Source organism: Streptomyces sp. NPDC058008 (assembly GCF_042886395.1).
In the GTDB taxonomy this organism is placed as follows: Bacteria; Actinomycetota; Actinomycetes; order Streptomycetales; family Streptomycetaceae; genus Streptomyces.
In genome coordinates this window covers 115,344-168,787 of sequence record NZ_JBHVQX010000016.1, presented here as the reverse complement: position 1 = coordinate 168,787, position 53,444 = coordinate 115,344, and the positions used below count along the sequence as shown (strand labels likewise).

Annotated in this window: 59 protein-coding genes (2 of these 59 cut by a window edge); 35 read left to right on the top strand and 24 right to left on the bottom strand. The window is 72.5% G+C overall.

Annotation, left to right across the window (positions count from 1 at the left end):
• On the top strand, window positions 1–149 hold the end of the coding sequence (locus ACFVS9_RS18385) for an AzlC family ABC transporter permease (protein ID WP_383117644.1). Its footprint begins 598 nt before the window's first position; 149 of the gene's 747 nt are visible here — the last part of the coding sequence; the start codon falls outside the window, past its left edge; it ends in the stop codon at window positions 147–149.
• Window positions 142–471 (top strand): branched-chain amino acid transporter permease, encoded by a 330-nt coding sequence (locus ACFVS9_RS18380; RefSeq protein ID WP_383117645.1) that lies wholly within the window; start codon window positions 142–144, stop codon window positions 469–471. Before ACFVS9_RS18385 ends, ACFVS9_RS18380 begins: the two co-directional genes overlap by 8 nt.
• 10 nt (window positions 472–481) lie before the next feature.
• On the opposite strand, the gene ACFVS9_RS18375 is transcribed toward ACFVS9_RS18380, so the two are convergent.
• The 3 genes from ACFVS9_RS18375 to ACFVS9_RS18365 all read right to left on the bottom strand — a co-directional run bounded on the left by ACFVS9_RS18375 (window position 482) and on the right by ACFVS9_RS18365 (window position 3,397).
• Window positions 482–1,738, bottom strand: coding sequence for an MFS transporter (locus ACFVS9_RS18375; protein WP_389933534.1), 1,257 nt, complete (start codon window positions 1,736–1,738; stop codon window positions 482–484).
• Between the two features lie 34 nt (window positions 1,739–1,772).
• Window positions 1,773–2,366, bottom strand: coding sequence for an ArsR/SmtB family transcription factor (locus ACFVS9_RS18370; protein ID WP_383117647.1), 594 nt, complete (start codon window positions 2,364–2,366; stop codon window positions 1,773–1,775).
• 125 nt (window positions 2,367–2,491) lie between these two features.
• The gene (locus ACFVS9_RS18365; RefSeq protein ID WP_389933531.1) at window positions 2,492–3,397 is read right to left on the bottom strand and encodes a helix-turn-helix transcriptional regulator; all 906 of its coding nucleotides are present in this window, start codon (window positions 3,395–3,397) and stop codon (window positions 2,492–2,494) included.
• 789 nt (window positions 3,398–4,186) lie between these two features.
• Between ACFVS9_RS18365 and ACFVS9_RS18360 the strand changes: the two genes are divergently transcribed.
• From ACFVS9_RS18360 to ACFVS9_RS18345, 4 genes are all read left to right on the top strand, one after another.
• On the top strand, window positions 4,187–5,035 hold the full coding sequence (locus tag ACFVS9_RS18360) for an aldo/keto reductase (protein WP_383117649.1): 849 nt from the start codon (window positions 4,187–4,189) through the stop codon (window positions 5,033–5,035).
• 91 nt (window positions 5,036–5,126) lie between these two features.
• Window positions 5,127–5,498, top strand: a complete 372-nt coding sequence (locus ACFVS9_RS18355) for a DUF2255 family protein (protein WP_389933528.1) — start codon at window positions 5,127–5,129, stop codon at window positions 5,496–5,498.
• 65 nt (window positions 5,499–5,563) lie between these two features.
• On the top strand, window positions 5,564–6,598 hold the full coding sequence (locus ACFVS9_RS18350; RefSeq protein ID WP_383117651.1) for a zinc-binding dehydrogenase: 1,035 nt from the start codon (window positions 5,564–5,566) through the stop codon (window positions 6,596–6,598).
• A 164-nt stretch (window positions 6,599–6,762) separates the two neighbouring features.
• Complete coding sequence (locus ACFVS9_RS18345; protein WP_389933525.1) at window positions 6,763–7,611, top strand: SDR family oxidoreductase; 849 nt, start codon at window positions 6,763–6,765, stop codon at window positions 7,609–7,611.
• Window positions 7,612–7,623: 12 nt separating this feature from the next.
• Here ACFVS9_RS18345 and ACFVS9_RS18340 read toward each other — a convergent pair whose 3' ends face one another.
• Entirely contained in the window at window positions 7,624–8,490 is an 867-nt protein-coding gene (locus ACFVS9_RS18340) for a helix-turn-helix domain-containing protein (protein WP_389933522.1), read from the bottom strand.
• A 240-nt stretch (window positions 8,491–8,730) separates the two neighbouring features.
• Here ACFVS9_RS18340 and ACFVS9_RS18335 point away from each other — a divergent pair, with 240 nt between their 5' ends.
• From ACFVS9_RS18335 to ACFVS9_RS18310, 6 genes are all read left to right on the top strand, one after another.
• Window positions 8,731–9,003, top strand: a complete 273-nt coding sequence (locus tag ACFVS9_RS18335; protein ID WP_383117658.1) for a carboxymuconolactone decarboxylase family protein — start codon at window positions 8,731–8,733, stop codon at window positions 9,001–9,003.
• 69 nt (window positions 9,004–9,072) lie between these two features.
• Window positions 9,073–9,492: a cupin domain-containing protein gene (locus ACFVS9_RS18330; protein ID WP_383117654.1), complete on the top strand. Its 420-nt coding sequence runs from the start codon at window positions 9,073–9,075 to the stop codon at window positions 9,490–9,492.
• 25 nt (window positions 9,493–9,517) lie between these two features.
• Entirely contained in the window at window positions 9,518–10,510 is a 993-nt protein-coding gene (locus ACFVS9_RS18325; protein WP_389933519.1) for a zinc-binding alcohol dehydrogenase family protein, read from the top strand.
• A 215-nt stretch (window positions 10,511–10,725) separates the two neighbouring features.
• The gene (locus tag ACFVS9_RS18320) at window positions 10,726–11,760 is read left to right on the top strand and encodes an alcohol dehydrogenase catalytic domain-containing protein (RefSeq protein ID WP_383117656.1); all 1,035 of its coding nucleotides are present in this window, start codon (window positions 10,726–10,728) and stop codon (window positions 11,758–11,760) included.
• Window positions 11,761–12,126: 366 nt separating this feature from the next.
• Window positions 12,127–13,494, top strand: a complete 1,368-nt coding sequence (locus ACFVS9_RS18315; RefSeq protein ID WP_383117848.1) for a cation:dicarboxylate symporter family transporter — start codon at window positions 12,127–12,129, stop codon at window positions 13,492–13,494.
• A gap of 228 nt (window positions 13,495–13,722) precedes the next feature.
• Window positions 13,723–14,595, top strand: a complete 873-nt coding sequence (locus tag ACFVS9_RS18310; protein WP_389933516.1) for a PaaX family transcriptional regulator C-terminal domain-containing protein — start codon at window positions 13,723–13,725, stop codon at window positions 14,593–14,595.
• Window positions 14,596–14,620: 25 nt separating this feature from the next.
• On the opposite strand, the gene ACFVS9_RS18305 is transcribed toward ACFVS9_RS18310, so the two are convergent.
• On the bottom strand, window positions 14,621–15,013 hold the full coding sequence (locus tag ACFVS9_RS18305) for a VOC family protein (RefSeq protein ID WP_383117846.1): 393 nt from the start codon (window positions 15,011–15,013) through the stop codon (window positions 14,621–14,623).
• Complete coding sequence (locus ACFVS9_RS18300; RefSeq protein WP_383117845.1) at window positions 15,010–15,312, bottom strand: ArsR/SmtB family transcription factor; 303 nt, start codon at window positions 15,310–15,312, stop codon at window positions 15,010–15,012. The genes ACFVS9_RS18305 and ACFVS9_RS18300 overlap by 4 nt, the downstream gene beginning before the upstream one ends.
• Before the next feature lie 245 nt (window positions 15,313–15,557).
• On the opposite strand from ACFVS9_RS18300, the gene ACFVS9_RS18295 reads away from it, so the two are divergent.
• A complete protein-coding gene (locus ACFVS9_RS18295; protein WP_383117844.1) occupies window positions 15,558–15,917 on the top strand; it encodes a DUF6204 family protein in 360 nt (119 codons plus the stop codon).
• Window positions 15,918–16,038: 121 nt separating this feature from the next.
• Here ACFVS9_RS18295 and ACFVS9_RS18290 read toward each other — a convergent pair whose 3' ends face one another.
• On the bottom strand, window positions 16,039–16,368 hold the full coding sequence (locus ACFVS9_RS18290) for a DUF6233 domain-containing protein (protein WP_389933511.1): 330 nt from the start codon (window positions 16,366–16,368) through the stop codon (window positions 16,039–16,041).
• A 2-nt stretch (window positions 16,369–16,370) separates the two neighbouring features.
• A complete protein-coding gene (locus ACFVS9_RS18285) occupies window positions 16,371–16,724 on the bottom strand; it encodes a hypothetical protein (RefSeq protein WP_383117842.1) in 354 nt (117 codons plus the stop codon).
• Between the two features lie 361 nt (window positions 16,725–17,085).
• Here ACFVS9_RS18285 and ACFVS9_RS18280 point away from each other — a divergent pair, with 361 nt between their 5' ends.
• A complete protein-coding gene (locus ACFVS9_RS18280; protein WP_389933509.1) occupies window positions 17,086–17,283 on the top strand; it encodes a hypothetical protein in 198 nt (65 codons plus the stop codon).
• 205 nt (window positions 17,284–17,488) lie between these two features.
• On the opposite strand, the gene ACFVS9_RS18275 is transcribed toward ACFVS9_RS18280, so the two are convergent.
• Together ACFVS9_RS18275 and ACFVS9_RS18270 are read right to left on the bottom strand one after the other, a co-directional pair.
• Window positions 17,489–18,046: a pyridoxamine 5'-phosphate oxidase family protein gene (locus ACFVS9_RS18275; protein WP_389933507.1), complete on the bottom strand. Its 558-nt coding sequence runs from the start codon at window positions 18,044–18,046 to the stop codon at window positions 17,489–17,491.
• Window positions 18,047–18,121: 75 nt separating this feature from the next.
• A complete protein-coding gene (locus ACFVS9_RS18270) occupies window positions 18,122–19,219 on the bottom strand; it encodes a cation diffusion facilitator family transporter (RefSeq protein WP_389933504.1) in 1,098 nt (365 codons plus the stop codon).
• A 741-nt stretch (window positions 19,220–19,960) separates the two neighbouring features.
• On the opposite strand from ACFVS9_RS18270, the gene ACFVS9_RS18265 reads away from it, so the two are divergent.
• Complete coding sequence (locus tag ACFVS9_RS18265; protein WP_389933502.1) at window positions 19,961–20,758, top strand: SDR family NAD(P)-dependent oxidoreductase; 798 nt, start codon at window positions 19,961–19,963, stop codon at window positions 20,756–20,758.
• 62 nt (window positions 20,759–20,820) lie between these two features.
• Here ACFVS9_RS18265 and ACFVS9_RS18260 read toward each other — a convergent pair whose 3' ends face one another.
• Window positions 20,821–21,300 carry a diadenosine tetraphosphate hydrolase gene (locus ACFVS9_RS18260; protein WP_389933500.1) on the bottom strand — a complete coding sequence of 160 codons (480 nt, stop codon included), beginning with the start codon at window positions 21,298–21,300 and terminating at the stop codon, window positions 20,821–20,823.
• A gap of 151 nt (window positions 21,301–21,451) precedes the next feature.
• Between ACFVS9_RS18260 and ACFVS9_RS18255 the strand changes: the two genes are divergently transcribed.
• A complete protein-coding gene (locus ACFVS9_RS18255) occupies window positions 21,452–22,588 on the top strand; it encodes a winged helix DNA-binding domain-containing protein (RefSeq protein WP_389933497.1) in 1,137 nt (378 codons plus the stop codon).
• Window positions 22,589–23,036: 448 nt separating this feature from the next.
• Here ACFVS9_RS18255 and ACFVS9_RS18250 read toward each other — a convergent pair whose 3' ends face one another.
• Window positions 23,037–23,411 carry a DoxX family protein gene (locus ACFVS9_RS18250; RefSeq protein WP_389933495.1) on the bottom strand — a complete coding sequence of 125 codons (375 nt, stop codon included), beginning with the start codon at window positions 23,409–23,411 and terminating at the stop codon, window positions 23,037–23,039.
• Between the two features lie 174 nt (window positions 23,412–23,585).
• Here ACFVS9_RS18250 and ACFVS9_RS18245 point away from each other — a divergent pair, with 174 nt between their 5' ends.
• Window positions 23,586–24,131 (top strand): DoxX family protein, encoded by a 546-nt coding sequence (locus tag ACFVS9_RS18245; RefSeq protein WP_383117834.1) that lies wholly within the window; start codon window positions 23,586–23,588, stop codon window positions 24,129–24,131.
• A gap of 127 nt (window positions 24,132–24,258) precedes the next feature.
• On the top strand, window positions 24,259–24,918 hold the full coding sequence (locus tag ACFVS9_RS18240; RefSeq protein ID WP_389933491.1) for an alpha/beta hydrolase: 660 nt from the start codon (window positions 24,259–24,261) through the stop codon (window positions 24,916–24,918).
• 361 nt (window positions 24,919–25,279) lie between these two features.
• Here the strand turns inward: ACFVS9_RS18240 and ACFVS9_RS18235 are convergent, their stop codons facing one another.
• On the bottom strand, window positions 25,280–26,083 hold the full coding sequence (locus tag ACFVS9_RS18235) for a class I SAM-dependent methyltransferase (protein WP_389933488.1): 804 nt from the start codon (window positions 26,081–26,083) through the stop codon (window positions 25,280–25,282).
• A gap of 244 nt (window positions 26,084–26,327) precedes the next feature.
• On the opposite strand from ACFVS9_RS18235, the gene ACFVS9_RS18230 reads away from it, so the two are divergent.
• Window positions 26,328–26,954, top strand: a complete 627-nt coding sequence (locus ACFVS9_RS18230; RefSeq protein WP_383117831.1) for a hypothetical protein — start codon at window positions 26,328–26,330, stop codon at window positions 26,952–26,954.
• Between the two features lie 103 nt (window positions 26,955–27,057).
• Here the strand turns inward: ACFVS9_RS18230 and fabV are convergent, their stop codons facing one another.
• From fabV to ACFVS9_RS18215, 3 genes are all read right to left on the bottom strand, one after another.
• Window positions 27,058–28,272: an enoyl-[acyl-carrier-protein] reductase FabV gene (gene fabV, locus ACFVS9_RS18225; protein ID WP_389933485.1), complete on the bottom strand. Its 1,215-nt coding sequence runs from the start codon at window positions 28,270–28,272 to the stop codon at window positions 27,058–27,060.
• 239 nt (window positions 28,273–28,511) lie between these two features.
• Window positions 28,512–29,330 carry an SGNH/GDSL hydrolase family protein gene (locus ACFVS9_RS18220; RefSeq protein WP_389933483.1) on the bottom strand — a complete coding sequence of 273 codons (819 nt, stop codon included), beginning with the start codon at window positions 29,328–29,330 and terminating at the stop codon, window positions 28,512–28,514.
• Complete coding sequence (locus tag ACFVS9_RS18215; protein WP_389933481.1) at window positions 29,317–29,886, bottom strand: PadR family transcriptional regulator; 570 nt, start codon at window positions 29,884–29,886, stop codon at window positions 29,317–29,319. The genes ACFVS9_RS18220 and ACFVS9_RS18215 overlap by 14 nt, the downstream gene beginning before the upstream one ends.
• A gap of 86 nt (window positions 29,887–29,972) precedes the next feature.
• Between ACFVS9_RS18215 and ACFVS9_RS18210 the strand changes: the two genes are divergently transcribed.
• Window positions 29,973–30,401 carry a nuclear transport factor 2 family protein gene (locus ACFVS9_RS18210; RefSeq protein WP_389933477.1) on the top strand — a complete coding sequence of 143 codons (429 nt, stop codon included), beginning with the start codon at window positions 29,973–29,975 and terminating at the stop codon, window positions 30,399–30,401.
• Window positions 30,402–30,532: 131 nt separating this feature from the next.
• Here the strand turns inward: ACFVS9_RS18210 and ACFVS9_RS18205 are convergent, their stop codons facing one another.
• Window positions 30,533–31,993, bottom strand: a complete 1,461-nt coding sequence (locus tag ACFVS9_RS18205; RefSeq protein ID WP_383117826.1) for an amino acid permease — start codon at window positions 31,991–31,993, stop codon at window positions 30,533–30,535.
• 593 nt (window positions 31,994–32,586) lie between these two features.
• Here ACFVS9_RS18205 and ACFVS9_RS18200 point away from each other — a divergent pair.
• Window positions 32,587–32,826, top strand: a complete 240-nt coding sequence (locus ACFVS9_RS18200) for a hypothetical protein (RefSeq protein ID WP_389933474.1) — start codon at window positions 32,587–32,589, stop codon at window positions 32,824–32,826.
• A gap of 258 nt (window positions 32,827–33,084) precedes the next feature.
• Here the strand turns inward: ACFVS9_RS18200 and ACFVS9_RS18195 are convergent, their stop codons facing one another.
• From ACFVS9_RS18195 to ACFVS9_RS18185, 3 genes are all read right to left on the bottom strand, one after another.
• Entirely contained in the window at window positions 33,085–33,990 is a 906-nt protein-coding gene (locus tag ACFVS9_RS18195) for an NAD-dependent protein deacetylase (RefSeq protein ID WP_383117824.1), read from the bottom strand.
• Between the two features lie 346 nt (window positions 33,991–34,336).
• Window positions 34,337–35,035 carry a GntR family transcriptional regulator gene (locus ACFVS9_RS18190; RefSeq protein ID WP_383117823.1) on the bottom strand — a complete coding sequence of 233 codons (699 nt, stop codon included), beginning with the start codon at window positions 35,033–35,035 and terminating at the stop codon, window positions 34,337–34,339.
• A 73-nt stretch (window positions 35,036–35,108) separates the two neighbouring features.
• Window positions 35,109–35,996, bottom strand: a complete 888-nt coding sequence (locus ACFVS9_RS18185; RefSeq protein WP_383117822.1) for a dihydrodipicolinate synthase family protein — start codon at window positions 35,994–35,996, stop codon at window positions 35,109–35,111.
• Between the two features lie 175 nt (window positions 35,997–36,171).
• Here ACFVS9_RS18185 and ACFVS9_RS18180 point away from each other — a divergent pair, with 175 nt between their 5' ends.
• The 6 genes from ACFVS9_RS18180 (at window position 36,172) to ACFVS9_RS18155 (ending at window position 43,134) form a co-directional block, all read left to right on the top strand.
• Entirely contained in the window at window positions 36,172–37,536 is a 1,365-nt protein-coding gene (locus ACFVS9_RS18180) for an MFS transporter (protein ID WP_389933470.1), read from the top strand.
• Window positions 37,533–38,540 (top strand): dihydroxyacetone kinase subunit DhaK, encoded by a 1,008-nt coding sequence (locus tag ACFVS9_RS18175; protein WP_383117820.1) that lies wholly within the window; start codon window positions 37,533–37,535, stop codon window positions 38,538–38,540. Before ACFVS9_RS18180 ends, ACFVS9_RS18175 begins: the two co-directional genes overlap by 4 nt.
• Window positions 38,537–39,175: a DAK2 domain-containing protein gene (locus tag ACFVS9_RS18170; RefSeq protein ID WP_383117819.1), complete on the top strand. Its 639-nt coding sequence runs from the start codon at window positions 38,537–38,539 to the stop codon at window positions 39,173–39,175. Before ACFVS9_RS18175 ends, ACFVS9_RS18170 begins: the two co-directional genes overlap by 4 nt.
• A 295-nt stretch (window positions 39,176–39,470) precedes the next feature.
• Window positions 39,471–40,958 carry a glycoside hydrolase family 43 protein gene (locus ACFVS9_RS18165; protein ID WP_389933466.1) on the top strand — a complete coding sequence of 496 codons (1,488 nt, stop codon included), beginning with the start codon at window positions 39,471–39,473 and terminating at the stop codon, window positions 40,956–40,958.
• A 342-nt stretch (window positions 40,959–41,300) separates the two neighbouring features.
• The gene (locus ACFVS9_RS18160; RefSeq protein ID WP_389933463.1) at window positions 41,301–42,101 is read left to right on the top strand and encodes a GNAT family N-acetyltransferase; all 801 of its coding nucleotides are present in this window, start codon (window positions 41,301–41,303) and stop codon (window positions 42,099–42,101) included.
• Window positions 42,102–42,486: 385 nt separating this feature from the next.
• The gene (locus ACFVS9_RS18155; RefSeq protein ID WP_389933460.1) at window positions 42,487–43,134 is read left to right on the top strand and encodes a CatB-related O-acetyltransferase; all 648 of its coding nucleotides are present in this window, start codon (window positions 42,487–42,489) and stop codon (window positions 43,132–43,134) included.
• Between the two features lie 45 nt (window positions 43,135–43,179).
• Here ACFVS9_RS18155 and ACFVS9_RS18150 read toward each other — a convergent pair whose 3' ends face one another.
• A complete protein-coding gene (locus ACFVS9_RS18150; protein ID WP_389933457.1) occupies window positions 43,180–44,052 on the bottom strand; it encodes an oxygenase MpaB family protein in 873 nt (290 codons plus the stop codon).
• Window positions 44,053–44,282: 230 nt separating this feature from the next.
• Between ACFVS9_RS18150 and ACFVS9_RS18145 the strand changes: the two genes are divergently transcribed.
• Window positions 44,283–45,020 carry an esterase/lipase family protein gene (locus ACFVS9_RS18145; RefSeq protein ID WP_383112863.1) on the top strand — a complete coding sequence of 246 codons (738 nt, stop codon included), beginning with the start codon at window positions 44,283–44,285 and terminating at the stop codon, window positions 45,018–45,020.
• A 130-nt stretch (window positions 45,021–45,150) separates the two neighbouring features.
• On the opposite strand, the gene ACFVS9_RS18140 is transcribed toward ACFVS9_RS18145, so the two are convergent.
• Entirely contained in the window at window positions 45,151–46,026 is an 876-nt protein-coding gene (locus ACFVS9_RS18140) for a class I SAM-dependent methyltransferase (RefSeq protein WP_389933454.1), read from the bottom strand.
• Window positions 46,027–46,134: 108 nt separating this feature from the next.
• Window positions 46,135–46,746, bottom strand: coding sequence for a helix-turn-helix domain-containing protein (locus tag ACFVS9_RS18135; protein WP_383112865.1), 612 nt, complete (start codon window positions 46,744–46,746; stop codon window positions 46,135–46,137).
• 115 nt (window positions 46,747–46,861) lie between these two features.
• Here ACFVS9_RS18135 and ACFVS9_RS18130 point away from each other — a divergent pair, with 115 nt between their 5' ends.
• Complete coding sequence (locus ACFVS9_RS18130; protein ID WP_383112866.1) at window positions 46,862–47,401, top strand: GNAT family N-acetyltransferase; 540 nt, start codon at window positions 46,862–46,864, stop codon at window positions 47,399–47,401.
• 148 nt (window positions 47,402–47,549) lie between these two features.
• The gene (locus ACFVS9_RS18125; protein ID WP_389933451.1) at window positions 47,550–48,224 is read left to right on the top strand and encodes a hypothetical protein; all 675 of its coding nucleotides are present in this window, start codon (window positions 47,550–47,552) and stop codon (window positions 48,222–48,224) included.
• Here the strand turns inward: ACFVS9_RS18125 and ACFVS9_RS18120 are convergent.
• Window positions 48,199–48,657: a MarR family winged helix-turn-helix transcriptional regulator gene (locus ACFVS9_RS18120; protein ID WP_383112868.1), complete on the bottom strand. Its 459-nt coding sequence runs from the start codon at window positions 48,655–48,657 to the stop codon at window positions 48,199–48,201. The genes ACFVS9_RS18125 and ACFVS9_RS18120 overlap by 26 nt on opposite strands.
• 124 nt (window positions 48,658–48,781) lie before the next feature.
• On the opposite strand from ACFVS9_RS18120, the gene ACFVS9_RS18115 reads away from it, so the two are divergent.
• From ACFVS9_RS18115 to ACFVS9_RS18095, 5 genes are all read left to right on the top strand, one after another.
• On the top strand, window positions 48,782–50,296 hold the full coding sequence (locus ACFVS9_RS18115; protein WP_389933448.1) for an MFS transporter: 1,515 nt from the start codon (window positions 48,782–48,784) through the stop codon (window positions 50,294–50,296).
• Window positions 50,297–50,606: 310 nt separating this feature from the next.
• Window positions 50,607–51,824, top strand: a complete 1,218-nt coding sequence (locus tag ACFVS9_RS18110) for a cytochrome P450 (protein WP_383112870.1) — start codon at window positions 50,607–50,609, stop codon at window positions 51,822–51,824.
• 82 nt (window positions 51,825–51,906) lie between these two features.
• On the top strand, window positions 51,907–52,107 hold the full coding sequence (locus ACFVS9_RS18105; protein WP_389933444.1) for a ferredoxin: 201 nt from the start codon (window positions 51,907–51,909) through the stop codon (window positions 52,105–52,107).
• Between the two features lie 201 nt (window positions 52,108–52,308).
• The gene (locus ACFVS9_RS18100; protein ID WP_389933441.1) at window positions 52,309–52,944 is read left to right on the top strand and encodes a TetR/AcrR family transcriptional regulator C-terminal domain-containing protein; all 636 of its coding nucleotides are present in this window, start codon (window positions 52,309–52,311) and stop codon (window positions 52,942–52,944) included.
• Window positions 52,945–53,387: 443 nt separating this feature from the next.
• Window positions 53,388–53,444, top strand: the start of a protein-coding gene (locus tag ACFVS9_RS18095) for an NlpC/P60 family protein (RefSeq protein ID WP_389933438.1). Its footprint extends 969 nt past the window's final position; only the first 57 of its 1,026 coding nucleotides appear in the window; the start codon lies at window positions 53,388–53,390; its stop codon lies beyond the right edge, outside the window.

Genomic DNA, 53,444 nt, shown 5'->3' with positions numbered 1-53,444 from the left:
ACCTGCCCACCCCCGTGCTCGCCCTCCTCGGAGCCGTGGCCGCCCTGCTCCTCTTCCCCGGGCAGATGCTCCTCGCGGCCTTCGTCCTGTTCACCGCCGGCCTCCTGGTCCGGCACCTCGTCACCCGCAGGAAGGCCACCCGTGTCTGACACCGGCTACGCCGTCGCCGCGATTCTGGTCGCGGCCGCCGTCACCTGGGCCCTGCGCGCCCTGCCCTTCGCCGCCCTCGCCCCGCTCAGGGCCAGCACCACCGTCCACTACCTCAGCACCCGCATGCCCGCCGGTGTCATGGTGATCCTGGTCGTCTACTGCCTGCACGGCACGCCCCTCACCCCGGCACACGTCCTCGCCCCGGCGGCGGCCCTCGCCGTCACCGTCGGCCTGCACCTGTGGCGTCGCAGCGCCCTGCTGAGCATCCTCGGCGGCACCGCGGTCCATGTGGCGCTCGCCAGTACCGTCCTCGCCCGCTGAGGCCCTGCCGTCAGCGCGGCCGGGGGAGTTCCGCGCCCCGCACCTCACGCGAGGCGAGGGCGATGGCCACGCCCAGGCCGCCGAAGGCACCGCAGCCCACGAAGACCGCGGCGCTGCCCCAGGCGCCGACGGCCGCGCCGACCAGCGGGTAGCTGAGCGGGGCGAGACCGACCATGGCCAGCATCATGACGGAGGTGACCCTGCCGAGGTAGGCCGGATCCGTCGCGGTCTGTACCAGAGCGCTGTTCAGGCTTCCGAAGACACCCGCGCACAAACCGGTGACCGCCGCGGTGACCACGGCCGCCCAGAGGGCCGGCACCACCCCGATCACCCCCACCCCCGCGCAGCCCACCAGGAGAGTGCCGACCAGCACCAGGCCGGCCCGGGGGAGCCGGCCGACGACGGTGAGCAGCGCGGCGCTCGCCGCAGCCCCCGCACCGAAGCCGCCGACCACCCAGCCGTATCCGGAAGGCCCCCAGCCGCGCTCCGCGTTGAGGAGCACCATGCCGACGTTGAGGGTGCCGACGAGGCCGAGCTCGTAGACGGCACCCGCCGCGAGCAGTGGGCCGACCAGGCGGTGGCGGCGGATGTAGCGCAGCCCGTCGAGCAGGTCCTGGCGGGCTGTGCCCGCCTCCGGCCGCTCCTCCTCGCCCACCCCGGGAGGACGTATCCGCAGGGTCAGCAGGAACGGCACGGACAGTGCGAAAAGGAGCCCGGCCACGGCGAACGTGCCCGCCGTGCCGCCCAGCCCCATGGCCAGTCCGCCGATCGGCGGGCCCGCGACCTGGCTGAGCCGCATGGACAGGGAGCGCATGCCCGTGACGCGGGCCAGCTGGCCCGGACCGGTGATCCGCGGCGGAAGGGCCCCGATGGCGGGTACGAACATCGCGTCCACGGCGCCGAAGACGAGGGCCACCACGACCAGGATCCACAGGGCCGGCGTGCTCAGCGCGATGCCCGCGGCCACCGCGAGGATGAGGAGACAGCGCAGCGCGTCGCCGGCGAGGATGACCCGGCGGGGGTCGAACCGGTCGGCGACCACGCCCCCGACGAGCATCAGCAGGGCCCGGGGCACCGCCCCCGCGGCCATCACGAGGCCGACCTCGGCCGGTCCGCCCGACTTCTGGGCCGACCAGCCGAGGGCGACGAAGTACACGCTGTCACCGACGAGCGAGGCGGTGTACGCGGTGAGCCACCGCAGCACGTTTCCGTCGCGGTAGGCCGGTGTGTCGCCGTGTTCGGACAGGGCTGTGTCCGTGGTCGTCATGAGGGGCTCCTGCGAGGTCGGGGGAGTCGGCCGGTCAGGCGCGGAACGGGAAGCTGTACAGGTGCAGGGACACGTGCTCCCGGTTCTCCGTGGCGCCGCTCTCCGCGGCGGCCCTGCCGCGCTCCCGCCAGCGCCGGCCCACCGCCTGGAGTTCCTCGCTCATCTCGGCGAGCTCGGCGGGGGTGAGGTCGAGCAGCCACTCGGCGCTGTGCGCGGCGTCGGTCCACTCCTTGCCCCACGCGCTCCGCTGGTCCAGGTAGGCGCGGTACTGGGACACACGGGTGTCGAAGATGCCGCGGGTCACCGCGCCGACGACCGCGGCTCCTTCCGGTGTCTCCGCGAAGTCCGAGTCGCGGAACCCCCAGCCCTCCTCGGACGCCACCTGCCACCACCGCTCGCGGCCGTCGGTGCTCCGCCCGCTCGCCTCGGTCACGAAGCCGTGCTCGGCCAGCTTGCGCAGGTGGTAGCTGACCAGTGACGGGGCCTGGTCGACCTGCTCGGCGAGCTGGGACGCGGTCGCGCTCCGAGCGGCGTACAGCAGGCGGTACAGCTGCATCCGCAGCGGGTTGGTGAACGCCTTCAGCCGGGACAGGTCGGTGATCTGATCGGTTTCGCGCTGGGGTCGCATGCGCTCACCCTAGATGTGAAGGATTATTTGCGCAACGAATCTTTCACAGTTGCCCCGGGGGAGGCCCGCGCCGGTGCCCGGCTTGTGCGGTGCTCAGCTCCGGTGCGCCGCCGCGCTCCGCGGGATCACGTCCGGTGGCCGGAGGTCCGCGGCCCCGTGTGCGAGGCGGTCATGTCGAGCAGCAGCATGGCGTCGTGGTCGGGCGTCCCCGGTTCGGCCGTGTAGACGCCCATGCGCTGGCCGGGTGTGCCTTCGAGCCGCATCCCCTGGAAGCCGAGAGTGATCTTCCCGACCTGGGGGTGCTGGAAGCTCTTCGTGGCGTAGGTGCGCCCGGTGACCTCGTACCGCTCCCACAGCCCCGCGAAGTCGGGGCTCTTGAGGAGCAGCTCACCGACGAGCCGGGTGAGATCGGGGGCATCGGGGTCGGTACCGGCCAGCGCGCGGAGCCGGGCGACACAGCCGCGGATCTGGTTGTCCCAGTCGGTGAAGACCTCCCGGGCGGCGGGGTGGAGGAAGAGGTAGCGGGCGAGGTTGCGCTGCCGGGCCGGCCATTCGTCGATCCCGGCGTAGAGCGCGAGGCCGCCCGGGTTGTGGGCCAGGACGTCCATGCTGCGGCTGACGACGTAGGCGGGGCTGGGCCGTACCGCCTCCAGGATCAGCGCCAGCTGAGGGCGCAGCGTACGGCTCGGAGCGAGCGCGGCCTCTCCGGCCGGGCGAAGCCCGGAACGCGTCAGGGCGGCCCGGGCGGCGAGGTCGCGCAGGTGCTGGTGCTCCGCGTCGTCGAGCCGGAGGGCACGGGCGAGCGCGTCGACCACCGCGGGGCTGGGACGGGTCTCCTTGCCGCGTTCCATCCGGGTGTAGTAGTCGATGCTGACCCCGGCGAGGGTGGCCAGCTCCTCGCGGCGCAGGCCGGGGGTGCGGCGCACGCCGGGCCCGGGGGTCAGGCCGACGCTCCGGGGGCTCGTCCCGGTGCGGCGGGCGCGCAGGAACCGCCCCAGCTCTTCGCCGCTGCTGTGCTGCTCAGGTGCCATGCCACCAGTGTCTCCCCGCCCCCGCCGTGACACGCCCGGCCAGGGGGGCCCTGTCACACCCCCGCCGGCCGGTCCCCCGCACGTCCCGGCCTGGCTGTCCTCGGCATACGGCCGCAGGCTGGAAGGGCGCGGGCCGAAGGACACCGGTGCGCGCGGCCCGGCAGGGGCCGAGGAGGAGAGGTGACGAGCGATGCGGTACATCGAGCCGGGCGGCCCGGACGTCTCGTGGGTCCGCCCGGGGGCGACGGGGATGCCGCACGGCCGCACCGACTCCGGGACCGGCCAGGCGGAGTCCGTCCGGACCCCGCACCGCGCCGTGGAGCCGGACGTCACCCTGATCGACACGGCGGAGGCCCACGGCCCCCGCACCGACGACGAACTCGACGGCGGGGCCCCGAAGGGACGCCGCGACCAGGCGGAGCCGGCGACGGCCTCGCCGAGGGCGCTTCCGGCATGGCGCTCCGCGCTTCACCGGCGAACACCTCCGTCGCCCCCCGCGCGTCGCCGGCCGCGGTCCAGGCCCTTGCGGAGGAAGCCGGCGCGACCGCGGCGCGGGCCGCCCCGGCGTGGCCGCTCGCCCGGGGTGACCACATCGGCCCCGTCCCGGGCGCCGAGCGGGTCGGCCGGGTCGGAGGGAACACCGCGGCCGACCGGATCAGGCCGACCGCCGAGCAGATCGAGCCCCTGGACAGGCTGCCCGGCGCGGCCGGCGAGACCCGTCCGGAGTCACGCGGCAGACGCCCGAACGCTGACACCCGCCCCACGGACACCGAACGTAAGGAAGCCCCCATGCGGACCGTCACCCTCAACAACGGCGTAGCGATGCCGATCCTCGGCTTCGGCGTCTACCAGATCCCGCCCGAGCAGACCGAACAGGCCGTCGGCGACGCCCTCGCCACCGGCTACCGCTCCCTCGACACAGCGGCCGCCTACGGGAACGAGGAGGCCGTGGGCCGCGCCATCAGGAACAGCGGCGTCCCGCGCCAGGACCTCTTCGTCACCACCAAGCTCTGGGTCTCCGACGCCGGTGAGGACAAGGCCAGGCGCGCCTTCGACACCTCGCTGCGCAAACTCGGCCTGGACTCGCTCGACCTGTACCTGATCCACCAGCCCTACGGCGACGTGTACGGCTCCTGGCGTGCCATGGAGAGGCTGCACGGGGAAGGCCTCGTGCGGGCCATCGGGGTCTCGAACTTCCACGCCGACCGGCTCGTGGACCTCATCGACCACAACGAGGTCACGCCCGCGGTCAACCAGATCGAGACCCACCCCTTCCACCAGCGCACGGCCGACCAGGACGTGATGCGCGAGCGAGGCGTCCAGATCGAGTCGTGGGGCCCGTTCGCCGAGGGCCGCAACAACCTCTTCACCCACCCGGTACTCACCCGGATCGCCGCCGCGCACGGCAGGTCCGTGGCGCAGGTCGTCCTGCGCTGGCTCATCCAGCGCGATGTCGTCGTCATCCCCAAGTCGGTGCGTGTCGAGCGCATGGCGGAGAACATCCAGGTCTTCGACTTCGCGCTCACCGACGGTCAGATGGCGGACATCGCCGCCCTGGACACCGGGTCGTCGCAGTTCTTCGACCACCGCGACCCGGCCATCGTGGGCCGGCTCGGCAAAGCCCCTCTGAACGCCTGAACGCCTCAACGCCTGAGCGCCCGGCGCCCGGGTGCCGTCGTCGGCCCGGTGGCGGCCCTCCGCCCCCGCCCGCTGTCCGGAAGGAAAGACCATGAAGACCTGGAACGGCTCCGACCTGGAGCAGATCGGCGGCGCCGAGGAACTGGCCCTGCGGTCCGAACGCGGCGACGGCAGCCTCCGCGACCCGGTGACCATGTGGGTGGTGCGCGCCGGCGACCAGCTCTACGTCCGCTCGGTCAAAGGCACCGACGGTCCCTGGTACCGCGGGACGCGATCCCGTCACCAGGGCCGCGTCGAAGCCGGCGGCGTACGGCAGGAGGTGGCCTTCCGTGAGGCGGACCCCGGTGTGTACACGCGGGTGGACGCCGCCTACCGCGACAAGTACGGGCGCTACCCCGACATCGTCCAGCACGTCCTGACCGACCGGGCCCGCGCATCGACCCTCCGGCTGGAACCGCGCTGACGCGCGGGTCCGCACACCGCTGACGACACCACCGCCACCCCTTCACCGACCGAGGAGTTCCACCCGTGCGAGCCACCCTGCTGTACGCCGCCGACGACGTGCGCGTCGAGAACGTCGCCGACCCCAGGATCCAGAACCCCACCGACGCGATCGTACGGATCGTGCTGTCCTGCGTCTGCGGCAGCGACCTGTGGCCCTACAAGTCGCTGCCGCCCACCGACCGGCCCCGCCACATGGGACACGAGTTCCTCGGAGTCGTGGAGGAGACGGGCTCCGACGTACGGGGGTTCGAGCGCGGCGACGTCGTCGTGGCGCCGTTCGTCTACTCCGACAACACCTGCGTGTACTGCCGGGAGGGACTCCAGACCTCCTGCGTGCACGGCGGACCGTGGGGCGTGGACGGGGTCGACGGCGGCCAGGGGGAGGCGGCCAGGATCCCGTACGCCGACGGCACCCTGGTCCGACTGCCGGTGGGGGAGGACTCCGCACTGCTGCCGGACCTGCTCACCCTCTCCGACGTCCTGTGCACCGGCTACCACGCGGCCCGCACCGCCGGCGTCCGACGCGGCGACAGCGTCACCGTCGTCGGCGACGGCGCCGTGGGCCTGGCAGCCGTGATCTCGGCCCGGCTCCGGGGCGCCGACCGGATCATCCTGATGGGCCGGCACACCCGGCGCACCGACCTGGGGCGCGAATTCGGCGCCACCGACGTGGTGGCCGAGCGCGGGGAGGAGGGCGTCGCCCGGGTCCACGACCTGACCGGCGGCGAGGGCACCCACAAGGTCCTCGAATGCGTGGGCCTCCAGGACGCGCTGGTCCAGAGTTTCGGTGTGGTCCGTGCCGGCGGCACCATCAGCCGCGTCGGCGCGCCCCAGTTCACCGACGTGCCCTTCGGCTTCGGCGACTTCCTGCGCAACATCACCCTCACCGGCGGGGTCGCCCCCGCGCGCGCCTACATCGAGGAGCTGATGCCCCACATCCTCGACGGCTCGATCACGCCCGGCCGCGTCTTCGACCGCACGCTCGGCCTGGAGGACATCGCCGAGGGCTACCGGGCGATGAACGACCGCGAGGCGCTGAAGGTCCTGATCACCCCGTGACGACGGGATCGCACGCCCGGCCGGGGCGGATCGCCCCGTGACGCCGGGACCGCACGCCCGGCCGGGGCGGATCACCCCGTGACGACGGGACCGCACGCCCGGCCGGGGGCGGATCACTGCCGCGCACCCGGTCCGGGACACACGGACACCAGGAGGATCCCGACATGAACGACGCAGTGGAACGGCCCAGGGACGTGGCGGTCGTCATCGGCTCCGGAAGCATCGGCCTGGCCATCGCACGCCGCGTCGGGGCGGGCCGCACCGTGCTGCTCGCCGACCACAGCGACGAGGCGGCCACGGCCGCCGCCGAACGCCTGCGGGGCGAGGGCCACGAGGTCATCACCCGTGTCACGGACGTCTCCGACCACGCGGCCGTCGAGGCGCTGGCCGACGCAGCCGCCGCCCTGGGCCCCGTCGCACAGGTGGTGCACACCGCGGGCGTCTCACCCACCCAGGCACCGGTCGAGCGCATCCTGCACGTCGACCTCCTCGGCACCGCGATGGTCCTCGACGCCTTCGCCCGTGTCGTCGCCCCCGGAGGGGCCGGTCTGGTCGTCGCCAGCATGGCCGGGCACCGGGAGAGCCCGTACGCCCCGGAGACCGAGCGGGCCCTCGCCACGGTCCGCACCGACGAGCTGCTGGCCCTGCCGTTTCTCCAGCCCGGCCGGATCGGTTCCACGGTCCACGCCTACGCACTGTCCAAGCGGGCCAACTCGCTGCGGGTGCAGACCGCCGCCGCCGCGTGGGGCAAGCGCGGCGCCCGCCTCAACGCGGTCAGTCCCGGCGTCATCATCACACCGCTGGCCCGGGACGAACTGTCCGGGCCCCGCAGCGACTGGTTCGACCACGTGCGCGAGGTGTCGGCGGCCGGCCGCTTCGGCACGCCCGACGAGGTGGCGGAAGCGGCCGCCTTCCCCCTGGGCCGGCAGGCCGACTTCATCACGGGCGCCGACCTGCTCATGGACGGTGGGGTCACCTCCGCCCTGCGCACGGGTGAACTGACCACCCCCTGAACCGCTGCGCCCTCACTCGGACGGAGTATCCGCGAGGTGCCGGCCGGCTGCCCAGGACGCCAGGACGCGCAGTCCGTCGTGGGTGGGGGAGCCGGCCTCGGCGGTCCAGACGACCAGTTGCTGGTCCGGATCGGTGCTGGCGGTCAGGGTGTCCCAGTCCAGGGAGAGCTCGCCGGCGACCGGGTGGTGGAGGACCTTCGTGCCGACGCTCAGCGTCGCCACGTGGTGCGCGGCCCACCACTGGCGGAAGTCCGCGTCCTGGACCGAGAGCTCACCGACCAGGGCGGTCAGCCGGGGGTCGTCCGGATACTTGGCCGCCTCCATGCGCAATTGCGCGACACTGGTGCGGGCGACGCCTTTCCAGTCGGCGTACAGCGTGCGCATCGCGGGGTCGGTGAACAGGATGCGCACGTAATTGCGGTGCTTTTCCGGAACGGCTGAGAAATCGGTGACCAATGCCGACGCGAGCGGATTCCAGGCGATGACGTCCATTCTGCGGCCCATCACGACGGCGGGCGTCGCCGTGAGATCGTCCAGAACCCTGCGCAATTGCGGCTGAACCCTCTGCCGGGTGCGGCGACGGGGCCTGGAGGTCTCCTTCCCCGCGAGACCGAAGAGATAGCGCCGCTGGTCGCCGTCGAGGAGCAGTGCCTGGGCGACCGCCTCCAGCACGGGTGCCGACGCGGGCATGCGGCCCTGCTCCAGCCTGGTGTAGTAGTCCGTGGAGATCGCCGCGAGCCGGGCCACCTCCTCCCTGCGCAGGCCGGAGACCCGGCGGTGGCCGGAGCTGTCGGGAAGGCCCGCGGCCCGGGGGCTGAGCTCGGCCCTGCGTGCTTTGAGGAACTCGCCCAGCTCGTTGAGATGCGGTGTCGGACTCATGCCCCCAGTGTGACAGCGGGCGCGCTTCCTGTGAGGGGGAGGAATCCCTCCCAGGATGTTCTCCTCCCAGGACGAAAATCTCCTCTGCACAGTGCTCCGCAAGGGTGCGACGCTGGGCAGCAGACAGGAAGAAGAGATCCAGGAATTCGGTCGACCGGCCGAAGCGCGGAACCGGAGGAATTCATCGTGACGGAAAAGGAATCGCCCGCGCAGAAGGCGCTGGGAGACGTGGCGCCGAAGATGGCGGAGCTCACCGACGAGGTCCTCTTCGGCGACGTGTGGAAGCGCCCGGGGCTCTCCCCGCGGGACCGCAGCCTGGTCACGGTGGCGGCGCTGGCCGCCCTGTACCGGGGTGAGCAGCTCACCTTCCACCTGGGGCTGGCCCTGGACAACGGGCTGAGCCGCGACGAGCTGGCCGAGGCGCTGACCCACCTCGCCTTCTACGCGGGCTGGCCCAACGCCATGGACGCGCTGGGCCGCCTCAAGCAGACCGCCACCCCGCCGGGGCACTGAGGCCGGGACCCGGACGACCGTGCGCCGCGCACGGCGCACCCCTGGCCGAGACGAGAGGAACAGCGAGAGATGAAGTTCGTGACACAGCAGGCCACGGCGAAGGGGCCGGAGGACTGGTTCAGCGGAGACGTGTGGTTCGACGCCCTGTACGCCGGCACCGAACCCTCCCGGATGCGGGCCAACATGGTCCGCTTCTCCCCGGGAGCGCACACCGCCTGGCACCACCACGCGGTGGGCCAGACCCTGCACGTGGTGGCCGGTACCGCCCTGATCGGCACCCGTGACGGCACCGTGCTGGAAGCCCTCCCCGGTGAGACGGTCACCTGCCCGCCCGGCGAGGAGCACTGGCACGGCGCCACGGGGGACCGCTTCATGGAGCACCTGGCGCTGTGGGAGGCCCCCGCTCCCGGCGACGACCGCCCCGAGACCACGTGGCTGGAGAAGGTCACCGAGGAGCAGTACGCCGCCGCGCGCACCCGCAGCCGCTGAACCCGCACACGAAGGGAGACCCCTCATGCCCGCCACGATGACCGCCCTGTCCGGCGGCAGCGGCCCTGACTGGACACCGCGTCAGGTCCCCGTACCGGAACCACGCCCCGGACAGGTGGTGGTGCGTGCCCGCGCGGTGGCGCTCAACCACGCGGACGCCGTGATGCTGGCCGCGGCCGATCCCACGGCCTGCGGCACGGGTGAGGAGTACCGGGCCGGCTTCGAGTTCGCCGGTGAGGTCACGGCCGTCGGTGAAGGGGCCGGCGCGCCCGCTGTCGGCAGTCGCGTGATGGGCACCGCACCGGGCAGCTTCGCCCAGTACGTGGCGGCCGATCACCGGCACGTCGTACGCGTCCCCGACGTGCTGGGCGACGAGGAGGCGTGTGCCCTGCCGACCGGGCTGCTCACCGAGTACGGGGCCCTCGCCGTGGCCGGTTTCCGGGCGGGACAGTCGGTGCTGATCACCGGCGCCACCTCGGGCATCGGGCTGATCGGTGTGCGGATCGCCCGTGCCCTGGGTGCCGCGTCCGTCATCGCCACCACCCGTGACCAGGCCAGGGCGGGCCTCCTCCAGGACGCGGGAGCCCACACCGTCGTCGTCACGGGCGACGGCGGGCAGGACATGACCCGGACGGTGCTCGCCGCCACCGGCGGTCAGGGTGTCCACGTCGCCCTCGACCACGTCGGCGGCCGGACCTTCGCGGGCTGTCTGCCCGCCACCCGCACCGACGGCGCCGTCGTCAGCGTCGGCCGCCTCGACCGGGCCGCCTCCACCGTCGACCTGGACGCACTGGCCCACCGTCATCTGCGCCTGTACGGCGTGTCCTTCGGCTTCACGCGGGCCGCGGAGCTCGGCGGCGTCCTCGCGGCGGCCGCCGAGCAACTGCTGCCCGCGGTCGCCGAGGGGCGTGTGCGGCCCCTGATCGACGCCGCGTTCTCCTTCGACACCGCGGCCGAGGCCGCGGCCCGGCTCCGTGGCCACCAGGGGCGCGGAAAGATCATCCTCAGGGTGCCCTGACCCCCGTGCGCCTCTCCGGTACCGGACGGCGGAGCGCTCGCCGGTCCCGGAAGCCGGGGTCCGCCCGGGAGCGACCGGCGGCCACGCGCTCCCACGCGTCCCGCACCGAGACGCCCTCCGGCACCCGGCACCGAGCGGTTCCCGTACCCGCCGTCCGTGCGCGCCACAGCGGACGGGCACCAGCATCCAACCCGACAAGAAAGCGAGTTGTCCCCATGCGGGCCACCTTCATGTACGAAGCGGGCGACGTCCGCGTCCAGGACGCCCCCGACCCGGTCATCGAGCGGCCGACCGACGCCGTCGTGCGCGTCGTCCGCTCCTGCGTCTGCGGCAGCGACCTGCACCCGTTCCACACGATGGACGCCGCCGACGGACCCGTGCCCATGGGCCACGAGTTCCTCGGCACCGTCGAGGAGCTCGGCTCCGAGGTCTCCGGTCTGAAGCGGGGTGACCTGGTGGTCGCACCGTTCGCCTTCGCCGACAACACCTGTGAGTTCTGCCGCGAGGGCCTGCACACGTCCTGCCCCAACGGCGGCTTCTTCGCCGCAGGGGTCGGCGGTGCCCAGGCCGAAGCCGTCCGCGTCCCCCAGGCGCAGGGCACCCTGGTCAAGCTCCCCAAGGACGCCGGTACCGCGCTGCTGCCGTCCCTGCTCACCCTGGCGGACGTCTACGGCACCGGCTATCACGCCGCCCACCAGGCACGCGTGCGTCCCGGTGACTCCGTCACCGTCATCGGCGACGGTGCCGTCGGACTGCTCGCCGTCCTCTCGGCCAGGCAGCTCGGCGCGGAACGCGTCATCCTCATGGGCCGGCACAGGGCCCGCACCGACCTGGGCCGTTTCTTCGGCGCCACCGACGTGATCGCCGAACGCGGCGAGGAGGGCATCGCGAAGGTCCGCGACCTGACCGGCGGACACGGTACCCGCGCGGTGCTGGAAGCCGTCGGGCACATGCCCGCCTACGAGATGGCCCTCGGTGCCGTACGGCCCGGCGGAGTGATCAGCCGCGTCGGAGTCCCCCAGTACGAGGACGCCCCCGTCGGCTTCGGCAGCCTCTTCGGCCCCAACGTCACCCTCACCGGTGGCCCCGCGCCGGTTCGCGCGTACATCGAGGAACTGCTCCCCGCCGTCCTGGACGGCACCGTCGAACCGGGCCGGGTCTTCGACCGCACCGTGCCCCTGGAGCAGACGCCCGAGGGATACCGGGCCATGGACCGGCGCGAGGCGCTCAAGGTCCTCGTCACCCCCTGACCGGAAGCGGCGGGCCCGGCGGACCACGCCGCCCGGAACCCGCGGGCGGCACCGCGTCATCCAGCGGCGCCGCCCGCGGGTTCCTCGTGTCCCGGCCCGTGTGCCGAGAGGGCCACGGGGCCGCCGGCGGAACGCGGCGGGACCCCGCCCCGAGGGCCGGGGCGGGACCCGGCCAGGCGGGCACCACCCGGTCACCGGGCCTGCGGCGGCAGCCGAATGACCACCCGCGGCGGCTTGTTGTAGATACCGCCAAAGTAGATCTCCGCCTTCGCAGGCATCTTCCACTGAACAGAACGAGCGGTCATAGTGGCGGGCAGCCGACGGAAGAATGTTTCCGTATCGTGGAAAGTTCATTGGAGAGTGCTCATGCCGGACGCCAGCCCGTCACTGGCCCGACGTACCGCCCGTTTCCTCCGCACCTCACTGTTCGCGCAAGTCGCTCTCGCCCTCGTGCTGGGAGTCGTCGTCGGACGGCTCTGGCCGCAGCTGGGATCCTCCGTACAGCCCCTCGGCGACGGTTTCGTCCGGCTGATCAAAGCCATGATCGCGCCGCTGGTGTTCTGCGTGGTGATCGCGGGCATCGCCAAGGCCGGAGACCTGAAGGCCTTCGGCCGCATCGGCATCAAGGCGCTCATCTGGTTCGAGGTCGCCACGACCCTCGCCCTCGCCGCGGGCCTCCTGGCGGGCAACCTGGTCCAACCGGGCAGCGGGATGAACGTCGACCCGGCGTCGCTGGACGCGTCCGCCGTGGACGAGAAGACCGGCGGCGGCTCGCTGCCCTCCACCTCGGAGTTCATCCTCCACTCGCTCCCGGACAGCGCCGTCGGCGCCTTCGCGGAGAACTCCCTGCTCCAGGTACTCGTCCTCGCCTGTCTGGTGGGCGCGGCCCTGCTGCACCTGGGCCAGTCCAAGGTGCCGGCCGTCCTCCCCGCCATCGAACAGGTCCAGGAGGTCGTCTTCGCCGTCGTCGGCTTCATCATGCGGCTGGCTCCCCTGGCGGTGTTCGGTGCCACCGCCCACCTGGTGGGGGAGTACGGTCTCGGCGCGCTCTCGACGTACGGCAAGCTCATCGCGGTCTGCTACGCCGTGGCACTCGTGTTCCTCGTCCTCCTCGGCGTGGCCCTGAAGGCGTTCACGGGCGTCAGCCTGTGGAAGTTCGTCCGCTACACGCGCGAGGAGATGCTGCTCGCCCTGGGTACCGCCTCCAGCGAGGCGGTGATGCCGCGCATGATGCAGAAGCTCCGGCAGGCCGGCTGCCGCGAGGACGCCGTCGGACTCGTCCTTCCGACCGGGTACTCCTTCAATCTCGACGGCGCGTCGATCTACCTGTCCGTCGGCACCCTCTTCATCGCCCAGGCCGTCGGGGTCGACCTGACGCTCGGGCAGCAGATCACCGTCGTCGTCGTGCTGATGCTGACGAGCAAGGGGATGGCCGGTGTGCCCGGTTCGGCCTTCCTCGCCCTCTCCGCCACCGCGTCCGCGCTCGGGGTGATCCCCGCAGGCGCGGTGGCGCTCCTCCTCGGGGTGGACCGCATCATGGACACGATGCGTGTGGCGACCAACCTCCTGGGGAACTGCGTCGCCGTCATCGTGGTGTCCACGTGGGAGGGCGCCCTCGACAAGGACCGGATGCGCAAGGTCCTCGACGGGGAGATCGCCTTCCGGCCCGAGGCCGAGCCCTCCGCCGAGCCCGGCGCGGACACCCCGGCGGTGAAGCAGCCGGCCGGTACCTGAGGCCCTTGGTGAGCACTCCCGGGCGGGCGCGACGGGCTGCGCGGCCCTCCGGATTCCGGTCCCTCGGGCCCGGCGGCCCGCGCCGCCCGGCGGCCCCGCGCACCCGCGCGACGCGCGCCCGGCGCACGCTCCCGCAGGAGGCGGACTCCCCGGCCGGGCCGCTCACGGGATCCCCTACGCTGGGGGATTCGTGAACGGCTCGGCTACGGGGACGACGATGGTGCGGACATGACGGCGGCAACCCCGTCCAGGACCCCCGGCGCGGCGCACCGCGACACCCGTCACGGTCCACTGATCACGACCCTCTTCGGACTGTACGCGCGCGGTGAGGCGAACTGGCTCTCCGTGGCGTCCCTGGTCAGGCTCATGTCCGACCTCGGTGTGGAGGCCCCCGCCGTGCGGTCCTCGGTGTCCCGTATGAAGCGCCGGGGGATCCTGGACGGCGTGCGTCACGAGGGAAGGGCGGGATACTCCCTCGCAGACTCCACGCTGGGCACCCTCGCCGAAGGCGACGTACGGATCTTCGAGCGCGCCCGGGCCACGGCCGAGGACGGCTGGATCCTCGTCGTCTTCTCCGTACCCGAGACCGAGCGGGGCAAGCGGCACGAACTCCGGACGATCCTGACACGGCTCGGGTTCGGCACCGCCGCGCCGGGAGTCTGGATCGCCCCGGGAAACCTGGCCACGGAAGCGCGGCGCACGCTGGAACGCCGTGAACTCTCCGGTTACGCCGACATCTTCCGCGCCGACCACCTCGCCTTCGGCGACCTCCGGGCCAAGGTCAGCACCTGGTGGGACCTCGACGAACTCGCCGCGCTGTACACGGACTTCCTGCGCCGCTACGGTCCGCCCGCCGATCCCTCCTCCTGGCTCCGGGCCACTCCGGGGGAGGCCTTCCGGGCCTACGTCCCCATGCTCACCGAGTGGCGCAGGCTGCCGTACCGGGACCCGGGCATCCCCCTCGCGCTGCTCCCGCCCGACTGGAACGGGAGCACCGCGGGTGCGCTCTTCGACACGCTGGACGGCATCCTGGGCGAGCGCGCACGCGAACACGCCCTGGCGGTCATCCACGGCGACACCCCGCGCCGGTCCGGGCGGTGAGCCGAGGGGAGCGGTCCGGACCCCCCTACCGCGGCGGTGTCGCGATCTGGATGAGGTTGCCGCAGGTGTCGTCGAAGACGGCGGTCGTGACGGGGCCCATCTCCAGCGGCTCCTGGGTGAAGCGGACCCCGAGGGCGCGCAGGCGCTCGTACTCCGCCTTGACGTCGTCCACGGCGAACTGCGCGAGCGGGATGCCGTCCTTGACGAGCGTGTCGCGGTAGGTGGCGACGATCGGGTGACCGGCGGGTTCCAGGAGGAGTTCGGTGCCGCCCGGTTCCTCGGCGGAGACGACGGTCAGCCAGCGGTCCTTCTCGCCCACCGGGACGTCGTGCTTCTTCTCGAAGCCGAGGATCTCGGTGTAGAAGCGCAGGGCCTTGGCCTGGTCGTCGACGAAGACGCTGGTCAGACGGATCTTCATGGGGTGCTCTCCTCGGGTCCGGATGCATCGGGTGCGGGCCATCGCTCGGTGATCCGCCGCAGCGGGGCCGTGTTCAGGTCGTGGAACTTGTAGCGGCCCTCCCGCCTGGTCTCGACGAGTCCGGCGGCCTCCAGTACGGCGAGGTGCTGGGAGACCGCCTGGCGCGAGATGCCGAGCTGATGCCTCATGCTCAGCCGCGCGCAGATCTCGAACAGGGTCTGTCCGGACTTCTCCGCGAGCTCGTCGAGAATGGTGCGGCGGGTGGGGTCGGCCAAGGCTCTGAAAAGTTCGTCGGCCACGACCCTACGATAGGCAAGCGCCCACTTGCCTATCAAGTCGGCCCGTGTCGCGCCCGCGGTGCCCTCTCCACTCCGGGGGAGTGGACGCCGCGCCCCGGACGTACCGGGACCGGCGCGTCCGGCGCGGTGGGGTGACCGCGCCGTGCCCTGCCTCCGCCCGTCCGTGCGGCAGGGGCCGTTCCCCGCCCCGCGCTCCGCCGGAAATGCGGTGGAGCCGCTGTGGTCGTGCTGGCTAGGGTCGCGGGATGAGTACTCGTACCTTCCGTATCACGGTCCGCGGTGTCTTCGACGGGCTCGATGCCGGTCAGCGGGCCGAACTCCTGGCCCGCGCCGCGGAGCACGACGTCCTGCACGCCGCCTTCACCCCTGAGGGGCACCTCAGTTACGACGTGGCCGCCCGTCCGGCCTTCACCTTCCGTTTCCAGGATTCCGGGGACGAGGAGGAGGACATCCTGGAAGCGGCCGAGCGCGCCGAGGGCGCGGCGAGGGCCTGGCTGACGGAACGCGGCTACGGATACAAGAACCTCAGGAGCAGTGCCGAGGACCTCTCCCAGGCGCCCCTCGGCAAACGCCGGCGACGGGCCGCGGCGCAGGAGGGCGTCTGATCCTCCCGGCGTGCACGCGCCCTCACGTGCCCCCTCGGCCCTCCCGTGGGCGTGCCACCCGCTCCCGCGCCCGGGTGCGCCACCCCGGCGTACCCGCCCGCGTGGAGGGCGGGGCCCCGTCTCACCGCAGTCCGGTCTGCGGATTGCAGATCTGGCAGGCGTCGATGCCGGGCTCGGCGAGCGCGATGACGGCTTCCTCGCGGCTCAACAGCGCTGAGCCGTTCCTGTACAGCGAGCAGCTTCCCCGGTGCAGCAGGGCGTTCGCACTGGAGCGCTGCGGCTGGACCTTCCACGACTGTGCGACCCGCGCCTGCTCCCGCCGGTGCCGGTCCCGCCGTTCCTCGGCCTCGAGTTCCCGGATCCGGTGGTCGGCGTACCGGAGTTGCCAGGCGAGGTACTCGCGCGTCGCCCGCCACTTCTCGAGCCGGGATATCCCGCCGGACCCGCGCACGGCTACGGCGCCCCGTCCCCGTGTGCCGTCTCATGGGCGTGCTTGAGCGCCATGCGGCAGGCGACGGTGTCGCTCCTGTCCACCGTCGTCCAGTACGGATGGGTGGACACGGTGATGCTGAGATCGAGCACCTGCTTCCGGAGCCGTGCCAGCTCGGCACGCTGCTCGGGGGTGTGGCCGGGGCTGTCCGCCTTCTCGGGCCGGTAGTCGCTGTGCACCTGTTTCTCGGCGCGCCATCCGGCCATCGGCTCGGCTGACCAGGGAAGGCGCGCCGCGCAGTGCTCCAGGGCCGAGCGGGTCCGGTGGAGGGCGATCTGGGCGTCGCGGAGGTCTTGGGGGAAGTCGTACGTCGGCACCTCTGGATAGTACGTCTGTTCGATTTAGTTGTGCGAGTCGCGCGCCGGACGGCATGCGAACGGATGGCAGGTTTCGTGCGATCGGCAGACGCGGTGCGATCGGACCGGCAGGAACCGGGGGTGCGTCGTCAAGGCGTCACGCGCCCGGGACGGCGCCGATGCCGGTGGAGCGGCCGACCGCGGCGGTGTCCGGGGCGGCCCGCTGTGACCCGTGGTCCCGGCCGTTCTTCGCCCGGGTGAAGAACGGTCAGCGGCTCCATCCGCGATGTGACGCAAAGGATCACCGGCGAGCGGCATCCAGGCGCCTGCTCCTGGGTGTCAGGGCCGTATTCAGCCACCCGCACAAGGTGTGCCAGGCGCCATGAACGCCCCGCCGCCCGCCCTCGTGCGGACAGCGCCCGGCCCCGACACCTTCGCCCCGGACCGCCGGGGCCCCGGGTGCGCCGCCGCCATGCGCGCGTCCTTTCTCGCGTTCGGTGACGGACGCCGTAAACGCCTCGGTGAGGACTTCGCCCGGGCCGGACTCCACATCGTCCTGGCGTCCTTGCCGCGGACATGACCATGCCTGGAACTCGCCTCGCCCCCGCCCCGCCCGTAAGCGGGCGTCACCGTGAAAGCCGACCGGCTCGCGTTGGCCTTCTCCCGCACGACGGCCGCCCCGGCACCGGACGGCTGACGGACTCCCGCCCCCTCCGGCCCCGAGCGGCGAGCCGGAGGGGGCGGGCCGCCGCCCTCCTGTGCGCGGTTGTAGGGGCCGCCCGGTGTCAGAACGTCCAGCGCGTGTGGCTGTAGACCCCGTCGTCGCGGCCGAAGCCGTACGCCGTCGCCGGAGCCACCGCGAACACCGCCACGTCACCCCTCCGGAAGGCGTCGCCGATCCCGTGGAAGGTGCCTTCGGGCGACGTGATGTGGGACCCGTACTTCGCCTCGTACGCCGCGATCACCTCCTCCAGTGCCGCCGGACCGGTCACCCGCTCCGCCTCGCCCTCGATCACCAGGTCCAGTCCCTCGGTGAGGGAGTTGTTCCCGGTGGTCAGCGCGCAGCGCCCGTCATGGGCGAGGTTTCTCGCCTTCTGCTCCCGCAGGCCGGTGGAGAAGTACACGGCTCCCGCGTGCCACACGGCGATCACCGGTGTGACGTGCGGCCGGCCGTCGGACCGCACCGTGGACACCCAGAAGATCTCGGCGCTCTCCAGGCGCTGCCGCGCCTCACCCCACTCGGTGGCTGTCACGTCCGCCGCACCCGGGCGGGTACCGGGCGCGGAGCTGTAGCGGGCGTCGAGCTCGGTCGTGGGCCGCTGCCCGGCTCCCTGTCCCTGCATGGTGGACCTCCTCGTCTTCCCCCGACGGCTGTTCTACCCCTCCGCATCATCGTCGTGGCGTGCTTCCCCCGGCCGTCAGGACACGGCCCCGGGCCGATTGCCGTGGTGCGCGAGGGCAGCGTGAGGATCGGCGCCGGCGGGCCCGTGGTCGGCGTGCACGGTCGCGGCGGTCAGCCGCGGAACGGCGTGGATCAGGGCGTGTTCGGCAGCGACCGCCAGTTCATGGGCCCGGACGACCGTCAGCCGGGCGTCGACGACGATGTCGACCTCGGCCCGCAGCGCGTGCCCGATCCACCGCATCCGTACCGGTCCGATGTCCCGTACCCCCTCCACCGCGCGCAGGGCCTCCTCGGCGGTGGTGACGAGAGCGGGGTCCACGGAGTCCATCAGCCGCCGGTAGACCTCGCGGGCCGCGTCCTTGAGCACGAACAGGATCGCGACGGTGATGAGCAGCCCGACGACCGGGTCCGCGGCCCGCCACCCGAGCGCCGCGCCTCCGGAACCGAGGAGCACGGCGAGGGAGGTGAAGCCGTCGGTGCGGGCGTGCAGTCCGTCGGCGACGAGGGCGGCGGAACCGATCTTCTTCCCGGTGCGGATGCGGTAGCGCGCGACCCACTCGTTGCCGGCGAATCCGGTCAGGGCGGCGGCCGAGACCGCCCACAGATGGGTGATGTCCCGGGGATCGAGCAGGCGGTCGACAGCCACCCAGGCGGCGAGTACGGCGGAGGCGCCGATGGTGGCCACGATCAGGATGCCCGCGAGGTCTTCGGCGCGGCCGTAGCCGTAGGTGTAGCGGCGGTTCGGCGGCCTGCGCCCCAGCAGGAACGCCGTGCCCAGCGGGATGGCGGTCAGGGCGTCGGCGGCGTTGTGGACGGTGTCGCCGAGCAGTGCCACCGATCCGGACAGGGCGACGATCACGGCCTGTACGACGGTGGCCACCCCCAGGACGGCCAGGGAGATCCACAAGGTGCGCATGCCCTCGCGGGACGTCTCCAACGCCGGATCGATCTTGTCCGCGGCCTCGTGGCTGTGCGGAGTGAACAGATGGGCGAGCCGGTGACGCAGCCGGTTCGGTCGGGAACCGGTGGACCCGTGCCGGTGCTCGCCGTCCGGGCGGGCGGGTCCGTGCTCGTGGTGGTGGCCGTGTGTGTGGACGTGCTGATTCCCCTCCATGCCCGCCACGGTGGCACACGGAACCCATTGCGGCTATGGCCGTCATACCCTCGGTGACCAGGTGCGATGGGCTCGCAACAGCGCTCGGCGGGCAGCACGCCGGCGCCGTCCGGCCGGGCCGCGACCCGAGCACAGCATGAGTGGCCGTCACACCTCGTACGAGGGGGTCCGCCGGGCCGGGGTGCGCCGGCGGACCGGTGCTGCCGCGCGAGCTCCCGGACCGACGCGATGTTCCCTTCGGACAGAAGTCCGAAAAGGCACAAGGCCTCCTCGCGGGCGACAGCGCTCACCTCCCGGAGCCGGGGCACCGTCCTCAGGGCGCCCGGACCGGCGAGCTGATGCCGGACGCACGGAGACCCCGGCCGCTCCCGTGGGACGGCGGCGGCTCAGGCGCCCGGCGTCGGCGGGGCGGTCCCGTACCGCGCCGTCGTCCCCGGCTCGGGCTCGTCGGCCGTTTCGCCCGCGCGGCGTACACGAAGGAGTTCCTGTGCCGATCGCCCACTGCCTGATGATCAGCGGGACCGCCCGGCGGGCTCGGCCGTGTCCGCCGGCCGTCGCCCCTCGCCGACGCGCGGCCGCGCCCGGACCGAGGAACACGCCGACGCGCGGCAGCGCCCGGACCGAGGAACATGGAGGGCACGGCCTGCGCGGCGGAGCCCCTTCCGCCCGGGCCCGGCAAGGAGCCCGGCGCGCCGGGACTCGGCCCCGGTCGTGTCCCGGCCCTACGGAACGGAGCAGTCCGTGAGCGGTCCAGCCTCTCCCCGGCCCCTGGTTCTGGTGACCGGAGCCTCCTCCGGCATCGGCTACGAGCTGGCCCTGCTGTTCGCCGTCAACGGCTTCGACCTGGTGGCGACCGGACGCAGCGGAAAGATCGACGCAGCGGCCAGGGGCCTCGCCCGGTACGGCGGTGACGTCGTTCCCGTACGCGCGGACCTCGCCCGCGCCGACGGCGTCGAGGCGGTGTGGCGTGCGGTGGAGCGGACCGGCCGCCCCCTCGACGCGGCGGTGCTGAACGCCGGACGGAGCATCGGCGGGTCCTTCCTCGCCACCGATCTCGACGACGAACTCCGCCTGATCGACCTGAACGTCACCTCCGTGGTCCACCTGGCCAAGTACGTCGCCCGGCACATGGCGGCCGGCCGGCGGGGCCGGATCCTGATCACCTCCTCCCTCTCCGCGACCCTGCCCACGCCGTACGAGACGGTCTACGGGCCCTCCCGCGCCTTCACCCGCATGTTCGCGCTCGGTTTGCGCGAAGAACTCAAGGAGTACGGCGTCAGCGTCACCGCGCTCCTGCCGGGCGCGACCGACAGCGACTTTCACGCCCGCGCCGGCATGAACGACACGGCGTTCGGCCCCGGCATGAGGAAGAACAGCCGCAAGGACGTCGCACGACAGGGCTTCCTCGCCCTGATGAAGGGGCAGGCCGAAGTCGTCGGAGGCGACGCGGCCACCCGGCGCTCCGCGCTGAGGAACCGCTTCCTGCCCGAGACGCTGAAGGCCGCACGGCACGCACGGATGGCCAGGCCCCGCAGCTGAACAGCCAGTCGGCACACGGGCCGTGCCCTCGCCCGCCCGTACTCCGACAGCCGTGGTCGCGCTCAGGCCGACGCGCCGAGCCGGTCGAGTTCGCCGCCGATCGCCTCCCGTACGGCGTCATGGCGGGCCGCCAGGGCGTACCGCTCGTCCGACCAGTTCGTACGGGGATACAGCCAGACGGGACGCTGCACCAGACCGGCGGGTTCCCAGGCGAAGCGGGGCCACACATGGGCGTGCAGGAACGCGTCCGCGTTGCCCAGGATCTCCAGGTTCACCCTGCGGAACGCCGGGTCGACGCGGCGGCAGGCGTTCTCCACCGCTTCACCCAGCATGTCCATGTCGGAGAGGAACGCCAGCCTCTTCTCCGCCGGGAGTTCGGACAGCCGCCGCACCCGGGGGTCGTCCACCAGGAGCACCGAGTAGCCCGGCAGGAACTGCACGTCTCCGATCACCGCGAAGCCCGCCCGCAACCTGCGCATCACCGCAGGGTTCTCCCCGCGCAGAGCGCTTCCGATCCGGTCCGTCCGCCATCCGTCCACCATGGGCGAAACCTACGCTCCGGCGCGTGCTCTTCAGCACGTAGGACCGGAACCCGCAGCCACCGGGGGCAGTTCACACGGCAGGTGTCCCCGACCGGCCCACGCGCGGGGACTGCTGCCCGGCACGATGCGTGAGGTGGCATGATCTGCCGCCATGGCTCTCACCGCACGGCAGCTCGTCCTGGCCACCCTGGACCGTCAGTTCCTGCTCGAACGCAGGCGCATCGGCGTGACGGAGGCGGTGCGCCAGGTCTGCGCCCTACAGGCCCAGACGCCCGCGTCGCCGTACCTGGCCCTGTGGAACCGCGTACAGGACTTCGCTCCCCAGGACCTCGACGCGGCGTTCGCGGACGGCCGGATCGTGAAGGCGACCCTCATGCGGATCACGCTGCACGCCGTTCACGCCGAGGACCACGCGTCCTACCGTGCCGCCATGCTGAGCACTCTGCGGGCGTCCCGGCTCTACGACCGCCGCTTCACCGCGACGGGACTGTCTCCCGCCGACGCCGACGACCTGTTGCCGGAGCTCGCCCGCTTCCTGGCCCGGCCCCGCACCGGTGCCGAGGTGGAGAGCGAACTCACGGAGCGGTTCGGTGAGCACGCCCACCGTCTGTGGTGGGCGCTGCGCACCTACGCGCCGGTGCGCCATGTGCCGACCGGCGGCCCGTGGTCGTTCACCTCCCGGAACGCCTACCAGGACACCGCGGTGCCCACGGACGCGTCGCAGGAGGCGGAAGCCGGGGTCCAGCGGCTCCTGCTCGCTCATCTCCGGGCGTTCGGCCCCGCGTCGGCCCAGGACTTCGCCCGCTTCACCCTGCTGACGCGCACCGCGATCACCAAGGCCCTGCACGGGCTGGCCGACCGGGTGGTGCGGGTGACGGGCCCCGGCCGCGCCGCCCTGTACGACCTGGCGGACGCCACCGTGCCCGCCGAGGACACCCCGGCTCCGCCCAGGCTGCTGCCGATGTGGGACAGCACCCTGCTGGCCCACGCCGTCCCCGGCCGGGTCATGCCGGCGGACCACCGGCCGCTGGTCGTGAGACGCAACGGCGACATGCTGCCGTGTCTGCTCGTCGACGGGCAGGTCGCCGGAGTGTGGCGCGCGGTCGGCGGCGGACTGGAACTGACCGCCTTCCACAAGCTCGGCAAGACTGCCTGGAAGGGCCTGGCCGAGGAGGCCGGGAAACTGTCGGTGCTGCTCGCCGACCGCGATCCCGCCGTCTACGGACGCTACGGGCACTGGTGGGACAAGGGGATCTCCGGCGCCGAGAGCATGATCGTCAAGGCCTGACCGCGCCACCGGTGCCCGCCTCGCGACCCCTCGGAGCGGCCCGGCCGGAACCCCGGCGCCCGGCCGGAACCCCGGCGCCCGGCCGGAACCCCGGCGCCTGGCCGGCGCCGGGCGGATCCCCGCGCCGTGGACCGCCCGGCCGCTGCCGCGCGGGACGTCCGTCGCGGTGACACTCCCCTCGCTCCCGTCGCCGGTGGAAGCGAAGTTCCTGGTCACCGTCATGATGCCGGCGAACCCGGTCTCGACGGCATCCGCCGTACCCGGGGCCCGCCGGGGCCGTCGGTGGGACGCGGTGGGTGAGCACCCCGGAACCCGCTGTCGGCCCGGGAACCCCGGTACTCGATCCGGCCCCGCACACGGTCCGTGGCGGCCGGGTTTCCGGCGGCCCCTTCCGAGGACGGCTGCCGGGGTGTCGCGAACCCCCGGCGGGACGCACTCGCTCCCGTGCTCAGCCGGCCGTGGGCCGGCCCGCCTGGCGGGCCCACAGGTAGAGCGGCACCTGGAGGGGGAGCCGGCCGTAGGCCAGTGCCCTGGCCGATGCGGGGCGGGTCCGCCAGTCGTACGCCATCTTCACGTTCGCCGGGAAGACGCCGACGAAGAAGAGCGCGGTGGCCTGCGCGCTGCGGCGGCGGGTCCGTGGCACGGCGAGACCCGCCGCGAGTGCCAGCTCCACGACGCCGCTGGCCCGGGTCCAGGCCCTGGGGCTGCCGGGGAGGACACGCGGGACGATCGCGTCGAACGGCTTCGGGGCGGCGAAGTGTGTGACCCCGGACGCGGCCAGGAAGCCGGCGAGCAGCAGGGATGAGCGCGGGACGCGTGCCATGGGGGCTCCAGGAGCTCGGACGACGGTGCGGGACACGAACGTTACTCCAGAGTAAGAAAGCTGGCCGGGAATCCCGTGAGCCGGAGGGGACGGCCAGATTCTTGAAGTTTCACGCATCGGTTAGGCTCGGGGTCACGCTTGAAAGTTCAAGTTCACCGAAGGGATCCGTGCCGTATGACTTCCGTCCTGACCCGCACCACCGCCTCTTCCACCGGCGTCTCCGAAGGCACCTCACCTCACGCCTACGACGCGGGCCTGCTGCTCGTCCGGGTCGTTCTCGGGCTGACCGTGGCCGCACACGGTGCGCAGAAGCTGTTCGGCTGGTTCGGGGGCGGGGGTCTCGAGGGCACGGGGCAGTTCTTCGCCATGAGCGGATACCCCTCCGGGCGGACGATGGCCCTGATCGCCGGCCTCAGCGAGACGCTCGGCGGGATCGGCCTCGTGCTCGGACTGCTGACGCCGCTGGCCGGTGCCGCCGTCCTCGGCACCATGATCAACGCGCTGGCCGTCAAGTGGGGCGGCGGATTCTTCGCCCCCGCAGGTGTGGAGTACGAGCTGCTGCTGCTCGCGGGGGCCGCCGGACTGGCGCTCACCGGGCCCGGCCGGCTCGCCGTGGACCGCTTCCTGCCCGGCCTGCGGGCGCACCGCCTGGTCTACGGCCTGGCATCCGTACTGCTCGCGGTGGTGCTCGCCGGTCTCGTCCTGCTGATCCGCGCGTGACCGCCACCGGCTTCCACGCCCTGTGCCCACGCCGGGCCGGGCGGTTCGTCGAGTGCCGCCCGTCGCGGTCCGGGGAAAGGACCGGAATCATGAACGCCACCGTCCGCGGAATTCCGGGGCGCACGTCATGAGCGGATTCGGCACCCCCGTCGTCGTGACCCGCGGAGACGCGGAGAGCCCGCTGGTCGTGCTGCTGCACGGCCGGGGTTCGCACGAGGGGGACATCATCGGGCTGGCCGACGCCCTGCCCGGCTCTCTCTCCTACGCGGCGGTGCGGGCCCCGATCGCGGAGAACGGGGGCTTCGCCTGGTTCGCCAACCGGGGGATCGGGCGCCCGGTTCCGCAGTCGCTCCGCGCCACCATGGACTGGTTCCGGGAGTGGCTGGACGGTGTGGCCCCGCAGGGCCGCCAGGTCTTCCTCGTGGGCTTCAGCGGCGGAGCCGCTTTCGCTGGGGGGCTGCTGCTGGACGAACCCGCCCGCTACTCGGGCGCGGCCGTCCTCTACGGCACGCTTCCCTTCGAAGCGGGGGTGCCCACCGGGGCCGGGCGGCTCGCCGGAGTGCCCGTCTTCGTGGCTCACGGGACACGCGACCGGGTCATCCCCCGTGAACTCCTCGACAGGACCTGGCGGTACCTGACGGCCGACTCGGGAGCGGCGGCGCTCGCACGCCTCGATCCGGTGGGCCACGGCATCGCTCCCGCAGCGCTGGACGCCCTCGCGGCCTGGCTCGGCGGCGAGAGGCCCCCCGGTCCTCAGTCCCCGCCCCGGGTCACCCCGGAGCGGTGAGCCGGCCCCGCGCGGAAAGGGTGCGTGGGTGCGGGGTCTCCCGCTCCTCGTGCCGCAGCCCTGCGGGGAAGTCCGCCACGACAGCGGCCGGCGGTGCGTGCCGGGCGAGGCCCGCCATGGCCCCCGGCGGCCCCGTCGGAGGCCGCGCCCGTCGGCGTACGCGCGGATCGGTGCGCCCCCGCACCGCCCGTTCGCCCGCGCACCGGTCCGGGAGCATCCGGTTCACCGGGCAGCGGCACGTGTGCGCCTGACGGCGCGTCCGGTGCCGGTGCCGGATCGACCGGCGCCCTCGTCGGCGGGGGAGTCCGGTCAGCCTGTCGAGGAGTGAGCCCGTACGCGCGTCCTCACCGCGTCGTGCCGGCTAGGGGCGGCGTCCCCAGGCGGAGACCAGGGGAGCCGTCGCCAGGTCGAGTCGGCCGGTGGCGACGTTCGACAGGTGACGGTCGATGTCCTCGTCGGTCGCGATCCCCTCGGCCACGAGGCGGCCCCTGATCTGCCGGACGGTCGCCGCTTCGAGGACGGTGCAGGCCGGCGAGGCGATCGGGAAGAAGGCGTCGGCCTCCACGCCGCGCAGCCCGGCTTCGCGCAGCAGCCGCGGCAGGGTGCGACCGTACGCCAGATCGGCACCTCGGGCCGCCATGAGCTCACGGAACCCGGAGCGCAGGCGGTTGGCCAGACGCTGCTCGGCGCCCGACTCGTCCGGGCACAGCAAGGGCTGGAGTCCCGGATCGGCGTCCTCCAGGAGGAGAACGCCGCCCGGTCGCAGCGCCTGGACCATGCGGCGCAGTGCCTCCGCCCGGTCGACGACGTGCACGAGGACAAGCCGTGCGTGCACCAGGTCGAAGCCGCCCGGCGGAGGCGGATCCGCCGCGACGTCATGGCGCAGCACCTCGACGACATCGGAGGCGGCGTCCCGGGCCCAGGAGACGTCGATGTCGGTGCAGACCACCCGCCCCGCTGTCCCCACCCGCTCGGCGAGTCCCACGGGAACGGAAGGGCCGCCCGCCCCCACCTCCCAGCACCGCATGCCCTCCGCGATGCCGATCCTGTCGATGTGCCGGAACGTCACGGGATCGAACAGCTCGGCCAGCGCGCCGAACCGGACACCCGCCTCCGACTGCTGGTTGTCGAGCAGATAGCCGCGGTCCGTGCCGTGTTCGGTCATGTCGTGCCCCTCCGTCCCTCTCCGCCCGGACCAGGTGGCCCGCCGTGTCCGCCACGTCCTTCGATCATGAGCGGCCCCCGACGGCTTCGGGGGTCCGGACGACCGTACGCCCGGACGGGTTCCGCCGGGACGGGGGAGGGGCGGCTCGGTATCAGGACGCCGGATCGACGACAGGAGTACGTGTCGGTCGACCGGATGACAGTTTTCCTTGTCGTGGTCCGCACTTGGCAGGTAGGTTTGTCGCATGGACGATGTGACAGCGATTCCTACCCCCGGCAAGGACGACGAGACCTTCTGGGCCACCGTCATGACCCCGGTGGACCCCGCCTGGAACGAACCCACCAGGGACGACGCGTTCTCCATGGACGACAGGGTGCTCGACGCGGTCCGCGCGCTGGCCGAACGGCTCTCCACCCGCGCCGAGGCCTACCGTGCCGCCGGCCGGTCCTTCGATCCCGCGCTCATGGCTGCACCGGATGTGCAACTGGCCCTGCTGCGGGCGCTGTACGAGGCCAGGCAGTCCGTCGACCGGCTGGCCGAGAGCGCCGCCACCGTCGCCGGTCGCGGCGGGGCCAGCTACACACAGCTGGGTGCGGCGTGGGGCGGGATCAAGCGTCAGTCCGCCCGCCTCAAGTGGCCCCACGCGGTGGCCAGGAGGACGGCCGGTCAGTCCCTTCCGCTTCAGTACGCGGGAGGGTCGGCGGTCATCCACCACGATCCGGACGCCGACGCCTGGTGGTACACGGCCACCGCCGCTGACCAGCGGGAAGAGGAGTCCGAGGCCGTCCACGGCACCTCCACCGAAGCCATCGCGCGGGCGACCGAGTACCTCCTGGCACACGCCCTGCCCGCCAGGGGGGCCTCGGCCTGAACCCGGCGCCGGGCCGGCCGCCGACACCGCCGCTCCTCCCGGAGCTCGCCGGTGCGTGAGGAGGTGTGCGAGGAGGTGCGGCGGCCTCCGGTGTGCCGGTGCGTCAGGCGGTGTGGACAGGCCAGGGGACGTCCGTCTCGACCGGAGCCGCGTAGTCGACACCGGGCACGGCGAAGCCGTAGAGCTGCCTCACCTGCGTGGTGAACCAGTCGAGGTCGGCGAGGCCGGCGATGGTCCCGGTGGTGGCGCTCCGCCAGCGCTCGGCGACCGCGTCCTGGACCGCGGGGCTCAGCTCCCAGGTGTCGAGGCGCACCCGGCCCTCGTCGTCCAGGTCCAGCGGTGCCCGGCCGGTGAGCTGGTCCCAGAGGAGGGTGAGCTGCGCGACGGGAGGGACCATCCCGTCGCCGAGGACGCTCCGCAGGAGTCCGACGTACAGGGCGATCCCGGGGATGGCGGTGCTCGACTGGGTGACGGCCGCCCCGTTGACAGAAGTGAGCGCGCGCCCGCCGACCTCCTTCGCGAGCCGGTCGTCCAGATCACGGGCGGTCCGCTCCAGATGCGCCTTGGCCGCACCGATCGTGCCCTGCCGGTACATGGCGCCGGTCAGGGGAGAGCCGATGTACGACAGGGCCACCGTGGTGAAGCCCCCGGCCAGCAGATCGCGGGCGCAGAGGTGATCGATCCAGCGCGCCCAGTCCGCCCCGCCCATGACGGCGACCGTCTGCTCGGTGTCGTCGCCCGCGGCCGGACCGGTCTCGACGGTCCTGATCTCCGGTGCGCCCCCGTCGTCGAACACGAGGGTCTTGGTGCGGTGCGCCTCGCCGATCGGCTTGAGCACCGAGGAGTAGGTGACACCGGTGTCGGGATCGGTGCGGCGCGGGGCCGCGACGGAGTACACGAGGTGGTCGAGCTTCCCCGAGAACCTCTCGCGCACCAGGCCGGCGACCTCCTCCTTCACGGCGTCCGAGAACGCGTCGCCGTTGACGAACACGAAGTCCCGCCCGTGGTCCCGGGCGAGGTCGGCGGTGGCCGCGGTCCGGTACCAGCCGGCCGTCGCGGTACGGCGCCCGGGAGCCTTCTCGAAGGACACCCCGATGCCCCGGATCCCGGCACGGGCCAGCCCCGCGACCGTGGCCGCCAGCCCGTACCCGGCGGAAGAGCCGATCACCAGCGCGACCGGCGCGTCCTTGCCGGGGGCGGCGGGCCCCGGGGCGGGGACGGCGTCCCACATGCCGCGCACGGCGCGTTCGCAGCCCACCGGATGGGAGTCGAGGAAGAGGAATCCGCGCGAGCGGGAGCTGACGATACGTTCGGTCATGAGGTCGTGTCCTTACCCGGTCCATGTGTCCACGGACGCGGGTACCGCAGGAGACGCCGCGTCCCGGCCAGTCTGCTCGCGCGGGCGCCGGAGAGGGTGCCCCGACCCGAACAGTGTCGGCGCGCCGGACTTGGAGGGAGTCCACCACTGGAGCAGGGCGGGGCCGTGCGTGCCGGCCGGTCGGCTGGGCCGTCCGGCTCATCGTCCGCCCGGGCCTCCGGTCGGCGCGCGCCCCGTCCTCACGGGGACTCCCGCTGTCCGGTGTCCGGACTGCCCGGCCCGGCGGCGGCCACCGGCAGGAGCCGGGGGCGTTTCGCGACGCGCCCGTCCCCGGAGGACCGCGCCCGCAGGCGGCGTACGAGCCAGGGGCCGAGGAAGGTTCCGGCCCAGCGCAGTTCGGCCACCGCGGTCTGCCGGGCCGTGGGAGCGTTCCGCGGTGGCAGGGGGAGTGTCCAGGAAGCATCGCTCCCCGGCAGTGCGACGGCCTGGGCGAGGGCCGCCGCGATCCTTTCGTGGCCGAGGGGGCTCGCGTGCAGCCGGTCCGCGCTCCACAGCCGTGGATCGGTGGTGACGGCGTGCCGGCCGGTTTCGGCGACCGTGACGCCGTGGCGGGCGGCCGCGGCGCGGATCCGGGTGTTGAGGGCGAACACACGCGACCTGACCGGCCGGGCGAGGGGCACGATCCTCCCCACGTCGGGGAAGGTCAGCGTGACCACACGGGCCCCCGCCGACGTGAGCGCGGCGAACATCACCTCCAGGTGTCCTGCCACCTCCTCGGCGTCGAAGCGCGGCCGGAGCAGGTCGTTGACCCCGGAGACCACGGTGGCCAGGTCGGGCCGCAGCGCCAGGGCGGGCCCCAGCTGTTCGGCCCGGACCTGCGCGGTGACACGGCCCCGTACGGCCAGGTTGGCGTACCCGAGCCCCGGGTGGACGGCCGCGAGGTGCTCGGCGAAGCGGTCGGCGAAGCCCCGCAGGCCGATGACGTCGTCCCCGTCACCGAGGCCTTCGGTCTGGCTGTCGCCCAGGGCGACGTAGCGCAGGTACTCACTGTTCGGCATCTGCGGACTGCCTCTCCCTGAGCACGGCCGCGATCCTCAGGCACCAGTCGTGGTGCTCCCGCTCGAAGGCCAGGCCGCGCAGACAGGTGAGGTACGGGCCGATCCGCTCGCCCCGCCGGAGGAACTCGTCCTCGTCCGCGTCGCCCCGCAACTGCCGCAGCAGCTTGCCCAGAAGCTCGGCCTTTGCGGCGGCCGCCGACGCCCGCTCCTCGAGCTGCCCGATGACGGCGGCCGTCCCGACACGGTCGGCGACCTGCACCTTGACCAGCAGGTCATCGCGGATGAACGAGGGTTTCGGGACGGCCGCGGCGAAGGTCTCCAGCTCGGCGCGGCCCGCGTCGGTGACCTGGAAGAGGCGTTTGTTGGGCCGGGTCTCCTGGACCACCTGCCGCCCCTCGACCAGACCTTCCCTCTCCAGCTTGGCCAGCTCGGCGTACAGCTGCTGAGGCAGCGCGTGCCAGAAGTTCGCCACGCCGATGTCGAACGCCTTCGCCAGCTGGTAACCGCTGTACTCCCCGTCCAGCAGCGCCGCCAGCACCGCATGCCGCAAGGCCATCGAGGCAGCCCCTTCCCATTCCCCGTCCGTCATCGCATCATACTCAAGAAAGTGAATAGTCAGATCCTTGAGTAAGGGGAGAGGTCATGGACACTGCTGAACGCTTCCGTGCCGCCGTGGAGAAGGGTGAACCGGACGCTCTGGAGGACCTGTTCACCGAGGACATCCGCCTGTACAGCCCGGTGAAGTTCACACCCTTCGAGGGGAAGCCCATGGTGCTGGGGCTCTTCGGCGTCCTGCTGCGGATCTTCGAGGGCTTCCGCTACATCGGCGACTTCGAGGGCACGGCCGAGACCAGCACCGACGGCGGCGAAGCCCCGTCGGCGATCCTGCTCTTCCGGGCCACGGTGAACGGAAAGGAGATCCACGGGATCGACCTGCTCCAGTTCGACGGGGACGGCCGGATCAAGGAGTTCACCGTGATGGTCCGTCCCCGGTCCGCGGTGCACGCGCTGGGCGAGGCCGTGCTCGCCGGCCTGGTCGCCGACGGACTCGTCCCCGGCGCCGACGCGTAGGAGGCGGTCCCGGCCCCGGGCGGCCGACGGTGCCGACCGGGCGCACAGGGCGAGCGGCCCCCGCCCGCGGGCGGGGGCCGCACACGTCGGCCGGCGTACGGAACCGTCTCCGGGCCCGTGAGGGGGAGGGGTCAGCCGTCCTGCCGGGCCCGCGCCATCGCGTGAACCCGGCCGCGCACGAGGAACCAGCCGCCGACCAGTGCCGCCGCGATCACCGGCAGGAGCATCACGGTCGTCCGGCCGACACCGCCGCCCCACCACATGAGGAACACCACGCCCACGAGGAACACCAGGGTGACGATCTGGGTGTACGGGGCCCACGGCAGGCGGTAGGCGGGCCTGGTGACCCGGCCGTCCTGCGAGCGGTACCAGAACACCAGGGAACAGAGCATGATCATGCCCCAGGTCCCGAGGATCCCGATCGACGCGAAGTTCAGCACGATCTCGAACGCCTGGCCGGGCACCACGTAGTTCAGCCCGACGCCCAGCACCCCGAAGCCGGCGGTCAGCAGGATGCCGCCGTAGGGGACCTGCCCCTTGTTCATCAGGCCGGTGAAGCGGGGTGCCGATCCCGACAGCGCCATGGAGCGTAGGATGCGGCCGGTGGAGTACAGGCCGGAGTTCAGGCTCGACAGGGCTGCGGTCAGCACCACGAGGTTCATGACCCCGGCCGCACCCGGCACACCGAGCTTGTCCATGACCGTGACGAACGGGCTCTGGTCCCCCGAATACGCGGTGTAGGGCAGCAGCAGCGCGAGCAGGGCCACCGAGCCGACGTAGAACAGTCCCACCCGCCACATGATGGAGTTGATCGCGCGGGGCATGATCTTCTCGGGGTTCTCGGTCTCACCGGCCGCGACGCCGCACAGCTCGACGGAGGCGTAGGCGAACACGACCCCCTGGATCACGAGCAGCATCGGAAGCGTGCCGAGGGGGAAGACACCGGTGTCCGAGACGGTGGACAGGCCCGGGGTGTGGCCGTCCACCGGATGCCGGGTGACGACGAGGAAGATGCCGATCAGCATGAAGGCGACGAGGGCCGCCACCTTGATGATCGCGAACCAGAACTCCATCTCGCCGAAGTACTTCACCGAGATGAGGTTGGCCGTGAGGACCACGGCCAGGGCGATCAGCGCGAGGATCCACTGCGGGATGTCGCTGAACATGCCCCAGAAGTGGGCGTACGTCGCCGCCGCGGTGATGTCCGCGATAGCGGTGGTCGACCAGTTGAGGAAGTACAGCCAGCCGGCGGCGAAGGCCCCCTTCTCGCCCATGAACTCACGGGCGTAGGAGACGAAGGCCCCGGACGACGGGCGGTAGAGGATCAGCTCACCCAGGGCTCGTACGACGAAGAAGGCGAAGACGCCGCAGACGGCGTAGGCGATGGCGAGCGAGGGCCCGGCGTCGGCGAGACGTCCGCCCGCGCCCAGGAAGAGCCCGGTGCCGATCGCACCGCCGATGGCGATCATGTTGATGTGGCGGGACTTGAGGTCCTTCTTGTAACCGGCGTCGCCGGCGTCCACGTGGGGGGAGCTCGTCGCCGGTGTGTCGGCGCCGAGCCGACCGGCTGCTGTGATGCCGCCGTCACTCATGGAGGGGGGTCGCCTTTGTGAGGGGGAGATGGTCGGTTCCCGCTGGTCCCGTGGGGGGAGGCACCCGGCGATGGCTCGGCGGGTGCATGATCAGGAACCCTGCGATTCTGGCAGCGCGCCCTACCTTGCGAAAACAAATCTGAGGTATTTCAGAGGTTTCGACACCGTAAAGGAGGTGCGTTCATCGCCTTGCCGTCCTGCGGTGAAAAGGCGGCATCCTGTCCGCGGCCCGGAGCCGTCCCCGTACCGGGTGATCCGCCGGGAAGGCGACCGTCCTCCGTGCCGTTCGCCGCCGCGCGACATGCGGGGCGCCGGGCCGTACGAGCCTGCGACCGACCGGAGGGGCAGGTGTCGTGAGTGACCTGTGGACCGGGCGGAAGGTGCGCCTCCGGGGCGTCGAACCCGGGGACCGGACGGGCTTCCGCGACCTGGCCCGGACACCGCCGACGCCCGCGACGCCGATCCGGTCGAGCCCCCGCGCTCCGACGAGAGCTTCCGGATCCGGACCGACGAACGTGCCGCGCGTCCCCCGGGCGGTGAGGTGTTCCCGCGCTGGTCGTGGAGCGCCGGCCGACCGCTCGTTCGCGGGGACCGTGACGGTCGGGGAGACCGGCAGCCGAGCGGGGCGCTCCAGGACGGGCATCGGGATCTCCCGCGACCACCGGAGGAAGGCGTACGCGAGCGAGGCCACAGGCCCGCTCCTCACCCACATGTTCGCCGAGCAGCACTTCCACGGGTGCGAGGTCGAGATCAGCCATCGCGACGTCGTCCTTCCGGGCATCGCCGCAGCCGAACACCGGGCCAGGCACGATCCCCCGTCGGTGAGTCGGTGAGGTGAGTCCCGCACCGCGGGTGCGGGTGCAGAGCCCCCCTGACCCGCGTGCTTACCCGTGGTGGCTCACCGACCGGCGGGCGTGCACACGGCGGCCCCCGGACCCGGCGGAGGTGTGCGGCGGCCTCCGGACAGCGGGCATGTGCACGGCCCGCCGGGCCGACGGGACGTGCGCGCGACGCCTCCGGGTCCCCGGCGCCGTGGGGGCGCCCCCGTCAGGTGGCCGGCGAGCGTCTTCCGGTGACGAACGCGCCCGGTCTCACCCGGGCGCTGACGCCTCGTCGTCGACGGCGAGGCCGAGCCGGCCCGCCACGGTGGCCAGGGCCGCGCCCAGCGGGAGCGCGACGCGGGTGACGGCGTGCCGGTCGCCCCGGGTCACGTCCCGGTTCACGATCAGCACCGGCTTTCCCGCCTCGGCCGACTGGCGGACGAACCGGAGCCCGGACATCACCGTCAGCGAGGAACCCAGGACCAGCAGCGACGACGCCGCACGGACCAGCTCACGGCAGTGCTCCACGCGCTGCGGGGGCACGGCCTCACCGAAGAACACCACGTCCGGTTTGAGGATGCCGCCGCAGACCGTGCAGGGCACCACCCGGAAGTCCCCGACCTGTTCGTCGGTGAGATCGGCGTCGCCGTCGGGGTTGATCACGGCGGCCACCGGACGGAAGCCCGGGTTGGCCTCCTCCAGCCGCCGGGCGAGCTCCCGCCGCCGGCTGAAGTCGCCGCAGGAAAGGCACACGACCCGGTCCAGGCTCCCGTGGAGCTCCACGACGCCCTCGCTGCCGGCCGCCTGGTGCAGGCCGTCGACGTTCTGCGTGATCACCCCGGAGAGCAGCCGGCCGCGCCCGAACGCGGCCACGGCCCGGTGCCCGGCGTTGGGGCGGGCACGGCCGAAGGTACGCCAGCCCAGGTGGCTGCGCGCCCAGTACCGGCGCCGGGCGTGGGCGTCCGCGGTGAAGTCCTGGTAGGTCATCGGAGTGTGCCGGCTCAGGCTCCCGCCCTCGCCCCGGTAGTCGGGGATGCCCGACTCGGTGGAGATGCCCGCCCCGCTGAGCACCAGCACACCGCCGGCGCCCAGCGCTTCGGTGACCGGCTCCAGATCCGTCGTGCCGGGCGACGGGTCCCCGGTGGGGGTCCAGCTCAGAGTCGGGCGCATGCGCATGCACCCAGGGTACGGAACGGGCCGCGACACCCGCCCCCGCGCACGGAGGGCACCGACCATCGCCGGTGGCCCCGCACGCCGTCCGGCACCCCGCGACGGTCATCGGCCCCGTCCCGCAGCCCCCGGTGGCTCCTTGCCGACCGCCCCGGAGGTCCTCCGCGCCGGTGGTCCGTACGCCTCGGCGGTCGGCCCGGTCGTGGGCTCCGGCGCGGTGTGCCGTATCCGTGGTGCACCCCGCCGGAACCGCCGCGAGCTCGGGCACGGTCGTGGAACGCCGCCGCCCGGGTGCCATCGGCCGATGGCGGAGCCCCCGGCGCCCGCTTCGCCCGCGACGGGCCTCGGACGCTCAGGTGACGATGGAGTGGGAGGCCATGTCGGCCAGCGTCCACTCCTCGACCTCGACGAGGTGCAGCGCCGCCGCCTCCTGCGCCCCCGCGACGTCACGCGTGGCCATGGCGTCCAGGATCTCCAGGTGCCGCCGGGTGGAGCCGGCGAGCCGGTGCGGGCCGGTGGCGCCCAGGACGCGCAGCCAGTAGACGAACGGCTCGACCGACTCGCGTGCGGTGATCAGCCGGGTGTTGCCGGTGGCCGCGATGATCTCGCGGTGGATGCGGGTGTCACTCGCGAAGAACGGTTCGTAGTCACCCCGTTCGGCGGCGCGCATCGCCGTGACGGCCTCCGCGCGCAGATCGGTGATCTGCTCCAGCGGCATCGCCTCGGCGGCGACGCCGGTCGCGAGCCATTCGAGTGCCTTGCGCAGCTGGCACACCTCGTGGACGTCCTGACGGGACGGCCGGGTCACGAAGGTCCCCGACCTGGGGCGCGTCTCGACCAGCCGGTCGTGCTCCAGGCGCACCAGCGTGTCGCGCACCGGGGTGCGCGACACGCCGAACTCGGCGGCGATCGCCTGCGGGTCGAGCCGGGAGCCGGGCGCGTACACACCCGTGGTGATCCGCTCGCAGAGGATCGAGTGGAGCTGTTCGGAGATCGACTCCACGACCAGGGGGTTGCTCCCGCGACGGCCGCTGGCGGACGTGGTGGCCATGACTCTCTCTCTGCTCTTCCTGGACGACTCGTCCCGGACGATCGCCGCGGTGACGTTCCCGACGGAAAGGTGTTCAGTCGATCAGGTTAGCCGCTCGCAGAGCGGTCCTGATGCGTTCGCGCTCGCTCTCGGAAGCGGGCGCGAACGGCCGGCGCGGCAGGCCCGGCGACCTGCCCAGCAGCTCCAGGGCGGCCTTCAGCGTCGCGGGCAGGTTGGGGGCGTCGATGGCCCGCCACACCGTCAGGATCCGCTCGTGCAGTTCGAGGGCCTTGGCGTGGTCCCCGGCCTGCACGGCGTCCCAGAGCTCGACGCTCAGCCGGGGCGTGACGGTCGGGATGGCGGCCAGCGCGCCGTGCGCGCCCATCACGAACGCCGGGTAGTGCAGGTCGTCCAGGGCGGCGAGCACGGTGAACCGGTCACGCAGCCGGTGCAGCAGGTCCGCCAGAAGGTGGATGTCGCCACCCGACTGCTTCACGGCGACCACCTGGGGGACATCGCGCAGCATCTCCAGGGTGTCCACCGGGACCAGCGCCCAGGGGACCACGTTGTAGAGGACGATCGGCAGGTCCGCGGCCTCGCCGATCTCGCGGTAGTGCGCGACGGTCTCCTCGGGGGAGGGTGCGAAGACGTAGTGCACGGGCGTGACCTGGAGCGCGTCCACCCCGGCCGCCTTCAGGGCGAGCGAGTAGCGCTTGGCCTGGGCCGTCGAGTTCTGGATGACCCCGCCGATCACCGGGACCCGGCCGGCGACCTCGTCGACGACGACCTCGCAGATCGCCACGCTCTCCTCCAGCGAGAGCGTCTGCCCCTCGCCGGTGCTCCCGCAGGCACAGATGGCGGTCACGCCCTGGGCGAGCAGGTACTTCACCTCGCCGCGCAGCAGGTCCAGATCCACCTCGTCCTGCGCGTCGAACGGCGTGACCACGGTGGAGATCATCCCGCCGAGCTGTATGTCCTTCACGTGTCCTCCAGGGGTATTGCCGCGCCCAGACTGCGAATGTAATGTCTGATGCATCAGATGTTAGCACGCGGTCCCGTCAGGGGTACCGTCGCTTTCCGGACACCGCTGAGCACCCGCCAGCAGCCGTCGGGAGCGCCGGCCGCGTCGTCCGAGCCGCCATCGCAATGGAGCGAGCATGCCCGAACCGGCCTCCACGCCCGAAGCACGGGCGTCCCTGCGCAAAGTCGTGACCGCAAGCGCGCTGGGCACCACCGTCGAGTACTACGACTTCACCCTCTACGCGACGACTGCGGCCCTGGTCTTCGACAAGGTCTTCTTCCCCGACGCGTCCCCGCTGGTCGGCACCCTCGCGGCCTTCGCCACGTACTTCGTCGGCTACGCGGCCCGCCCGCTCGGAGGGATCATCTTCGGCCACTTCGGCGACCGCATCGGACGCAAGAACGTCCTCATCACGACCATGCTGATGATGGGGCTGGGCACCTTCGCGATCGGCCTGCTGCCCTCCTACGACAGCATCGGCATCGCCGCCCCCCTCCTGCTGGTCCTCATCCGACTGGTCCAGGGCCTGGGCATGGGCGGTGAGTACGGAGGCGGCGTCCTCATGGCTCTGGAGTACAGCCCGCCCTCCCGGCAGGGGTTCTTCACCTCACTGGTCCACATCGGTACCCCGGCCGGCGTACTCATCCCCGTCGGCCTGGTGACCGTGCTGGACAACGTGCTCCCCCCGGGCGCGTACGACTCCTGGGCCTGGCGTCTGCCCTTCCTGGCCAGCGTCCTCCTCGTCGGCGTCGGCGTGTGGATGCGGCTGCACGTCACGGAGAGCCCCGAGTTCGTCCGGATGCGGCAGGACCGCGAGGTGCGCAGCCTGCCCGTGCGGGAGGTCCTCACCCGCCGCACCCGCACCGTCGTCCTCTCCGTGCTCGCCAAGATCGCCGAGAGCGGCCTGTTCAACATCTACTACGTCGTCGCGATCACCTACGTCACCACCGAGCTCGACCTGCCCAAGGGCCCGGTACTGCTGGCCGTGCTGATCGCCTGCGCCGTGGAGTGCCTCACCCTGCCCTTCTTCGGCTCCCTCTCCGACCGGGTGGGCCGCCGCAAGGTGTACGTCGCCGGCGCCCTCTTCCAGGCCGTGCTCGCCCTGCCCTTCTTCCTGCTGATGCAGACCGGCCACTTCTGGGCATACACCCTGGGCATGACCCTGGGACTCGGTATCGGGCACGCGGCGATGTACGGAGCCCAGGGTGCCCTGTTCTCCAACCTCTATCCGGTCAACGTGCGCTATACAGGCCTCTCGGTCACCCAGCAGATCGGCGCCACCCTCGGCGGCGGGCTCTCCCCGCTCATCGGCACGGCGCTCCTGGCCGTCGGCGACGGCCACTGGTCCTGGCTGATCGCTTACTGCGTCGGAGTGGCTGTCGTCTCCGGCCTGGCGGCCACCCGCCTCCGGCAGGGCGAGGCGGGTGCCGCCCCCGGCGCGGTGACCGCCCCGCTCCACCCCGAAAGCTCTGCAAGCCCCGAAAGGACCCAGGTTTCGTGAAGCGTCTGTTCCTGCCCGCCGACCACGCCGTCGAGCACGCCCTGAGCGGTCTGGTGCTGTCCCATCCCGGCCTGCTCCGGCTCAACGAGGACCCGTTGTACGTCGCCGCCCGGCAGCGGCACCCCGGGCGCCGGGTGGGACTCGTCTCCGGCGGCGGTTCCGGTCACGAGCCCCTCCACACGGGATTCGTCGGTGCCGGCATGCTGGACGCCGCCGTCCCGGGACGGATCTTCGCCTCCCCGCACAACCGGCAGATCCTCGAAGCGTCCAGGGACGCCGCCGGGGAGGACGGTGTGCTGCACATCGTCAAGAACTACACGGGCGACCGCATCAACTTCGGCATCGCGGCCGAGCGCCTGCGCGCCGACGGCATCCCCGTACGCCGCGTCCTGGTCGACGACGACCTCGCCACCGACAGCGCCGAGACGGAGACGGGGCGGCGCGGCACGGGAGCCACCGTGCTGGTGGAGAAGCTCCTGGGCGGCGCCGCGGACACCGGCCTCGGACTCGACGAACTCGCCGTCCTCGGGGAGGAGTTCGCGGCGGCCTCACGCAGTCTCGCGGTCGCCTCCCGTGCCCAGACGTCGTTCTCGGGGGGCGGCGACGCCTTCGAGCTGCCCGACGGAACACTCGAGTACGGTGTGGGCATCCACGGCGAGCGCGCCGTCTCCACGCTGGTGCACCCCGGATTCGAAGCCCTCGTCGACCGTATGACACGGCAGCTCCTCGACACCCTGCCGACGACCACCGGCTCCGTACTGCTCCTGGTGAACGGTCTCGGCGCGACCACCCTGCTGGAGCTTCAGGCCGTCCACTCCCGGGTCACCGGCCTGCTGGAGCAGCACGGTCTGGACGTGACCGGCCGGCTGGTCGGCACCTTCGTCCCCGCCCTGGACATGAGCGGATTCTCGATCACCCTCACGGCCCTGCGCGACGACTGGCACCCCTACTGGCACGCCCCCGCCCTCACCCCGGCCTTCCCCGTATCGGAGTCCACCCGATGACCAGCGACGCACGGCTCGTCCTGACCGCCTTCGCCCGGGCGGCCCGTACCGCCCACCCGGCGCTCACCGCCCTCGACCAGATCTCCGGCGACGGTGACTTCGGCGACAACCTGCGCGACGGGCTCGGCCTCGTCACCTCCGCCCTGGAGGACCGGCCCGACGAGCCGCCCTTCGACGTGGCCGCGGAGGTCTTCCTCGACGAGGTCGGCGGTACCAGCGGTCCGCTCATGGGGCTGCTGTTCCAGGAGATCGCCCGGGCCCACACCGCCCACCCGGACGACGACCACGAGGCGTGGCGGACGGGCGTCCAGGAGGGGCTGGCCGCCATCCAGCGCGTCGGGGAGGCGCAGCCCGGCGACCGGACCATGGTCGACGCGCTCGTCCCGGCCCGGGACGCCCTGGAGGCGGGCGCGGACCCGAAGGGCGTGGCGGAGGCGGCGCTCGAAGGCGCCCGAGGCACCGCAGCCCTCCGCGCCCGCCGGGGGCGCGCGTCGTACGTCGGCGAGAGGGCCATCGGCTCACCGGACCCCGGGGCCCTGGGCATCGCGCTGCTCTTCTGGTGCCGGGCGCAGGTGGCGGGCGACGCCCCCGGTGACCTGGCCGACCATCTGCCGGTGGCCGAAGGTCCCCGCTAGAACGGATCCGGGACGGGCCCGCGCCGAGGGGAAGCCGCGGCATCCGGGAGGGGGCTGAACGCCGAGGGGCGGCGATCAGCCCCCCGTCCGGCGTGTCGTGACGCGTCCGACGCCCCGGCCCTCGGACGCGCCACGACACGCCGGACGGGGGGCCTGCGGCCGGCTCCTGCCGTTCCCGCGTGCTCCGTTGACACCGTCAGAAGCCTTCCCTAGCGTGTCCCCTCGCCGTTACATCGTTGTAATGGCCCAGCGCCTCCAGAGTTGGAACGAGCTTCTCCCGCCTAAGGAGTCCTCCATGCGCGCCCCCCACACGCTTCCCCGCCGTCCGGTCCCTCGCCATGCGTACGCAGTCGTGGCCGCGCTCCTCGCCCTGCTGATCGGTCTCCTGGGCGGTGCGCCCGAAGCGTCGGCGGGGGACACGCGCGCTGCCGCACCGGCGCCCGCCGCCGCTGCCGGTACCTTCCGCAATCCGCTGAACACCGGCCCCGACCCGTTCATGACCCACTGGAACGGGATGTACTACCTGACCGCCACCCAGGGCGACAGCGTCCGCATGTGGCGCTCGCCTTCGCTGGGCACCCTGCTCACCTCGGATCCGGTCACCGTCTGGACCGATTCCGACCCCTCCCGCAACCGCGACATCTGGGCCCCGGAGTTCTACAGGTTCGGCGACCGCTGGTACCTCTACTACACCGCCGACGACGGCGTCGACGACCACCACCGGCTGTACGTCCTGGAGTCCGACCGCGACGACCCGGCCGGCCCCTATCACTTCAAGGCCAAGCTCGCGCCGCCCAACCACGCGAACGACTTCGCCATCGACGCCGGAATCCTCCAGCACAACGGCCGTCTCTACCTGGCCTACAGCGGTATCAACCAGTACCAGCACAACGGCCTCAACATCGCCCCGATGTCCGACCCGTACACCGTCTCCGGCAACGCGGTCGCCTTCGACGCGGCCGGAGGCTGCCCCGAGGTGCGTGAAGGGCCCGAGTTCCTCTACCGGAACGGCCGGACCTGGATGACCTACTCCGCCTGCGACACCGGCAAGCCCGACTACCAGATCCGGATGATGTCCCTGCCCTCGGCCGCCGACCCCCTTGTCCCGGCCAACTGGACGCAGCACTCCGGCGCGGTGTTCTCCCGCGCCGACGACCGGGGAGTGTACGGGCCGGGCCACCACGCCTTCTTCCGCTCACCCGACGGCACCGAGGACTGGATCGTCTACCACGCCAAGACGACGTCCGACTACACCTACTCCAACCGCACCACCCGCGCGCAGAAGTTCACCTGGAAGGCCGACGGCAGCCCCGACCTCGGCCGTCCCCTCGCACTCGGAGCCACCCAGGACCTGCCCTCGGGCGACCCGGGTTCCGGCACCTACTGGATCAACGACGACGGACGTTCGAGCGGCGACGGAACCGTCTCCTACACCGGCACCTGGAACTCCGGAACCGGATGCGCCACCCAGTGCTTCTGGGGTGACGACCACTGGAGCGACCGGGCGGGCAACACCGCGACGTACACCTTCACCGGTACCCGCATCGCCCTGCTGTCGGTCCGCGACACCGGCAACGGCATCGCCGCCGTGAGCGTCGACGGAGGTCCGGAACAACGCCTCGACTACTACGCGGCCCTCCGCACGGGGGAGACACTCCAGTACGTCAGCCCCCGGCTGCCGTCCGGCCGTCACACCCTGCGCGTCCGCGTCACCGGAGAGCGCAACGACCGGTCGGGCGCCTCGTTCGTGAGCGTCGACCGAGCCGAGGTCTACACGAACTGACGGTCGCCGTGCCCACGCCGCGGATCCCCGGACAGGGTCCGCAGGCTGCGCACGGCGATCCCAGCGACACCGGGACCGGGACGCACGAGCCCGGACCGGTGCCCGACGGCGGCTGTCACGGTGCGCCCGCCGCCGTGCCCACGCCCCGGCGGTGCCGTTCCTCCCCGGACCCGACCGCTCGCGCGGCACGGGAACCGGCAGCGGTACGGCGGAAGCACACGGCACCCGAGATGGCCGAGATCCCTCGCACTTCCCTGAGCGCCGCCTAGGATCCAGCGTCCGAGCGGGCCGGGCTCCGACGCCGGTCCCTCCGCGCCTACTCGAACAACCCCTGGAGTGCCGGTGACGGATCGTGCGGAGCCGATCGAATCGATGGAACAGCTCGCCCTGGTCTGGCGCGCCATGGTGCTCGACCGGGACGCGGACGCGGACGTCAGGGACCTGCCCGGTCTCGCCGTCCGCTGGGCCGACAGCCGGTTCGCCTTCTGGAACTGCGTCACACTGACCGACATCGGCGCGGACGCGAAGCTCACCGGACAACGGCTGAGCCAGGCGGCGGACATCATGCGCTCGAAGGAGCGGTCCGGATTCCTGTGGGTCTTCGAGGACCTGCTCGACGAGGAGGCACGCGCCGGACTCGTACCGGCCGCCGAACAGGCCGGGCTCCAGTACGCCTTCCCGGGTACCGGCATGGCCGCGGACACACTCCCCGCCGACGAACCGGCCCACCCGGACCTGACCTTCGTCCGGGTGCGTACCGACGACCACCTGCGCGACTACGCCGACCTCAACTCCCGCGCCTACGGCTTCGCCCCGGAGGACGGCCGCGACGGACTCGCCGGCTCCGCCCTGTGGAAGAACGGTGTGTACGCCTACCTCGGCCTGCGTGACGGCGTACCGGTGGCGTGTGCCGCGACCGTGGAGGCGGACGGCCGCCTGTTCGTCGTGCTCGTCGCCACCGACCCGGAGTGGGAGCGCCGGGGTTACGGCGAGGCGGTCACACGCAAGGCGCTGTACGAAGGCGCGCGGGCCACCGGCCTGCGCCGGGCCACCCTGCACGCGACCGTGGCCGGTGCGCCCGTCTACCCGCGCATCGGTTTCCGGCCGAACTCGCCCCTGCACTTCTTCGGGCTCCAGGACTGACCCCGGAGACGGTTGAGAGGGCGCGCGGACCGGGTGGCCGGGGGAGAGGTACGGTCGTTCACCACGCGGCCGGTCACGGACGGAACCGCCACGAGGCGGGCCGGTCGGCCGGCCGCCGCCGGTGACCCGCTCGTGCTGTCCGGGACGAGGACCAGTGGTGGGGCGCACGGGTGAAGCGAGGCGGGCGGCGGGCGGGTACGCACGCGCCGTGCGCTTCGCGTTCGGGACGCCGGGGGACCGCCGCTCACCGCCGTCCCGAGGATCCGGCGCACCGTGCCCTGACGGCCGGACCGCGCCCGCGCCGGAACGGACAGCTGTACCGAAGCCCACCTCCACGACCTGACGCCCGTGGTGCAGGCCGACCTCACGAAGGAATCCTTACGCCATGCCCCTCGTACCCGCCGACCCGACCGTCGTGCACCCCATGCCCGAGCAGCCGCGGGTCGTGCTGCTGAAACCGCTCGTCACCTCACCGTTGATCGAGGTCGGGGACTTCTCGTACTACGACGACCCCGACGACCCGACCGCGTTCGAGACCCGCAACGTGCTCTACCACTACGGGCCGGAGAGGCTGGTCATCGGGAAGTTCTGCGCGCTCGGCGAGGGGGTGCGGTTCATCATGAACGGCGCCAACCACCGTATGGACGGAGCCTCCACGTTCCCTTTCCCGATCATGGGAGGGTCGTGGGCCGAGCACTTCGACCTCATCACGGGGCTGCCGGGGCGCGGTGACACCGTCGTCGGCAACGACGTGTGGTTCGGGTACCGGTCGACCGTGATGCCCGGGGTCCGGATCGGGCACGGCGCCATCATCGCGTCCGGCGCGGTGGTCGTCGACAACGTGCCCGACTACGGGGTCGTCGGCGGCAACCCCGCCCGACTCGTCCGCCGCCGCCACGGCGACGAGGACATCGCACGCCTGGTGGCGACCGCCTGGTGGGACTGGCCCCTGGAACACATCACCCGGCACGTACGGACGATCATGTCCGGCAGCGTCGCCGAACTGGAGGCCGTCGCCCCGGACCGCCCGTGACGCCGTGACATGTCTCCGGCGGCCGGCGCGCCCCGGCCGGCTGTCTCATGGCGCCGTACGGGGCGGGGCCATGGCCCAGCGGATCGCTGCGGTCAGCCCCCGCCCGGTCGGTCTCAGACAGGCCTCGGTCCCGCCGGACAGTCCAGGCAGGTCCAGCGACGTACGCGCCCAACGCGGGAGCGCTGCAACGGAGTTCGCGGCGAGGAGTGCGTAGGGCGCACGGGCGGCCCACGGGAGCGGCGGGTGGAACAGGATGAAGCGCGCCGCCTCCCGGGCCTCCTTCGTCGGGCGCAGCTCAGCCCGGTAGGCCCCGAGGCGGGCGACGAGTTCCTCGCGGTCGCGCGGGGGACGGACGACCCCCAGCGCCTCCGCCACCCGTGCCGTGTCGGCGATGTAGCCGTCGTACCCGGCGGCGTCGAGCGGCCGGGCGCCGTAGCGCTGGTGGGCGATCAGGAAACTCTCGACCTCGGCCACGTGCACCCAGCCGAGGAGGTGCGGATCGGCGGCGTCGTAGGGCTCCCCGGACGGGGTCGTCCCGCGCACCCGGCTGTGCACGGACCGCACCCGGTCGACGGCGCGCTGAGCGTCGTCCGCCGTTCCGTAGGTGGTCACGGCGAGGAACGTACTGGTCCGCTGGAGCCGCCCCCACGGATCGCCGCGGTAGCCGGAGTGGGCCGCGACGGCCGCCATCGCCAGGGGATGCAGGGACTGGAGCAGGAGTGCGCGCAGTCCACCGATGAACATGGACGCGTCGCCGTGGACGATACGGATCGGACGGTCGGGACCGAACCAGCGCGGCCCGGGAGTTCCGTGGATGCGGGCACGGTTCTCGGGTCCCGCGGGACCGGCGACCCGGGCGAAGACCGCGTTGCCGAGCCGCTCCCGCAGGCCGGGTGCGGCAGGCGTGGACGAGTCCATGGGCCCAGTATGCGCTCAGGAACACCCGAGGGGGTCCGCCCGCACCGGGCGGTCCGGCCGAGCGGTGCCCGCGGTGGCGGACCCGCTGCCATGAGGCCGGCGCCCCGCCCCGCACCGGGCGTCCCCGGCGCGCGGCGAACGCCGGTGAATTAGCCGATGGCGCCCGTGCCCCGCGGCCCGACTCTTGTCGGGTCAGGCACCCGCATCCCGCATCCCCACAGGAGTGCTCCATGCGTCGTCGTTCCCCCCGCCGGCTCCTCGGCATCCTCGCGGCCGCCACGGTCGCGCTCACCCTGTTCTCCTCGGCGTCGACGGCCGGGGCGGCCCCGACCGCGGCCGCCCCGGCGGAACGTGCCACCGCCGCCGTCCAGCCCCTGTCGACCAGCACGCCGGTCGTCTTCGTCCACGGGTACACCGGCAGCGCGTCCAACTGGCTCACCGCCATGAGCGTCTTCCAGCTCAACGGCTGGTCCAGCTCCAAGCTCTTCGCGTACGAGTACAACTCCTACGGCAACAACATCACCAACGCCCAGGGGCTGGCCACCTTCGTCAACAACGTGAAGTCGCGGACCGGAGCGAGCAAGGTCGCGATCGTCAACCACTCGATGGGCGGCCTCGTCAGCCAGTACTACCTGAAGGTGCTCGGCGGCAACACGAGCGTCAGCCACCTCGCGTCGATCGCGGGCGCGAACCACGGCACCACGTACGCCGGCGCCTGCCTGATCTACACGACCTGCCAGCAGATGTACCCCGGCTCCTCGTTCATCTCCCAGATCACCTCGGGTGACGAGACGCCCGGCGACACCAAGTACGCCACCTGGTACTCGGCGTGCGACGGCGTCATCCTCCCGTACACCAGCACCCGGCTGAGCGGCGCGACGAACAACAACGTGCTCTGCCAGACGCACATCGGGTACCTGGCCGACACCGTCGTGCTGGGACAGGTGGCGCGCTTCGTCGCTTCCTGACCCGTCGCCGCCCGGACGTGTCCTGTCCCCGGTATCGCGGATGCCGGGGACGGGAACACGTCGTGCGCCGGGCGGGGGGCCCGTGCGCGGGTCACCGCAGAGTGCCGGTGCCAGGGCCGCGGCCGGGTGTTCAGCGTGTACGGCGGGCGGCCCAGACGGCGCGTTCCGTGCGTACGGTCAGGTCGGTACGGCGCAGGACACCGTGCGGGCTCCCGGGGTCGAGAAGCCGGTCGAGAGCGGCGAGGTCCTCGGGCGGGAGCGACTCGGCCGCCGCGCCCCGGATCCGGCGCAGCGTGTTCAGCGCGTAGCGGGGGACCGCCTCGCTGCGGGAGCCGTCGATGTTCACCACCACCGTGCGCTCGCCGTCGAGGGTGAACCCGGCGGCGGTCAGCATCGGTCCCCAGTCGGCGCCGCGGTGGGGCACGTGTGCGGCGTGGAAGCGGTCGGTGGCCGCGTGGCAGCGCTCCTCCAGGCCGGGCCGCTCCGCAGGCGCGTCCGCGGGCAGGAAGCGGGGGAAGCCCGACAGCTCGACCACGGCGAACAGGCCGCCCGGCGCGACTACGTCGTGGACGGCCCGGAGTGTGCGCCCGGGGTCGGCCATGTGGTGCATCGAGGCGGACGCCCAGACGAGGCCGGGCCTGCCGAGGTCGGGCCAGTCGGCGGCGTCGAGGTCGGCCCGCACGGTGCTCACGCGCTCGCTGACCCCCTCGGCCGCGGCCCTGTCCCGCAGGCGGTCGAGGTGCTCGGCCGAGGAGTCGACAGCGGTGACGTGCGCCTCGGGGAACCTGTCGAGGAGGGCGAAGGTGCCGGTTCCGGTGCCACAGCCCAGGTCCACGATCTCGCGCGGTGCCGTCCCGACCGGCAGCCATGCGGTGATGGCCGCGATGTGCTCGGAGAGGACCTCCGCGTCCAGGTCGAGGATGTCCGCCTGGCCGTGCTGGTCGGGGGCGTGTTCAGGGTCGTGGTGCGCGCTGTGGTCCGGCGGGTGCGGGTGTGCGTGGGTCATGCGCCCACGCTAGGACGGTCGTGCGTCTGAGGCACGAGATCTTGCCGTATCCGCAAGAAGGTGACCGGGCGGGATGCCGGATGCGCATGGTCTCCGGTGCGGCCGGGGTCACGCGGGGGAGCCGTCCGGTCCGTGGCCGCTGTCGGTGTCGCCCGCGCCCCCGTCCCGCTGGTGCCCGCGCCGGGCGTCGCGGTCGAAGATGCCCAGGATCTCGCAGGGTCCGCCCTCGGAGCCGATCGCGTGCGGGAGCATGGTGGGGAACTCGGCGGCCTGATCGGTCTCGATGCGGAAGCGGCGGTGGCCCAGCATGAGGATCGCGGTTCCCGACAGGACGACCAGCCATTCCCGGCCGGGGTGCGCACGCATCCGCGCGGGATTGTCCGGTGGGGGCTCGGTCATGCGCTGGCGGACTACACTCATACCCGGGTCGCCCTTGACGGCCCACCGCTTCAGCCCGTGGGCCGCGTCGATCACGGGACTGCTGACGACGTCGTCGGAGGCGGTCTCCACCAGTTGGTCCAGAGAGGTGTCCAGGGCACGGGCCAGGGTGACCAGCTGGTCCAGCGCGAGGCGGCGCCGGCCGTTCTCGATGCGGGAGAGCGTGGACTGGCTGATGTGGGCACGGGCGGCGAGCTCCTCCAGCGACCAGCCCTGAGCCACGCGCAGAGCGCGGATCCTCTTGCGTACCAGGCTGTCCAGCTCACCGTCGTCCTGCGTCATGGGCGGCATCGTATGCCCACGGGGCGAGGGGCTCCGTTGCGCCGTCGAGGAGGGAGCGGTGTCGCCCCGGGAAAAGGGTTTGCCCCGTGGGCGGGGCCGACGTTGGCTGGGCGGCATGGCTGACCTGTGTACCGACCGTCTCGTCCTGCGCCGCTGGCGTGCCTCCGACCGTGCGCCGTGGGCGGCGATGAACGCCGATCCCGAGGTCCGGGAACACCTGGGCGACGTGCTCACCCGTGAACAGAGCGACGCCTCCGTGGCGCGGTTCGAGGCCGAGTTCGAGCAGCGGGGCCACGGGTGGTGGGCGGTGGAGGTGCGGGCCACGGGCGAGTTCATCGGGTTCGCCGGTCTGGACGCCGTGGACGACGGCGTGCCGTTCACCGGCGTGGAGATCGGCTGGCGGCTCGCCCGCCCGGCCTGGGGCCACGGATACGCCACCGAGGCCGCGCTGGCCGTCCTGGCGCACGGCTTCGGCGCTCTCGGGCTTCCCGAGATCGTGGCCGTCACCACCGCCACGAACCTCCGGTCGCAGGCGGTGATGTCCCGGATCGGCATGACCAGGGATCCGTCCGGGGACTTCGACGACCCCACGGCGCCCGAAGGGCCACTGCGGCCCAACGTGCTGTACCGCATCGCCCCCGGTGCGAGGGGCTGACGCCTCCCCGCCCGGACGGACCCGTCAGGAGCGGCGACCCGGCGGAGGAGCCGGCCGGTGAACGCGCTCCGGGGCCGTCCGGGACCAGGAGAGCGGGTCATGGTCCTCTGCGCATCGAGGAGGAGGGCGTACGGCGTTCCAGGAGTACGTGGAACGGATCGCGGCCGGGGCCGTCGGAGGATTCCCCGCGGACGGCGGGATCTACGCGGTGACGTTCCGGATCGACGGCGTCGACCAGGATACGAGCTTCCCCTGTGTGGCGGTCGGCTGCACGACCGAGTCGGACGCCGCCGGATCGGCGCGGAGGACGGCGGACTCCTGGGAGGCGCGCTGGAGTTACGCGTACTTCCCCGAGGCGGGGCTCGAAGGGGTGAGGGTGATCGGGCTCGACCAGGAAGGCGTGGGGTCGCACCGCCGGGAGGCGGAGTCCCTGGGCCTCTGGTTCGAGGGCGACTACGGGGCTGATGACCAGGGCGAGCGGCTGGCCGACCGGTTCCACGAGATGTGTGTCGGGGCGGCCCGCAGGCTCCACGGGAGCGAACGGATCGTGGAGTCCCTGGGCCGGCCGGTCCCGGTGATCCTCTACGACTCGTTCGACCCGGACGCGATGTCCGCGCTCACCCGGGCGCCGATCCGGCGGGCCCGGTCGAGGAGTCCATGGCCGGGGAGCGGGCCTGGGCGCGGGGCGAGGAGTCCCTGGCCGGAGGGCCGGTCCGAGCGGAGGACGGCGAAGCCCCGCCGTTCTCACGGGCCGTCGGGCGACGGGCCCGACGCACTGCGTGCGGAGAGCGGAGGGGTCAGCGGGGCCAGGGGCGGCCGGTGAGCCGTTCCACGTCCTCGTTGAACTGCCGCAGGTCGGCGACGAAGGTGTCGAGGCGTTCGGGCGACCAGTCGGCGACCACCCGGGACACTCCGTCGACGACGATGCCGCGGTCGGCTTTCAGCCGGTCCCTGCCGTCCTGGGTGATGCGGAACTTCCGCGCGACGCCGCCGTCGGGGTCGAGCGTGCGCTCGACGAGACCGTCCTTGAGGAGCGCCGTCGTCTGCCGGTTGAAGGTCGAGGCGGCCAGGCCGAAGGCGCTCACGAGATCGGCCACCGACATGGGTCCTTGCGCCTCGATCCGGCTGAGGAGCACATAGGCGCTGCGGTCCAGCGCCTGCGTGCCGGGCAGCCTGCGCGGTGAGGCCATCTCCTGGTGTCGGGTGAGGATCAGCAGTTCTCGTTCGATCTGCTCCCCTGCCTGCTGGGCATCCATTTCGGCCACCTCCGGCTCACTCATCTGCACATCGGCAGCCTACGCCAGCACGTGTGCACCGTGCTCAGCGAGAGCATCATGCAACTTTTGTGCATGATGCTCTTCGCGTGTATCGTGCACAACCATGAACGCTTCCGTACCCACCGCGCCCGCCGTGCGGACCGGGGCGATAGTCGCCTCCCTGTCCGCGGCCGGAATCGTGGCCTCCCTGATGGGGACGCTGGTCATCCCCCTCGTCGCCCAGCTTCCCGAGCTGCTGGACACCACGACCGCGAACGCGTCGTGGGTCGTCACCGCGCCCCTCCTCACCGGCGCGATCGCCACCCCGGTGTTCGGACGCCTGGGCGACCTGCACGGCAAGAGGCGCATGCTGCTGGTCTGCGTCGGCCTGCTCATCGCGGGCTCGCTGGTGAGCGCCGTGTCGGACTCGCTGGTTCCGATGGTCGTCGGACGCGCCGTACAGGGCATCGGCATGGGGATCGTCCCGCTCGGGATCAGCACCATGCGGGACGTCGTGCCTCCGGAGCGCATGGGATCGTCCGTGGCCCTGATGAGCTCGTCCCTGGGCATCGGAGGCGCCTTCGGCCTGCCGCTCGCGGCCGGCGTCGCCCAGAACGCCGACTGGCACGTGCTGTTCTGGGGCTCGGCCGCCGTCAGCGCGCTGATCGGCCTCGCCGTCCTGCGCTTCGTCCCGCGCGTGCCTTCGGAGGCCCGGGGCCGCTTCGACGTCCCCGGCGCCATCGGCATCACGATCGGACTCGTCTGCCTGCTGCTCGCCGTCTCCAAGGGATCCGAGTGGGGCTGGACGAGCGCGACCACGCTCGGCCTGTTCTCCGCCGCGGTCCTCGTCCTCCTGGCCTGGGGCCTGTTCGAACTGCGTACCACCGATCCGCTGGTCGACCTGCGGGCGACCGGCCGGCGCCGGGTGCTGCTGACCAACCTCGCCTCGGTCGTGATCGGCTTCGCCATGTTCGCCCAGAGCCTCATCGCGCCCCAGCTGCTCCAGCTGCCGAAGGAACTCGGCTACGGGCTGGGCCAGTCCATGCTCGCCGCCGGTCTGTGGATGGTCCCCACGGGCCTGGCCATGATGGCGTTCTCCCCGGTCGGCGCGAAGCTCTCCGCCCGGTCCGGGCCGCGCACCTCGCTGCTGACCGGAGCGCTCGTCATCGCCGCCGGATACGCGCTCGCGCTGCCCCTGATGGGCTCCGTGGCCGGCATCGTCGTCTTCAGCTGCGTCGTCAGCATCGGTGTCGCCTTCGCCTACGGGGCGATGCCCGCCATCATCATGTCCTCGGTACCCGCCTCCAAGACGGCGTCGGCCAACGGGTTCAACGCCTTGATGCGGTCCATCGGGCTCTCCGTGTCCAGCGCGGTCATCGGCGTGCTCCTGGCCCAGATGAGCCGCGACGTCGGCGGGTTCACCGTTCCGACGGAGAACGGCTTCCGGGCCGCCGCCGTGGTCGGCGGGGCCGCCGCACTCGCGGCGGCACTCCTGGCCCTGGCCATACCCCGCGGGGCCGCTCCGCTCCCGGCGGAGGACCCGGCCACGGACCGTCTCGAAGAAGGCCTCACGCCTGACCGCTCCCAGACCTCCGCCCCGGCCCCCAGCGCGTCGGCACCCCGCGCTCCCCAGCCGTGATCCGGCCACCCCGCCCCGAGCCCCGGACCGGGAGACCGAACCCGCCCGCGACGTACGCGGCCCGCGGTGCGAAAGGCGCGGACGGGCCGGGCCGGCGGGAGCACGGGACGGCCCGGAACGTGCCGACCGTCGCCCGTCCCGCCGCCGCATCGAGCCACGCCGCGCGGCCGCCGTCACGCCACTCCGACCACCACCGGGCGACACGACCCGGTCCCCGCGAGGAAGGAGAGCTGCCCGCCATCCCGGCCCGGTACCGCCCCACGGCGGTGTCCACCGGGCGAAAGCCCCACATTTCCGAGGGAGATCACTTATGAGCCGGAGCCAAGAGACCGTGCGCTACCCGCTGTCCCAGCAGGGCGCGCTCGACGCCCCCGCCGACTGGCAGCGCCTGCGCAGCCAGTGCCCCGTCGCGACGGTCGAACTGCCCAGTGGTGACGAAGCGACCCTGCTCACCCGCCACGAACACGTCAAAGCCCTCCTGGCCGACCCCCGCTTCGCCCGCCCCACGGCCCAGGACGACGCCGCCCGGATCGCACCCGAGGGCTCGGGCGGAGCCCTCGCCTCAGGGAGCGCGGACGAGCTCTCCCTGCCCATGACCGGGGAACAGCACCAGCAATGGCGCCGTCAGGTCAGCAAGTGGTTCACCGCCAAGCGCATGACGGCCCTGCGGCCCGGCATGACGGCGACCGCCGAACGCCTCGTCGACGACATGGTGGCGGCCGGCGCGCCCGCCGACCTCAAGGCGCACGTCGGCTTCCTCCTGCCCGTCTACGTCATCTGCGACATGCTCGGTGTGCCCGTGGCGGACCGGGACCGCTTCTCCCACTGGTCCGACGCCCTCCTCAGCATCACGCGCTTCACCCGCGAGGAGACCGACCTGGCCCAGCGCGAGTTCGTCGAGTACATGTCCGGTCACATCGCCGCCAAGCGGGAGAACCCGGCCGAGGACGTCCTCAGCACGCTCATCCAGGATTCCGCGGGCGGAGCCGGGCTGTCCGACGCGGAGCTGCTGGCGACCGCGATGGGCCTCCTGGTCGCCGGACACGAGACCACCGCGAACATGATCGGCAAGATGATCGCCATGCTCCTGGCCGACCGGCGCCGGTGGGAGCAACTGCTCGCGGATCCCTCCCTGGTGCGCACCGCCGTCGAGGAGTCACTCCGCTTCGACACCAACCTCGGATTCGGCCTGCGGCGCTATCTCACGGAGGAGGCCGAGATCGGCGGCCGGACGCTGCCGAGCGGTACGACGGTCATCTGCAGCATGCCCGCCGCCAACCGCGACGAGGAGGTGTTCAGCGACGCGGAGGACATGGACCTGGGCCGCAGTCCCAACCCGCACCTCATCTTCGGCGCCGGACCCCACTCCTGCCTCGGTCAGTCACTGGCCCGCACCGAACTCCAGGTCGTCCTGGAGGTCCTGCTGCGCAAACTGCCCACCCTCGAACTGGCCGTGCCCACGGAAGACCTGCGGCGGGTGGAAGGGCTGCTGGTCGGCGGCCTGAGCACCGTCCCGGTGCGCTGGTGACCCCGGCCGTCCCGCCGTACGCCGTCACGGCTGTCCGGACATCCCGTTCAGCCACCCCCATCCCGACGGAGGGAGAACCCGCGTGAACATCACCATCGACGAGGACAAGTGCTGCGGCGCAGGCCAGTGCGTCCTGATCGCGCCGGAGGTGTTCGACCAGCGCGACGACGACGGCATCGTCATCCTGCTGGACCCGGCACCGCCACAGGAGCAGCACACCGCGAGCCGCGAGGCCGCAGCGGTCTGCCCCGCGGCCGCCATCCACCTCACCGACGGCGCCTGACCACGCGTCACCCCGAACCCGCGGCCGGCCCCGGTGCGTCACGGGGCCGGCCGCCCCACGTGCGTGCCTCTCGTACGGTCCGCTCGCCGGTGTCGGCGCCGTGGGGCGGCGACCGGCCCGGACGCACCCGCTCCCGTGAGCGGCCCCACCCCTGTGAACGTGGGTAATCCTCCGTATATGGGTGAAGTTAGACTCAGGTGGGTGACCAAGGCCCTTGACCCCCGCAGCCGCCGATCGCGCCGTGCCTTGCAGGAGGCACTGCTCACCCTGCTCGCGGACCAGGAACTGGGGGAGATCACGGTGTCCCGCGTCACCCGGCGTGCGGGCACCAGCCGTTCGACGTTCTACGACCACTACACCGACGTGCACGAACTCGCGGCCGAGGCCTGCACGGCGCAGTTCGACGAACTGCTCGCCGCCGCACCCGTGTTCGCCGGGCGCCCCGCACCGGACGGTCAGGGACGGACGAATCCGCTGTCCCAGCTGTTCACCCATGTCGCCGCCCACGCCCGCCTCTACGACGCACTGCTCGGACCGGAGGGCAGCGCCCGCGTCATCAACCATCTGCACCATCGGATCGCCATCGCGTTCTTCGTGAACCGCTCGGCTCCCGCCGACCCGGACCGGACACATGCCACCGACCCCGACGAGATCCCGCTCGATCCTGCCGCCGCTTTCCACGCGGGTGCGCTCATCGGGGTCGTCATGGACTGGCTGCGCAGGGGCTGCCCCCGGGGCCCCGACGAGATGGCCGAGGCCGTCTGGCCCCTCGTCCGCGCGGCGGGGCGGGAGAGTTCCGACGGTAGGGAAGAGCCGTCCCCGAGGTACGTGGACTGAGGCCGCCGTCCTTCCGTACCGGGTCGGACGGGAGTGGTGAACGCGGGAGGCGTGGTGCATCCCGGCCGACAGGTGCGACCCGCACCCGAGGCCCACAGCCGTCGCCCACGGCGCCGCACCCCCGTACGCGGTGCCTCCAAGTCCCTTGCTCCGTAAGCCATCTGAGGTAGGGGAAGGTGAGCGGCCGGAGGTGGTGGACGGACCGTCAGGCCGCCGCTACGCGCCGTGCGGAACGGGTAAAGAACTCCCCTGGTCTGTCGACATCGGTCCTGTGAAGATTGCGTGGATCACAGGACGATCACTAAGGTCGGCCTCGAACCTTCGCACGATTGATCACCCATTCGGGGTGACGGTGAAGGCACCGCCGCGTCCGTGACCTGCACGGAGCCGGGATTCCCGTCCCACGCCCGGTAGGCGGCTCGAGGAAGAAGGAGCTCGCCTCCGTGGCGTCCCACCGTCGTCCCAAGCAGCCGAGCCGCGCCCGGGTGACCGTGCTCAGC

What these genes read in the sequence shown, in the direction of transcription:
- ACFVS9_RS18375 (WP_389933534.1), bottom strand. Translation starts at nt 1,738, where the DNA reads ATGACGACCACGGACACAGCCCTGTCCGAACACGGCGACACACCGGCC.
- ACFVS9_RS18370 (WP_383117647.1), bottom strand. Translation starts at nt 2,366, where the DNA reads ATGCGACCCCAGCGCGAAACCGATCAGATCACCGACCTGTCCCGGCTG.
- ACFVS9_RS18365 (WP_389933531.1), bottom strand. Translation starts at nt 3,397, where the DNA reads ATGGCACCTGAGCAGCACAGCAGCGGCGAAGAGCTGGGGCGGTTCCTG.
- ACFVS9_RS18360 (WP_383117649.1), top strand. Translation starts at nt 4,187, where the DNA reads ATGCGGACCGTCACCCTCAACAACGGCGTAGCGATGCCGATCCTCGGC.
- ACFVS9_RS18355 (WP_389933528.1), top strand. Translation starts at nt 5,127, where the DNA reads ATGAAGACCTGGAACGGCTCCGACCTGGAGCAGATCGGCGGCGCCGAG.
- ACFVS9_RS18345 (WP_389933525.1), top strand. Translation starts at nt 6,763, where the DNA reads ATGAACGACGCAGTGGAACGGCCCAGGGACGTGGCGGTCGTCATCGGC.
- ACFVS9_RS18340 (WP_389933522.1), bottom strand. Translation starts at nt 8,490, where the DNA reads ATGAGTCCGACACCGCATCTCAACGAGCTGGGCGAGTTCCTCAAAGCA.
- ACFVS9_RS18335 (WP_383117658.1), top strand. Translation starts at nt 8,731, where the DNA reads ATGGCGGAGCTCACCGACGAGGTCCTCTTCGGCGACGTGTGGAAGCGC.
- ACFVS9_RS18330 (WP_383117654.1), top strand. Translation starts at nt 9,073, where the DNA reads ATGAAGTTCGTGACACAGCAGGCCACGGCGAAGGGGCCGGAGGACTGG.
- ACFVS9_RS18325 (WP_389933519.1), top strand. Translation starts at nt 9,518, where the DNA reads ATGCCCGCCACGATGACCGCCCTGTCCGGCGGCAGCGGCCCTGACTGG.
- ACFVS9_RS18320 (WP_383117656.1), top strand. Translation starts at nt 10,726, where the DNA reads ATGCGGGCCACCTTCATGTACGAAGCGGGCGACGTCCGCGTCCAGGAC.
- ACFVS9_RS18315 (WP_383117848.1), top strand. Translation starts at nt 12,127, where the DNA reads ATGCCGGACGCCAGCCCGTCACTGGCCCGACGTACCGCCCGTTTCCTC.
- ACFVS9_RS18310 (WP_389933516.1), top strand. Translation starts at nt 13,723, where the DNA reads ATGACGGCGGCAACCCCGTCCAGGACCCCCGGCGCGGCGCACCGCGAC.
- ACFVS9_RS18305 (WP_383117846.1), bottom strand. Translation starts at nt 15,013, where the DNA reads ATGAAGATCCGTCTGACCAGCGTCTTCGTCGACGACCAGGCCAAGGCC.
- ACFVS9_RS18295 (WP_383117844.1), top strand. Translation starts at nt 15,558, where the DNA reads ATGAGTACTCGTACCTTCCGTATCACGGTCCGCGGTGTCTTCGACGGG.
- ACFVS9_RS18280 (WP_389933509.1), top strand. Translation starts at nt 17,086, where the DNA reads ATGAACGCCCCGCCGCCCGCCCTCGTGCGGACAGCGCCCGGCCCCGAC.
- ACFVS9_RS18275 (WP_389933507.1), bottom strand. Translation starts at nt 18,046, where the DNA reads ATGCAGGGACAGGGAGCCGGGCAGCGGCCCACGACCGAGCTCGACGCC.
- ACFVS9_RS18270 (WP_389933504.1), bottom strand. Translation starts at nt 19,219, where the DNA reads ATGGAGGGGAATCAGCACGTCCACACACACGGCCACCACCACGAGCAC.
- ACFVS9_RS18260 (WP_389933500.1), bottom strand. Translation starts at nt 21,300, where the DNA reads ATGGTGGACGGATGGCGGACGGACCGGATCGGAAGCGCTCTGCGCGGG.
- ACFVS9_RS18255 (WP_389933497.1), top strand. Translation starts at nt 21,452, where the DNA reads ATGGCTCTCACCGCACGGCAGCTCGTCCTGGCCACCCTGGACCGTCAG.
- ACFVS9_RS18250 (WP_389933495.1), bottom strand. Translation starts at nt 23,411, where the DNA reads ATGGCACGCGTCCCGCGCTCATCCCTGCTGCTCGCCGGCTTCCTGGCC.
- ACFVS9_RS18245 (WP_383117834.1), top strand. Translation starts at nt 23,586, where the DNA reads ATGACTTCCGTCCTGACCCGCACCACCGCCTCTTCCACCGGCGTCTCC.
- ACFVS9_RS18240 (WP_389933491.1), top strand. Translation starts at nt 24,259, where the DNA reads ATGAGCGGATTCGGCACCCCCGTCGTCGTGACCCGCGGAGACGCGGAG.
- ACFVS9_RS18235 (WP_389933488.1), bottom strand. Translation starts at nt 26,083, where the DNA reads ATGACCGAACACGGCACGGACCGCGGCTATCTGCTCGACAACCAGCAG.
- ACFVS9_RS18230 (WP_383117831.1), top strand. Translation starts at nt 26,328, where the DNA reads ATGGACGATGTGACAGCGATTCCTACCCCCGGCAAGGACGACGAGACC.
- fabV (WP_389933485.1), bottom strand. Translation starts at nt 28,272, where the DNA reads ATGACCGAACGTATCGTCAGCTCCCGCTCGCGCGGATTCCTCTTCCTC.
- ACFVS9_RS18220 (WP_389933483.1), bottom strand. Translation starts at nt 29,330, where the DNA reads ATGCCGAACAGTGAGTACCTGCGCTACGTCGCCCTGGGCGACAGCCAG.
- ACFVS9_RS18215 (WP_389933481.1), bottom strand. Translation starts at nt 29,886, where the DNA reads ATGGCCTTGCGGCATGCGGTGCTGGCGGCGCTGCTGGACGGGGAGTAC.
- ACFVS9_RS18210 (WP_389933477.1), top strand. Translation starts at nt 29,973, where the DNA reads ATGGACACTGCTGAACGCTTCCGTGCCGCCGTGGAGAAGGGTGAACCG.
- ACFVS9_RS18205 (WP_383117826.1), bottom strand. Translation starts at nt 31,993, where the DNA reads ATGAGTGACGGCGGCATCACAGCAGCCGGTCGGCTCGGCGCCGACACA.
- ACFVS9_RS18195 (WP_383117824.1), bottom strand. Translation starts at nt 33,990, where the DNA reads ATGCGCATGCGCCCGACTCTGAGCTGGACCCCCACCGGGGACCCGTCG.
- ACFVS9_RS18190 (WP_383117823.1), bottom strand. Translation starts at nt 35,035, where the DNA reads ATGGCCACCACGTCCGCCAGCGGCCGTCGCGGGAGCAACCCCCTGGTC.
- ACFVS9_RS18180 (WP_389933470.1), top strand. Translation starts at nt 36,172, where the DNA reads ATGCCCGAACCGGCCTCCACGCCCGAAGCACGGGCGTCCCTGCGCAAA.
- ACFVS9_RS18170 (WP_383117819.1), top strand. Translation starts at nt 38,537, where the DNA reads ATGACCAGCGACGCACGGCTCGTCCTGACCGCCTTCGCCCGGGCGGCC.
- ACFVS9_RS18165 (WP_389933466.1), top strand. Translation starts at nt 39,471, where the DNA reads ATGCGCGCCCCCCACACGCTTCCCCGCCGTCCGGTCCCTCGCCATGCG.
- ACFVS9_RS18155 (WP_389933460.1), top strand. Translation starts at nt 42,487, where the DNA reads ATGCCCCTCGTACCCGCCGACCCGACCGTCGTGCACCCCATGCCCGAG.
- ACFVS9_RS18150 (WP_389933457.1), bottom strand. Translation starts at nt 44,052, where the DNA reads ATGGACTCGTCCACGCCTGCCGCACCCGGCCTGCGGGAGCGGCTCGGC.
- ACFVS9_RS18145 (WP_383112863.1), top strand. Translation starts at nt 44,283, where the DNA reads ATGCGTCGTCGTTCCCCCCGCCGGCTCCTCGGCATCCTCGCGGCCGCC.
- ACFVS9_RS18140 (WP_389933454.1), bottom strand. Translation starts at nt 46,026, where the DNA reads ATGACCCACGCACACCCGCACCCGCCGGACCACAGCGCGCACCACGAC.
- ACFVS9_RS18135 (WP_383112865.1), bottom strand. Translation starts at nt 46,746, where the DNA reads ATGACGCAGGACGACGGTGAGCTGGACAGCCTGGTACGCAAGAGGATC.
- ACFVS9_RS18130 (WP_383112866.1), top strand. Translation starts at nt 46,862, where the DNA reads ATGGCTGACCTGTGTACCGACCGTCTCGTCCTGCGCCGCTGGCGTGCC.
- ACFVS9_RS18120 (WP_383112868.1), bottom strand. Translation starts at nt 48,657, where the DNA reads ATGGATGCCCAGCAGGCAGGGGAGCAGATCGAACGAGAACTGCTGATC.
- ACFVS9_RS18115 (WP_389933448.1), top strand. Translation starts at nt 48,782, where the DNA reads ATGAACGCTTCCGTACCCACCGCGCCCGCCGTGCGGACCGGGGCGATA.
- ACFVS9_RS18110 (WP_383112870.1), top strand. Translation starts at nt 50,607, where the DNA reads ATGAGCCGGAGCCAAGAGACCGTGCGCTACCCGCTGTCCCAGCAGGGC.